The sequence below is a fragment of the Bacillus sp. WC2507 genome, assembly GCF_052656125.1.
Window position 1 is genome coordinate 2,342,903 of the sequence record NZ_JBQXPN010000001.1, and the last position, 56,717, is coordinate 2,399,619.

Consider the following 56,717-nt stretch of genomic DNA (forward strand, 5'->3'; position numbering starts at 1 on the left):
AAATATGTTGTAAAGCTGAATGAAGCGGAAGTAATACGTGAAGAAGCTAATTTTCTTTCTTTTTATGAGGGGAATACTTTGTTTTCAAAGCTTTTGTATAAGGAACCTTTCCATACGTATATTGTGTATTCTTTTCTTGAAGGTAGTATTTCGTGCGAACAAGGATATAAACGAAGTACGCTTCGTACACTTGTAAAAGAAGTTATCAATAAGTATAAAATGATTCCAGAGGCATATGGCTGGGGATGGAAAGAAAGTCCGGTTCAATCTTGGAATGAATTTTTAACGACAAATGTGATGGAAGCTTATGAAAATGTAAGACGTTACATAGGTGAGGAAGAGTATAGAACAGTTCTTAAGTTAGCAAATAGTCCAAATAGGGGGACTGGAATAAATCAGCCTTTTTTATTGCATGGCGATTTCGGATTCCATAATTTTATATTTCAAGAGAATAGGTTACATGGAGTAATTGATCCCTTACCAGTGTTAGGAAATCCTATATACGATTTAATTTACGCGTTCTGTTCAACTCCGGAAGATGTAACAAAAGAAACAATTAATTATGCGATGAAACAGTGTGTATTTCATAGAAAAGACCATGATTTATATGAAGAAATAGTCATAGGATTATATTTGCGTATAGATACATGTTTAAGACACCATCCGAAAGATTTAGAAGATTACTTGGAAGCTTGGCGTTATTGGATGGGTGAGGTTGAGACTACTTTATAGCACAAATATTTTTGGGGAGATGGTGAGATGAATGTTGCAGAAGCGAAAAAGGATTTAGCAATAAAAACGAAGAGAGGCTTACCAATTATATTAGCAGGCGTTTTATTTTGGATAGTTATGAGTATAACGGGCTTTGTTCTTCCGGAAAAACAAGTTGTGTGGGTATATTTAATTGGTATGGGATGTGTATTTCCTTTCGGTTTAATGATAGCTGCTATATTGAAAATTGATATGTTTGCGAAAGGAAATCCGTTAGGGATTTTGGCAGGATTAATTGGTGGGATAAATGTATTAAATATTCCGCTTGTATTACTTGCCTATTTTCAATTTCCAGAATGGTTACCTTTTGTAGTAGCGATGTTAATAGGTGTTCATTTTATCCCGTACGTATGGATTTATGAAAGCAAAAGTTATGGTGTATTGTCAGTAGGGACTGTATTCGTAACGTCAGTTTGTGGGATTCTTTTTGCAGAAAAAGGATTTACTGTAATTCCATTATCGGTTACAGCTGTTTATTTACTTACTTTTATAAGTTTATTAATTGAAAATAAAAAAGCAGATCATTATCAACAAAAATCAGCTTAATAAAAAATTAGGGATAGGGGAATTTATTATGAAAAATTACGTTTGTACAACATGTGGTGTGCAGTATGCAGCGAGTGTAGAGGAACCGGTGAGTTGTCATATTTGTGATGAAGAAAGGCAATATGTTAATCCGAAAGGGCAGTCTTGGACGACTTTAGAAAACTTGCAAACGAGTGATACATATAAAAATGAAATAATTGAAGAAGAAAATGGGCTTTATAGTATTACGACAAAACCAGGGTTTGCGATCGGTCAAACGGCATTTGTAGTGAAAACAGAATCATATCGTTTACTATGGGACTGCATTACTTATTTAGATGAAATGACGATTGCGAAAATAAAAGAGCTTGGCGGATTAGATGCAATTGCATTGTCTCATCCACATTATTATTCAACGCAAGTAGAATGGGCAGAGACATTTGATGTACCAATTTATATACACGAAGATGATAAAGAGTGGGTGATGCGTCCGAGTAGTCGTATTATTTATTGGTCTGGTGAGTCTTTACAATTAGCTGACGGAATTACTATTCATCGTCTCGGAGGACATTTTAGTGGCGGTTCTGTCTTACATTGGGAAGAAGGAAATGATGGGAAAGGTATTTTGTTAACAGGTGATATTATTCAAGTTGTAGCGGATGAGCGATGGGTAAGCTTTATGTATAGCTATCCAAACTTAATTCCATTACCAGCGAGAAAAGTGGAAGAAATGGTGAATCGAGTGAAGCCGTTACAGTTTAATCGGTTATACAACGCTTTTCATCGAGTAGTAAAAGAGAATGCAAATGAGGCAGTGGAACGTTCTGCAGAAAGATATATTAAGGCAGTAGAAGGAAAGTTATTTCATACGTAAAAGGAGAGTTAGCTCTATGAAAACGTTAGTATGCTTCGGTGATAGTATTACAGCTGATGAAACATTTTTCAATGGAACGCCGAGGTTAACGCCACGTTTGCAAGAGATGTTCCCGAATTGGAAAGTAGTGAATGCAGGTGTTCCAGGTGATAATACGTTCGATGCGTTACATAGAATTGAAGAAGATGTATTATCATATAAACCAGATTTTGTTACGGTTTTTCTTGGTACGAATGATGCAGTTTCATTTTCACAAGTGACATTACAAGTATATAAAGAAAACCTAGAGAAGATTGTGAAACAGATTTCGTCAGATAAAGTACTGCTTATTAGTCCTGCCCCAGTTGATGAGGAAAGACAGCATAGTAGAACAAATGAAGTGCTTGGTCAGTATGCAGACGTAGTAGAGGAAGTGGCGAAAGAAACAGGAAGCTATTTTCTAAATTTGTATGCTGAAATGATTCAAGAGCCTCAGTATAAAAGATTAGTAGAAGATGATGAAAAAGACGGTTTACATTTTGGCCGACAAGGTTATGAATATTTAGCGGAGTTAATTGGTAAAAAGTTAAAAGAGATTTTGTAAGAAGCAAAGTGTGCGCGCTTTGCTTTTTTGTTTGCGTATTTCCTCCTACAATGCTGCTGTATTCAATGCAGTAGCTTTTATTATGCTAAATATATTTCATAGTAGCACATGTAAGAAAGAAATGAATAAAGTGAAATATAATTAGACCTTACCAATCGGGTTATTAAGGGGAGCCCGACTTCGACCTAACTTTTTCGCTCTTGCCGAATTTTGAGGCGGGAGTGTTACTGCACAAATAGCGGGATAAAATGTACTTTAAAGTGCATGGGGAAGTGGTTAGCCGTAACACTATGGGATGTTCGAACAAAAGAAAATAATTTGTTCCGCTAATGGAATGCATCCAAGACTTAACAGTTGATTATTAGAACTGTAAAGTTTAAAATTACAGTATAGTTTTTAGAAGTGAGTTGCTATCGTTTGTAAAAAAACAGATAAATTAAATATTCTCGAATAAATAATATAACGTGTATTTCATTTTAAACTGTAATTTTTTTTAATACATTTCAATAATCTATATAATAATTTTAAAAAGTAAAGGAGTGTGTAGAATATGGTGGTTTTATATACGACAGCAAGCTGTAGTTCATGCCGAAAAGCAAAAGCATGGCTTGAAGAACATCAAATTGATTATACCGAAAAAAATATCGTATCCAATTCTCTTACAGTCGATGAACTTAAATCCATTCTTCGTTTAACTGAAGAGGGTGCAACTGAAATTATTTCAACTAGATCTAAAACTTTTCAGGAATTAAATATAAATATTGAGGCGCTTTCGCTTAATGAGTTTTATAAATTAATAATTGAGTATCCTCAAATGTTACGTCGTCCAATTATGCTGGACGAAAAAAGATTACAAGTTGGTTTTAATGAGGAAGAAATTCGCAAATTTTTACCGCGTAGCGTTCGAACATTTTTGAATATTGAATTGCAAAAAATGGCTAATTAATAAGTAATATTTTGAAAGGAGGAAACAGAAGTGATTGAAGTATGTGTTACAGTTAATTATAAAGATAGAAACTATCACACAAATGTTATTGTGAGTAAAGATACGATTTGGACAAAAATTAAACAATTGGCAGAAGAACAAGTTAAGAAACAGTGGACTGTTTAAATCTATTTGCAACTTAAAAAGTTAAATGAAGTTAGGAGATATAGGGGAGTTCTGATAGAATATAAAGGAATTTATTTTTTCATGCTAAGCATGCTTCTTATATATTTTAACGTTTGACTAACCTATCTGTAATATTTATGGCTACAGTATGTTACTAAGCGAGAAATCATATTTTTTATCGTAGGAGGAAAACAATGAACAGTGACTTTACCTTGGCTATTCACAGTTTAACTTATTTAGCTTTACAGCCAGACCGGATGTCAACAAGTAGTGCTATTTCAGAAAGTGCAGGTGTTCATCCAGTGCGCATTCGCAAAGTGCTAAGTTTGTTAAAAAAACATAAGTTTATACAATCAAAAGAGGGAACTGGTGGAGGTTTTATTTTTGCTCGAGATTTAGGTGAAGTGAACCTTTGGCATATTTATCAAATAACTTCAGAAGGTGCATTGCAGCCGAAGTGTCCAGAATCAAATAATCAGTGTATTGTAGGTTCGAACATGCGGAAAGTTCTTTTTGCTATTTTCTTAGGTGCGGAAGAACATCTAGGTGAATATTTAAAGAATTATACAATGAAAGAAGTTGTTGATCTTATTAATCAAGAACGTTAAGCGGCTTAATTATTATATAACCGTGAGTTCTTAAAAATTAAATGTAATGAAAAACATTACAGTTTAAGTTAGTTTTTATATCTTTTTTATCATCACAAAAAATATTTATAAGAAGGTGAAAAAGTATGATGTCAAATAATAATCATGTTTTAAAAGTGGGAGATTGGGTTCGTGGAATATCAAATGAAGGTGAATTTATACTTGGTTACATTGCATCACTTGATGACGTAGAAGATATAGTTACAGTTAGTATTGTGAAACGTGACAATAAGTACACAAAAAACGAAGCGATTTTACTCTTTAGTAAACACGTTAACAAACTCCCTGAATCAAAGGTAATCAATAAGGAGCAAATCCTTTATCTTATAGACCTTGCGTTATTAACAGGAGATGAAGAATGGTTTATTGAGCTTTCTGCAAAACTGAACTCGATAAAAGAGCTAGTTAATGGGGGATTTTAAAGCGTACATTAGTTACTTTTAATAGGGCGGATTGTGCAATAATATCATCTCTTTTGTTGCATTTTAATAAAAGAGGTGATTGATGGTATGAAAATGAAAATAATTAGCATCATATGTTTTCTGAGTTTTTTATTACCCTGTATTTCCGCTCAAGCAATTGTAAAAAAAGAAAATAATAGAAATGAAAGCTTTGACATAGATTTAACCGGTTATGAACTTTATTCGTTTGGTGATTTTAATCAATTAGGTTATAAGATAACGCCACTTACTCAATTGTTTCTAGGGATAGTTCAAACAGAAGGTGAGTGGATTGATGAACCACGATTATATATTAAGGGAAATAAAGGTTATTTTCATCTTTGGAAAAAGGACGGTACGAATGTTCTTTATACCGTTGAAAAGAGCGATGACTTTTGGGGAATTATAGATGTGAAAAGAAAGAAAATCAACAGAATACCTGTACCAAAACAGTTTTTAAAAGAAGTAGTCATGAATCTCTTATTAGAGCCAATAAGTAAAGAAGTTGAAAACTATTATAAGGAACCAAAACTATGGGATCGAGGTTCTGAAAAAATACTTGAAATAAAAAAAGACGAAGTAAACTCTATTTTCTATGTAACTGTTCAAATTCAAACTTTTGAGGGTGCGCACAATCCACCTTATGGAGAGGACACAATTATTTTTCGTATAAAAGGAAATGATGTAAAAACGATTCATTACAAACATAGGGATATTCCTGAAGAAGAGTTAAAAAAACTCGAATTAAGATGACATGGAAGTGAGTTGTTTGCACACTCCTGATAATGATGTAAATAAGCTGTCTATATCGGCAGCTTATTTTATTTTTTTGTTTAGCGTAGGTTTTTGCAAAATGTTAGCGGTCCTCTCATTGCTATCAAATAAACGTATTTTCCTAAAAATGTATATGAATGCAATGTCGATAATATATATCCTGAAAATTGGTTTGTGCATTCGAAGAGATATTTCTTTTTAACCACATTAATTATTTATTAGAATATCTTTTTGAAATTAAAATAAAATTTTTCGATAAAGAAGGATATAAGTGTTTTTAAAATGAGCAGCTCGGATAAACCATATTTTACTGTATTTTATGCTAATTAATTCCGTTATAAGTGATAGGAACAAGGGTTGTGTGCTAACTGTAAAATGTTATCCATGTAAAATTATTTCCAATTAATATTTCTGAAAATATAAAAATATTAATTTTATAAATATACACGTTATAATGAGGGCGTCGAGAGAAATTTTATTATCTCTGGAGAAAATATAAAAAATGCGATTACTAGTAAGAAAGGTGTGTGATTAGAGGCGAAATGTATGTAAAGTGCTTCAGTGGCTTGTGTAATCAATACCATAAATGCTGCCGAAGTTATGAAAGTGATGTATAGAATTGAGAAAGAAATGCCTCATAAATGAAGAGAGGCCGGTTTAGCTAAAATTACTGTTACAAGTAAGTAAGAGAAACCATTAAAGTAATACACTGTTATTAGAAATGTTGCAACGTATTTATGAAGTCTATTCAATATTGTTCTCTTAAGAGGTCTTTATATAAAGGGCGGATATTACGAGTAAACTTTTATGTGAACGCTAACAATTATATTAGGACGCTAACTAGCGAATGTTTCAATTTGGATTCATCATGATGAAGGACATACAATGTGGGGCAACTTGTAAGGAATTCATTTTCTAAAAAAGGGAAATATTCGTTAGCTATAAAGAGAGACGCAGGAATAGATACAAGGGGGAGTTATTATATGAACGGGAATACTGCAAAGAAAATAGAAGTTCAAGCTGAAAATATCGCACTAAAAAATGAGCAATATGCAGATCCGAAAAAGTGGCATAAGCAGGATACTACATGGGCACTCAGTCTATTTGGAACTGCAATTGGAGCAGGGGTGCTCTTTTTACCGATTAATGCAGGTTCAGGTGGTTTATTATCATTACTACTAATTACATTGCTTGCGTATCCAGTTATGTATTACTCACATAGGGCACTTGCTAAAATGATACACGCTTCTAATTCTGCTGATGAGGGGATCACAGGTACAATTAGAGAGTATTTCGGAAATAAAGCAAGTATCATTTTTAACATCGTATATTTCGGTTCAATTTATACAATCGTATTAATGTATTCGGTTGCGCTTACAAATACTGCAAGTAGTTTTATCGTGCATCAATTGCACATGCCAGAACCTCCAAGGGCTATTTTATCACTTGTATTAGTTCTTGGTCTTATCGCTATACTGAATTTTGGTCAAGATATTACTGTAAAGGTAATGAGTATGCTAGTGTATCCTTTCATAGCTTCTCTACTTTTTATCGCAATATCTTTAATTCCACAGTGGAATACGTCAATGCTTAGTTTTTCAGCTATTTCTACTGCTTCAACAGGAACAGGATATTTTGGAACGATATTAATGATTCTACCAATCATCGTATTCTCATTTAATCATTCACCTATGATTTCATCATTTGTTGTGAAACAGAGAGCTACGTATGGGATAGAAGCTACTGATGCGAAATGTGCGCAAATACAAAAGGTTTGTTATATCATGACATTTGCGGTTGTTATGTTCTTCGTCTGGAGCAGTACATTGAGTTTGACTCCAGATGATATTAAAATGGCAAAAGAGCAGAACTTATCAATCCTTTCATATCTTGCTAATGAGCTTAATTCGCCTGTAATCACGATTGCAGCTCCTATCATTGCTTTTGTGGCTATTACAAAGTCTTTCCTTGGCCACTATATCGGAGCATATGAGGTAATGCGTGACGTGATTATGAAGTTCGGTAAAACACGTGGAAAAGATATAGAAGAAAAAACAATTAAGACAATAATCCTTACTTTTGTCGTATTAACATGCTGGTATGTTGCTTATGCAAATCCAAGTATTCTTGGAATTATTGATTCACTTAGCGGTCCATTAGTTGCTGCTATCTTATGTCTATTACCGATGTATGCGATTCAAAAAGTACCAGTACTAGCTAAATACAAAGGGAAAATGAGTAACGTATTTGTTATTATTGTAGGTGTACTTACTGTGTTAGCAAGTATTAAATCATTATTCTAATTCACGATTGTTAGTTTTAATGCAAAATAAAATAGAACGATTTTGGGACAGGCTTCTCCGTTTGGAGAGTTTGTCCCTTTTTAAATTAGCGACAAAAGGTCATCTTTCACATAAGTTCTTTTCGCACATAAGGTTGCTTTATTGCGTAACACTTTTATCTTATTGATTTTATGAGGGTTTTACGCATAATTGTAACTAAGGGAGATGATTCCAAGTTGAGTAAGCCGAATGTAAGCACAACAGTTTTAGGAGATATAATTGTTACCCGTCTTATCGGCAAGATTAAAACGGATGATGTTTATGAATGGTTTAATGGTTTCGAGCTGGTTTGTCAGCAATTCATTTCTGAGGGGCGGAAATACAAATTGTTGATAGATAGAAAAGGATACACGCCAGATCATTTTTCTGTTCAAAAAGCATGGAAAGATAAGTTTTTCAATGAAACGATTTTGAGTCACAGTAAGGCAATTGCTTTTCTCCTTGAAGAAGGGGAGATACTGAATTATTTACAACAAGCCAATACAAAAGAATCCGTAAAGTTTTTTGATGATTATGAACAAGCATTCTTTTGGTTGAATGAATATCTCATATGAAATTGTTAGCGAACCAGTTGCTTAATCAACTGGTTTTTTTATGCTTGTAAGCAGTATCCGGAAGAAAACTTCTATACAAAATGTTTAGTAAGAAAGGACATACATTTTTAATGCGCTAAATATAATTCATATTAGCACCAGGAAGAAGAGAATACGTTTTATGGTATTAGATATATTGATTTCAAAAATATCAATGTGGCATAAGGTGATTAAGGGGGATAAAGATATGAGTACTTCGAATCTAAATGAAATAGGTAAGCAAATTTTAATAGAAGAGGAAACACTTCAATTTTCCTCTTTTACAAATGAAGATGCCTTGCAATTAGGTTTATTTATCGTTGAAACAGCAAAGCGAGAGGGGAAATTGATTGCTGTTGATATAACGAAAAATGGTGTGCAATTATTTCATTTCAAGATGACAGGGACAAATGAGGAAAATACGAAATGGATTGAGCGTAAAAAACGAGTCGTTTCCCTGCATGATCGTAGCTCGTATTATATGCAGATACAAAGTGAAATAACTGGAATCTCATATAATGAAAAATATCTTTTAGATACTTCGGAATATGCTGCATTTGGTGGATGCTTTCCTATCAGAATAAAAAACGTAGGGGTTATTGGAATGATAACAGTTTCAGGATTACCACCAGAAGAAGATCACGAATTGGTTATAAGAGCGGTGAAAAATCATTTGAAGCAATAATAAAAAGGCAAAACCGAACAAAAAGATGTTCGGTTTTGCCTTTTTATTATTCTTTTCATGTAATGGACATATTTCTAATCTTTTCTTACTAAATAGACAAGTACGAAAAGATATTATGGAATGAAAAATCTTTAATTCGAGACATTTTCCTTGACGATGATAATCTATGTAGTTAATATGATAGACATAAAATAACTTAATTACTTTTAATAATTAAGTTATTTTATATAAGTGAATGTGGGTAAGTAGCATGTGGTAAAAATGCTTTGAATTGCCACTATTAATATTGGGGACAATTAGAAAGCGACAACTATAAAAAATTAGAAGTTAAGAAGTAAGAGTGGATCAACAATCATAGTAGCTTCTGTACAATGCATTATTACTATAGTGACAATGACTATACATCACGAGGGGGACTAAAATTGGAATCAATGACCTTTGTTTTATTTGGAGCAACAGGGGATTTAGCTAAAAGAAAAATTTACCCCGCGCTATATAACTTATATAGAGATCAAAAGCTTCCAAAGCCAATATCCGTTATTGGGCTTGGAAGACGTGAAGTATCTCATTTAGATTTTCAAAAAAGAATAAAAGAGTCCATAGAAACTTTTTCTCGTCGCAGAGAAGAAGGTACTCCGAAAATAGAAGATTTTTTAGAGTATTTTCGTTATTGTTCGTTAGATGTGAATAAGTCAGAAGATTATAAAAGATTATTACAAGTAGTTCGTGAAAGGGAAGAAGAACAAAATATACAAGGGAATAGAATGTTCTACCTTTCAGTTACTCCTGACTTCTTTGAGACAATTGCTTTAAATATTAAAGAAAGTGGACTTGATAAAACGGATGGATGGAAGCGCCTGATGATTGAAAAACCATTTGGTCATGATCTTACATCTGCTCGAGAGCTGAATGACAAGCTGAGCCGAACGTTTGAAGAAGACGAAATATACCGTATTGATCATTATTTAGGTAAACCGATGGTTCAAAATATTGAAGCACTTGAATTTGCAAATCCTGTTCTTCAATCGATTTGGAATAAAGAACATATTGCGAATGTACAAATAACAGCTAGTGAAACGGTTGGGGTAGAAGAAAGGGCAGGATATTATGATCATGCAGGAGCCATTCGCGATATGGTTCAAAATCATATGTTGCAAATATTAATGATGACTGCTATGAATCTGCCGGAAAAGATTAATGCATGTGAAATTCGTGAGGAAAAGCGAAAAGTGATGGAGACTCTTCGTAAAGTGAAAAAAGAAGACGTTCAGAACCATATCGTTCGCGGGCAATACGCTTCAGGAGAGATAAAAGGACAACAAGTTGTAGCGTATAGAGAGGAGCCAGGAGTAAACCCTTCTTCTCAAACAGACACATTTGTCGCGGCCCGCCTATGGATCGATAACCCGTTTTGGACTGGCGTTCCCTTTTATATACGAACAGGAAAAAGAATGAAAGAGAAGTCTACTCGTATTGTAATTGAATTTAAAAATACATTAAAGCAGCAATATCAAGATAGTAATCCAAATGCAGAGCCTAATTTGTTAATCATTGAAATTAGCCCAAATGAAAATGTTTCACTCCAATTAAATAGTAAAAATCCATTGAACAATGGAGAGCTTGAACCGATCCGTATTCATTTTACTTGTGAGCAAACAGGAGTGGGAATACCTGAAGCTTATGAAAGACTCATATATGATGCTGTATGTGGAGATGCTACATTCTTTGCACACTGGAGAGAAGTTGAATTGTCATGGGAATGGGTGCAGCCACTCCTTGAAGCATTCGAGGAAAACTTGTTGCCTCTTCACGAATATGAGTCGGGTTCGTATGGTCCAGGTGCTGCTCATGCTCTATTACAAGAAAGTGAATTTAAATGGTGGTTAGATGAGGACTGGAAAAAATAAGTGCATTTTTAAATGAAGGTTTTTAAGAATGTACATATATGACAAAAGGAATTCATGATTTTAATCATATGTATTTTTAATAAAGGGTAATTTAAGGAGGAATTATATTATGCAAGTTGGATTAATTGGTTTAGGTAAAATGGGATTGAATTTAGGGAAAAATTTAATTGATCATAAACATGAAGTAGCCGCATTCGATTTAAATACGAGTGCGGTGGAAGAAATGAAAGAATACGGGGCTACAGGTGTATCTAGTTTAAGCGAACTTGTTCAATCGTTACAATCACCAAGAATTCTTTGGGTTATGGTTCCGCACGCTGTTGTTGATTCTGTTATTAGTGAGGTTACACCGCTGTTATCAAAAGGAGATATTTTGATTGAAGCTGGTAATTCACATTATAAAGAGTCTATTCGCCGATATGAGCAACTAAAGGAAGATGGTATTCACTTTATGGATGCAGGAACTTCTGGCGGAATGGAAGGGGCTCGTAATGGTGCTTGTTACATGATCGGAGGAGATCAAGAAGCTTGGGACATCGTTGAACCTATCTTCCGAGATACAGCTGTAGAAAATGGATACTTATATGCTGGAAAAGCTGGTAGTGGTCACTTTTTAAAAATGATTCACAACGGAATTGAATATGGAATGATGGCTGCTATTGGTGAAGGATTTGAGGTTTTAGAGAAGAGTGAATTTGACTACGATTATGAAAAAGTATCAAGAGTATGGAACAACGGTTCAGTTATTCGCTCGTGGTTAATGGAATTGACTGAAAATGCATTTTCTAAAGATGCAAAACTGGATGAAATTAAGGGCGTTATGCATTCTTCTGGTGAAGGGAAATGGACAGTAGAAACAGCATTAGATCTTCAAACAGCAACTCCTGTTATCGCGATGTCTTTATTAATGCGCTACCGCTCATTAGACAATGATACGTTTACAGGAAAAGTTGTAGCAGCACTGCGCAATGAATTTGGCGGACATGCAGTAGAAAAGAAATAAACATCTTAAAATTATAATTCGTTAACATTTAAAAACTGGAGGGAATGGATCATGAAATTTTTTATTGATACTGCAAATCTTGAGGACATAAAAAAAGCATATAAACTTGGAGTTTTAGCTGGTGTTACAACGAATCCTTCATTAGTGGCAAAAGAGGGCATTAAGTTTGAAGACCGTATTGGAGAAATCTGTAAGGAAGTACCTAAAGTTGAATCTGTTTCAGCAGAAGTAACTCCAGATGCCGTTACAGCTGAAGAAATGATTGCTCAAGCAGAGGAACTGATTAAGATTAACGGCGGCGATGAAAAAGTTACAATAAAACTTCCGATGACACTAGCAGGATTAGAAGCTTGTCGCTATCTAACTGAAAAAGGTGTGAAAACGAACGTTACACTTATTTTCACTGTGAACCAAGCTCTTTTAGCTGCTCGGGCAGGTGCAACGTACGTTTCTCCATTTTTAGGTCGCTTAGATGATATTTCTGAAGATGGCGTATTATTAGTTGCTAAAATTGCTGAATTATTCGATGTTCATCAATTAGATACACAAATTATTGCGGCTTCTGTTAGACATCCAGATCATGTAACTCGTGTAGCGATGGCAGGTGCTCACATTGCAACAATTCCTTATAAAGTAATTGAACAACTTGCTATGCACCCATTAACAGACCAAGGTATTGAGAAGTTTGCTGCGGATTGGGCGAAGGCGCCTAAGTTATAATGAAGTGAGGCTTTCACTTTTTAAAATAGTATTATAGTTATGAAAAGGACCTCCTTATAAGAGTGAAGTTTGTTAAAACGTAGCTCTCATAAGGGAGCGTCTTTTTTGTATACATCAAGGTGCTCTTTTGTTATAGGAATAATTTGAAAGGGGTTACATAGTGAACTCGAAATATATGATTGGTGTAGATATTGGGACAACTAGTACAAAATCAGTTTTGTTTTCGATTGATGGATCGGTGATTGCAAGCCATGGGATTGAATATCCTTTATATTCTCCCACGCCAGAAATAGCGGAACAAGATCCAGAAGAGATTTTCCAAGCGGTGATACATACGATTAAAGAAGTTGTGCAATCAAGTAAAATAAAGCCGATTGATATTTTTTGTGTCTCTTTTAGTTCGGCAATGCATAGTGTCATTGCTGTAGACGAAGTAGGCAAGCCGTTAACGAGATGTATTACTTGGGCAGATAATAGAAGTGCAAGCTGGGCAGAGAAAATAAAGAATGATATGAATGGTCATGAAATTTATCTTCGTACTGGTACACCAATCCATCCTATGTCACCACTTTCGAAATTAGTTTGGCTTAAAAATGAGCATGCTGAATTGTTTGCAAAAAGCTATAAATTCATTTCTATTAAAGAGTATGTTTTTTATAAGTTATTTAAGGGATATGTAATTGATTATTCTATAGCATCAGCGACAGGAATGTTCAATTTGAAATCTTTGAAATGGGATGAAGAAGCCTTGCGTGTTGCAGGAATTAAAGATGAAAAGCTTTCTACACTTGTTCCAACGACGCACAGTTTAAAAGGGATAAATGAAGAATTTGCAAGAGAGATGAATGTACTTGTTACGACTCCTTTTGTAGTAGGAGCAAGTGACGGGGTACTATCCAATTTAGGTGTAAATGCAATAGAACCTGGAGTAGTTGCTATTACAATTGGTACGAGCGGTGCAGTGCGAGCTGTAACGAATTATCCAGTAACGGATCCGAAGGGTAGGACTTTTTGTTATGCGTTAACTGAGGATCTTTGGGTAATTGGTGGACCGGTTAATAACGGTGGAATGATTTTCAGGTGGGTTCGCGACCAATTATGTACGTTAGAAGTTGAGTATGGGAAGCACTTAGGAAAAGATCCTTATGAATTGCTTACTGAAATAGCAGCAAAAGTGAATCCGGGATCTGACGGTTTATTATTTCATCCGTATTTAGCAGGGGAAAGAGCTCCTTTATGGAATGCAAATGCACGAGGATCTTTCTTCGGACTTGGGTTGCATCATAAAAAAGAACATCTTATCCGTGCTGTTTTAGAAGGGGTAATTTATAATTTATATACCGTTCTTCTCGCTCTAAAAGAATTAATTGGCGAACCGAAAAAAATTCAAGCGACAGGTGGTTTTGCAAGGTCAGAACTTTGGAGACAGATGATGGCAGATATTTTTCATCAAGACGTATACGTTCCGGAAAGTTTCGAAAGTTCTTGCTTAGGAGCGGCAATCCTCGGTTTATATAGTCTAGGTGAAATAGATACATTATGCGTAGTATCTGAAATGGTAGGTGCGAATTTCCACCATGAACCAAACATGGAAAGTGTGGAAAAATATAAAGATTTAACACCTATCTATATTCGTCTGTCCCGTCAATTGGAAGAAGAATATGAAAGTATAGCTGCGTACCAAAAAAAGTGGGTTTAAAGGCTATTTAACAAGAAAATATGGTAACGTATAAAGAGGTACTCAAATTTTTTAGGATACTCTTTCAACATAAAATATTTTAAGAAGTAAGATGAACGAAAAATATAGGGAGAGAGGGTTATGAAAATGAATGATAACAAAGAGTTTATTGGATATGTTGGAACTTACACGAAAGAAAACAGTGAAGGAATATATAAGTTTACTTTAGATACGGAAGCAAAAAAAATTAGTAATGTAGCACTTGCGGCCAAGCTGGATAACCCTACATATGTAACGATTAGCCGAAATAATCAAAATCTCTATTCTGTTGTAAAAGAAGGCGAATCTGGTGGTGTAGCTGCTTATTCGATTGACAGTTATACTGGAGAGCTAAAGGAACAAAACAGACAAGTAATAGAAGGGGCTTCTCCTTGTCATATTAGTGTGGATAGTGGAAATCATACGGTAGTTACAGCGAATTACCATAAAGGAACGATTGAGTCTTTTGTAGTAAATGAGGAAAATGGAACTGTAAATGCTGCCACATCTATTATGGGACATGAAGGTTCAGGTCCAAATAAAGAAAGACAGGAAAAACCACATGCACATTACGCGGGATATACTCCTGATGAAAAATATGTGGTGGGTGTTGATTTAGGGATAGATAAATTAATAACGTATGAAATAAAAGATAGTACATTAACAGAAGTGAATAGTTTATCTGTAAATCCAGGAAGTGGTCCGAGGCATATTGCTTTTCACCCGAACGGAAAGTACGCTTATGTGATGACTGAACTTAGTTCGGAAGTTATTGTGTTAACGTATCATCCGGAAGAAGGGTCCTTTACAGAGTTGCAGTATATTTCTACTGTTCCGCAAGAATTTGATGGAAATAGTCAAGGAAGTGCTATTCACATTTCTTCTGATGGCCGCTTTGTGTATGTAGGTAATCGTGGTCATAATACTATTGCTGTTTTCAGTGTGGAACAAAATTCAGGCCAGCTTACATTTGTTGAACATACATCTACAGAAGGAAATTGGCCAAGAGACTTTGTATTAGATCCTACTGAAAAGTTCCTTGTTGCTACAAATGAAAAGTCACATAATCTTGTACTATTTTCAAGAAGTGAATCTACAGGTAAGTTAACACTTTTACAATCTGATGTCGTTGTACCAGAGCCTGTTTGTGTTAAATTTTTAAATATTTAAGTTGTGTTCGATGTATTTGAAAAATCGTTGATATAATTTCATAAGTCTAAAAAAAGCAAAGCGATATCGCTTTGCTTTTTATTGTTTCTTTTTCGGTCTACGTACTAACTCGCCGCCGCAGTTTGGGCAAACGTTTTGTCTTTCTTCTGTACACGGTGCGCAAAATGTACATTCATACACGCAAATGTAAGCTTCAGAATCTTGCCCCAGTGATTGATCGCAAATTTGACAGTTTGTTTTCATTTCCAGTGCCATAGTAAGTCTCCTTTTAGTTTGAAAATTTATAATTTAATTATAATTTATTAAATAGAAATAGTCCTTTTCAATTGAAAGGAAATCGAATGATAAAGTTATGAATTGAAATGAAAGATACTCGTTTATTTTTAAATTGATTATTTCATGCAGTTAGAATATTATGAAATAGTCAAAAGACAACAGGGGGTATACATTTTGACTAATTATAACGATCATTTAAAAGCAAACTGTGAAAAATGCTTCGGTCTATGTTGCGTGGCGTTACCGTTCGCAGCATCAGTAGATTTTGCAGTGAATAAAGATGGTGGTAAACCATGTTCTAATTTACAGTCAGATTATAAATGTAGCATACATAAAGATCTTAGAGGAAAAGGTTATAAAGGTTGTACAGTATTTGAGTGTTTCGGCGCTGGACAGAAGATTTCTCAAGTTACATTTAACGGGATTGATTGGCGGAAAGATGCTAAGCATGCAAGAGAAATGTATGATGCTTTTCCAGTTATGCATCAGCTTCATGAAATGCTTTGGTATTTGAATGAGGCTATTCTATTAAAGGCAACGCAGCCAATTCATAAAGAACTAAATAAAGCAATTGAAGAGACTGAGCGCCTTTCGAATTTAACTGCGGATGAGTTAATGAAAGTAAATATCCCGTTACACCGTGCAGAAGTAAATGTTTTACTTTTAGAAACGAGTGAGCTAGTTTGGAAGGAAATGAATGCTGCGCGTAAGAAGCGAATCATTCACCGCGGAGCAGACCTTATGGGAGCAAATCTGAAAAAGAAAAATTTACAAGGGGCGAATTTAAGAGGAGCGTATTTAATTGCGGCTAATTTAAATGGCGCAGACTTACGTGGAGCAGATCTCATCGGAGCAGATTTGCGGGATGCAGATATTCGTGGGGCCGATTTTACAAATAGTATTTTTCTGACGCAAGTTCAAGTTAATGCGGCGAGAGGGGACAAAAATACGAAATTACCGAAATTATTGTCCCGTCCATCGCATTGGAGTGCGTAAAGAGTGGATAAAAACAGGCAGAGATTCTTAATCTCTGCCTGTTTTTCATTCCTTTTCAAAAGTAGTAATGAAAACACTACATATAATAAGAATACCACCAATAAAAAAGTTACTATTCAATGTCTCATTTAATAAGAGCCAACCAAGCAATGACCCAACGATAGGTTGGAAGAAGAAAAATAAGGAACCGATGCTAGCGTCCATTAATTCTAATCCTTTATTCCAAAGGAAAAAGGCACCTGCCGTTGAGACGATTCCTAAATAAAGTACGCCTAATACTACATACATGTTCATATGTTCAATAGGGCTGGATTGGAATTCCCATATCATAAAAGGTGTAATAAAAAAGAGTGAAAAGAATATGGCGTACGTTGTAATAACTAAAGATGAAAATCGAGCTGAAGCAATTTTTACATAAATAGATAGTAAAGCCCACGTAATAGCGGCCCCAACTAATATGATTGTACCGATAAAATAGGAGCCAATTTCAATATCCCATCCGATTACGATAATGACACCGATTGTCGCTATGATAGTAGATAACAGTCTACGAGCGGTTAGTTTTTCTTTTAAAATGATCGCTGCAAATATAACCATAAATGCAGGTGTAGCTGATGTTACTAAAGAGCCAGTATGAGCGTCGGATAATTTTGTTCCGATAAATTGACAAGTGATCGAAATGAAATATCCTATAAATCCAATCCAAGCGAATAATAGCCAATCTTTTTTACGAATGGTTACTTTTTTCTTTTGCTTTTTCTCAGCTATTTTTAAAATCACATACAAAACAACAAAAGCAATGATAAAGCGTAGCCAAACGAGTGTAAGTGGTGGGATAAAGTCGAGTACATATTTGCTAACAACGTACATACCGCCCCATATACTAGCTGCGAGTGATAAGCATATAGCTCCTAAAATGGTTTGTTTCATTTGAAGTACCTCCGTCTATTTTTAGGGTATTATGAGTTCCCTAAGACGAGGCAAAGTGTATGTGCTATATGAATGCCCGTCTTAGGTTATAGACGGCCTACAGGTTGATCGTTTTCGAATGAAGTGTTGTAGTACATGCGTGCATTCCTCCTTCGTAATTTTATAATGATATTATAACTTAATTTTCAGTTTATTGGGATGTTTCTTTAGAAAATGGAAATGGTGGTTGTCTAAGAAAGCATAGTATATGGTAGAAAAACATATTTTTAAAATAAAAGAAACCAATTACATACTTGATAAGTATAGTAAGAGTAGGATGAAAAAGTAGATTAATAGAGAAAGTGGAGGAGATTGTTATAACTACAACTGTTATTTCTCATTTTTACAATGAAGAGTATTTATTACCGTGGTGGCTTATGCATCATACGAAACTGTTTGATCATGGCATTTTAATTAATAAAGGTTCAACAGATCGTTCGGTTGAAATTTGTAAAAAATTCGCACCACACTGGGAAGTACGAGACTCTGCAAATCCAGAGTTTGATGCGTTAGCGACAGATCATGAAGTGATGAGGGTAGAACAAGAAGTACAAGGATGGAAAATGATTTTAAATACGACCGAGTTTCTTTGTGTGCAAGATAAAAACCAGTTTTGGAAATCACTGAATGAATTGGGAGGAAGGATGTATTGGTTGGAAGGGCTAATTATGGTTGATGATCCTAACTACAATTATCCGGATCTTAACTTTGGACTCCCTTTAATGAAACAACGATTTCATGGTTATTTACCAGAAGATTGGCCGTTGTGGAGAAGAGGTAGATTTATTCATAATCATGAACACGGTAGTTATACGGTTGGAAGACATTTATCCGCGCATGAATCTATGATTTATCCGCCTCTTGCTTGTATATTATGGTTTGGATTTAGTCCGTGGAACGATGCGATGAGAAAGAGAAAGTTACAAATTGGTCCGACTCTTTCTGAAGCTAGTAAGCATGGGGGAATGGGGACGCATCATATTATTACACCGGAAAAACTAGAAGAATGGTATAAGGATTTAGCGAGAGGAACGAAGGATTTACGTTTTAGTAATGCATATCGTTATGTTTTTGTATAAATGATTCCCACCATAAAATTGTTTCTTCGATTCCAGTATTTAGATCGTATGTTGGTTTCCAGTTTACTTCAGTTTTTAAACGTTCTACATTAACGCCGACGAATAAAGGTTCATCTTTAGAGAAAGGGATTGCACTTAGTTTAATTAAATGTTCTTTTCCTATCTTTTTAGCAATGATAGAAGCTAATTCTTTAATTTGTACAGATTGACCAGAAGCGATATTGACTGTGCCTGTAACGCCATGTTCTAATACTGTTACGAGAGCATTAGCGACGTCGCCCACATGGAGGAAATCTCTTGATTGTTTTCCATGTGTACATAGTGCTTCCTCATTTTTTAATAAGGAAGTGATAATGTTAGAAACGAGCCGATTCCCTTGTTCGTGAGGGCCATACATATGAAAAATGCGGCCCCAACACATGCTGAGACCGGTTTGCTCGGCGTACGTTTGTAGCCAGGAGTGCAGTGCGTTTTTACATAATGAATACGGGGTTTTATAGGAAAGAAGCGGTGAATCTTCAAATAATACGCCGTTAAACCATTCATATTCTGCGCCAGTACCTGCAACGACGACTCGCTTTCCACCACATGTTGTGAAGTGTTGGATCAATGAGATACTGGATGTAAGCCAATAGTAATTATTAATAGATACATAACACGCTGGTGGTACTGCTTCCCAAGCTAAATGAATGAGATGACTAGGTTTCATGTCGTAAATGAGTTTTTTTATTTCTTCATCGTAAAGTAAGTTTACTTTATGCCAATGGCAAGAAAGGTGAGAAGGCTTATTTGTATTGTAAGTGGCGTGCACTTCATAGCCCTTTTGAATAAGAGAATGTACAACATATTTACCAATCCATCCACTACCGCCTGTTACAAGGATTTTTTTCATGGCTCAATTACCTCAACTTCTGGTATTGTTACTAAAAATTTGCCGCCCCATTCACGAATGAAAGAGCATTCTTTCATAATTTCATCTTTCAAATTCCAAGGAAGTATGAGAATGTAATCAGGTTTTGTACGTTTAATTTCTTCTGGAGATTGTATTGGAATGCGGGTTCCTGGTAGAAGGAGGTTTTGTTTGTGAGGGTTTTTATCTACTGTATAAGCTAGAAACTCTTTTCCTATCCCGCAATAATTTAAAAGGGTGTTTCCTTTAGCAGGAGCACCGTAACCAATAATTTGTTTGTTTAAAGTTTTTGCTTCGATAAAAAACTTTAAAATATTTATTTTCAATTGTTCTATGCGTTTAGAAAAAAGGAGATAGCAATCTAATGTATCTAGCCCGTGAACTACTTCTTTTTGGATTAATTTTGTAACATTGGAATGGATAGTAAATGAGTCACTATGATGGTTTATAAAAATCCGCAATGAACCACCATGCGTTGAAAGTTCTTCAACATCGACAATTTGTAAATGATGATGAGCTAAAATTTTTTGAAGACTTATAAGTGAAAAATAGGAGAAGTGCTCATGGTAAATCGTATCAAACTGATTAAAGGATATGAGGTTTAATAAGTGCGGGAATTCAATTGTTATTGTGCCATCTTGTTTTAATAACGTTTTTAAACCGGCGACAAAATCATGCAAGTTCGGGACATGTGCTAATACGTTATTTGCGACGATTAAATCTGCTTGCGGTAATTTTTTTGCTAAGTCGTTGCTGAAAAAATCTACTTGAGTAGGAATTCCTTTTTGGATAGCGCTTTCTGCTACATTTTTTGCTGGTTCAATTCCTAACGTTTCGATATTTTCTTTTTGAAAGTATTGTAATAAGTACCCGTCGTTACTCGCAATTTCAATCACCCTTGAATGTTTCGTTAAGTGGAAGCGTTTAATCGCCATTTCTACATATTGCTTAGCGTGCAGTAGCCAGCTTGATGAGTAAGAACTGAAGTATAAATAGTCATGGAAAATATTGTGCGGAGATTCAAATTCATCTAATTGTACAAGTAAACAAGAGTTACAAACAAACGTGTGCAATGGATAAAATGGTTCCATTTTATATGAATGTTCTGGAGCTACAAATGAGTTAGCGAGAGGAGAAACACCTAAATCTAAAAAAGTATTTGTAAGTAATGAGTGGCAAAAACGGCATTTTTTCTGTTCCATTTTTAAGCCCCCTTATAAATTTTTGAATGCATCGATTTGTTGTCGCGTGACAGATTCCATATTTTCACCGGATGCATATTTTTTATACCAATCAACAGTCCAAGCGATAGAATGATCTGTTGATAACTTAGGAGTCCAACCGAGTTTATTTACTGCTTTAGTACTATCGAGTGTTAAAATAGGTGATTCATAAGGGGTATTTGTATGAGGAGAAATGATTGTTAGTGGTTGATTCCATAATTTTATTATAGATTGGATGACATCATGAACGGTTCTGTTCGCTTCATTTATCGGGCCGAAATTCCACGCTGCTGCAAATTTGGCGTCTTTCCATAGCTTCTCAGCTAAAAGAATATATCCATGTAAAGGGTCTAATACGTGTTGCCACGGACGAATAGCGCTTTTGTTTCTAATATTTAATGTATTATCTTGTAAATATGCACGAATGATATCCGGGAATAATCGGTCTTTTGCCCAATCACCACCGCCGATGACGTTACCTGCTCTTACTGAGGCAAGTTTAAGTGTGTTAGTGCGGAAGAATGATTTTTGATAGGATGTTGCAACTAGTTCAGCACAAGCCTTACTAGCACTATAAGGATCGAAACCTCCTAGCCGGTCGCTTTCCACGAATGCCCGGTTACCGCTCCCGTCATTTTCATAACATTTATCACTTGTAACATTAATGATGCCACGTATACTTTCTATATGTTTAGCCGCTTCTAATACGTGAACAGTGCCTAAAACATTCGTTTTAAATGTTTCGATAGGATTTTTATATGAAGTGGTGACGATTGGCTGGGCTGCTAAATGAAATAGTATGTCAGGGTTATGTTGTTTCAGGGCCTGGAATAAAGAATCGTAATCTGTAATGTCGCCATTAATTGTCATACACTCTTTTGCTACGTTACCTTGTTCAAAAAGGTTAGGAATGGATGGGGGATGAGAAGAATAGCCGAATACCTCTGCACCTAAAGAAGTTAAGAAAAGGGTGAGCCATGAGCCCTTAAAGCCAGTATGTCCCGTAATAAATACTTTTTTCTTATTCCAAAAAGATGATGAAGCCATATTACCAAACCTTCCACGGAGCGTTATTACTTTCCCATAGCTCGACTAATTTATTTTTATCGCGCAATGTATCCATTGGATGCCAAAAGCCAGTATGTTGATATGCTGCTAGTTCATTTTTGTTTACTAACTGAACTAAAGTGTCTGTTTCAAAAACAGACTTATCTCCACTAATGTAATTGAAAACATCAGGATTTAAAATGAAAAAGCCACCGTTAACCCATCCACCATCACCTAATGGCTTCTCTTGAAAGGATGTTACAGACTGTTTATCTAATACGAGAGAACCAAATCTACCAGGAGGTTGTACGGCTGTAACAGTTGCCATTTTGCCGTGTTTTTTATGAAATGCAATGAGTTCGTTTATATTTACATTGCTTAATCCATCGCCGTAAGTGAGGCAGAAAGGTTCGTCTCCAACATAATTTTGAATCTTTTTTACTCGTCCACCGGTTTCGGTATTTACACCAGTATCGATTAGTGTAACTTTCCACGGTTCTACACGATGAGAATGGCTAGTAATTGTATTATCGCTTAAATGTATTGTGAAATCGGACATGTGTAAGTTGTAATTTAGAAAGAATTCTTTAATTGCATATCCTTTATAGCCTAAGCAAATAATAAACTCAGTAATCCCATAATGGCTATACAAACTCATAATGTGCCATAGAATAGGTTTTGTTCCAATTTCAATCATAGGTTTTGGTTTTAAATGCGTTTCTTCCCCAATCCTTGTTCCGTATCCACCTGCAAGAATAACAGCTTTCATTTTTTCCTCCTAATTAAAAAGAATTTGATATCGATGTTATTATGATATGTACTTAAATTAGAAAGGAACGGGCAATTTCATAGTTATATTTTGTTCGTTTTGGTTTTTTGAATTTGAGTATTTTATTATATAGTTAAATTAATAGATTTGATCATAAAAGATAAGACGATAAATTTTGTATAAATTATGAATAATAAACCGTCACGTTTGACTGTACAGTTTATGTATTGTATGATGGTAGTAATATAAACAAGGGGGGAAGATCGTTGGGAAGGTGTATCGAATCGGACAGTTGGCTCTCATGGCTCACGTGTCGAAACGAACGATTGATTATTATACGAATCTAGGAATCTTAAAAGCGGAGCGATCTCAATCTAATTATCGTTATTACGATGAAACAGCATTTGAGACATTACAATTTATTGAGAAGTGCAAAGAAATGCATATGCCGCTTTGTGAGATTAAAGAGAAAATCGAGGAGAAGAAGAAGCTGCTCGGTATCAATGAACACGTTTCGAAACAAGTGAATGAAGTGACAGACCATATTCATCGATTAGAAGCAGAGTTAACGGAGTTAAAGCCGCTTTTAGATGGATTGACTGATTCACAACGTGAAAAAATATCGAAATCTTTATCTGGTCAAACGACAGCTTTAATACAGACACTTGCTCTATTATTATAGAAAAAGTGAAATCCGACCTCTTTAATTTTTGTATCGGGCTATGTTTTCTAATAAACAAATAAGAAAACATTATAGTATACAGGAGGTGGACACCTTAGTTTTTTAAACTAAGGGGATTCATTGGAAATATTTAATTTAGTCATGGTTGCGATTTTAATCGCATTTACTGGATTTTTCGTAGCAGCAGAGTTTGCGATTGTAAAGGTACGTTCAAGTCGTATTGATCAGCTTGTTGGGGAAGGGAAACGCGGTGCTTTAGCAGCGAAAAAGGTAACAACAAATTTAGATGAATATTTATCTGCTTGTCAATTAGGTATTACAGTTACAGCTATGGGATTAGGTTGGTTAGGTGAACCGACAATTGAAAAGTTATTACACCCGTTATTTGAGAAATGGAACATAAATCCTTCTATCTCATCAGTATTAACATTTGGTCTTGCTTTTATGCTAATGACGTATTTACACGTTGTAGTAGGGGAATTAGCTCCGAAAACGATGGCAATTCAAAAGGCTGAACAAGTAACGTTGTTATTGGCAGGCCCGTTAATGATGTTCTATAAAGTCATGTATCCATTTATTTGGGTATTAAACGGTTCAGCTCGTGTTGTAACTGGCTTATTCGGTTTGAAACCAGCTTCAGAACATGAAGTAGCTCATACAGAGGAAGAATTACGCCTTATCCTTTCAGATAGCTATGAAAGTGGCGAAATTAATCAGGCTGAATACAAGTATGTAAATAACATTTTTGAATTTGATAATCGTATTGCAAAAGAGATTATGGTACCGCGAACAGAAATCATTGGTTTCTACCTGGAAGATTCAGTAGAAGAACACATGAAAGTAATCCAAAATGAACGATACACACGTTATCCGATTTTTGGAGAAGATAAAGATGATATTATCGGTATGGTCAATGTAAAAGATTTCTTTATTCGATATATGAACAACGATAAAGAAGATTTATCATCGATTCGCACGTATATGCGTCCGATTATTGAAGTGATGGAAACGACTCCAATTCACGATTTATTACTTCAAATGCAGAAGAAGCGAATTCCGATGGCTGTTTTATATGATGAGTACGGAGGAACAGCAGGGATTGTAACGCTTGAAGACATCTTGGAGGAAATCGTCGGCGAAATCCGTGACGAATATGATGAAGATGAAGCACCACCAATTCAGCATGTGAATGAGCACCATAAAATCGTTGATGGAAAAGTGCTTATCTCAGAAGTAAAAGATTTGTTTGGATTACACATTGAAGAAGACGATGTGGATACAATCGGTGGCTGGATTATGATGCAAAATCATGAAATTGAAGAAGGACAATACGTTGAAGCGGAAGGCTATGCATTTAAAGTGCTAGAAAAAGATGCTTACCAAATTAAACGTGTTGAAATTCGTAAGATGGAGCAAGAACAAGAAGAAGAGAAAGCAGCAACTGTGTAAGTTGCTGCTTTTCTTCTGAAATACAAAAATGCAAAATTAGGAGCGGATATTTTGATTCAAGCAGCCTTACGTGTATATCGATTACAATTGTATGTGATCTTTAGTGGTTTACTACTTATGTGGACGATTACTCCGTTTGGAAAACAAGTAACAGGATTTGGTATCGGATTAGCTGTAAGTGCATATTGTCTTTGGTTATTAGCTCGTAGAGTGGAGAAACTAGGGAAAAGTATCGTAATGAAGGAAAAGGCTCCAGGATTAGGGGTTTTAAACCGATTTGCAGCTGCCATTTTAGGAGCTATCATCATGTATGAAATTGAGCATGAAATGGAAATGTGGGCATTTGGTACAGGCATTTTAGGTGGTCACTTTTTAATGATTGCGAATTTAGCTTATGCAAATATGCAGTTAGTGAAAGAAGAAGAGAAGCAAAGGGAACATGCTTCAAAAAACATAGAGCTATGATGAAAGGGACCTAATGGGGTTCCTTTTTTGAGTTTAAGCGAGTTAATGAAAGGAATTAAATTTACGACAAATATAATACGCTTCTTTTTTGCGTTTTTCAATAGTATGAAAAATAATGTAAAAAAATTTAAAAACCCATCGATTTCTAAAGGTTATGTATGTTATTATGACAAATGACTTTTTGAAAGAGGTGGATACCAATGTTACAAGCGTTACTTATTTTTGTGCTTCAAATTATTTACGTTCCAATTTTGACAATCCGTACGATTTTGCTTGTAAAGAACCAAACAAGATCCGCTGCTGGTGTTGGATTGTTAGAAGGAGCTATTTACATTGTCAGTTTAGGTATTGTGTTTCAAGATTTATCAAATTGGATGAACATCGTTGCCTATGTCATTGGCTTTAGTGCGGGACTATTATTAGGCGGTTATATAGAGAATAAATTAGCAATTGGTTATATTACGTATCAAGTTAGTTTACTAGACCGTTGTAATGAATTAGTAGATGAATTGCGTCACTCTGGATTTGGCGTTACAGTGTTTGAAGGCGAAGGTATTAATTCTATACGTTATCGCTTAGATATCGTTGCAAAGCGTTCTAGAGAAAAAGAACTGTTAGAAATTATTAATGAAATTGCACCGAAAGCCTTTATGTCTTCTTATGAAATCCGTTCATTTAAAGGTGGATATTTAACGAAGGCGATGAAGAAAAGAGCGTTAATGAAGAAGAAAGATGAACATGCATCGTAAGGAAAAGGGAGTAGTGCAGCTGTAAAAGCATGTCATAATCCCTATATAAAAAAGAGAGGAATCTACATTAAAATAGATTCCTCTCTTTTTTATGGATTATTTTTTTCTACTCTTTCTCAGATTAACAATTAACCATACAAATTGAATAATTAGTGGTAATATAAATGCAATTAATAAAACGATAAAGGCAATTAATTTCAGCTCAAGTGTTTGAGTAACACCGGTCCCATCAACCTCTCTTAGCCAAATGATAGCTGTCAATATCCCGAACGTTATAATCCAAAATATGTTACCAATCCACCAATAAATCCATCTTCTTTTCATGCTAGCACCCCTTACATTTACCCTCTGTTAAAAGTGAATTTTCGTTCGTTACATTTATAATGAAATACCTATAAAATTAATTTTTTTTAACTGTATATCTAACTTGTTTAAAGGTTACCATGTCTCCATCTTGAGTATCATCTTTCGTTTGCAAAAGTTGGACTTTTGGTTTGTAATCTGTCCTATGAGCGTGCTCGATATCTTTAATGTTAACTTTGTAGGATTCACCATTCTTTATTTTTTGTGCCAATACTTTTTTATTGGCAACATAAATAAAAGTTACTTTATTTTCATCAATACCTTCAGTCTTAATTTCTAATTCATTATCTTTTGTTGTAATCGTTGGTGTTAATAATTCCATACTGCCTTTCCCGGTTTCTAAAGAATTTTCTGCTATAGTTGAACATCCGGATAATGTGATTCCGGTGAATAGAAGAAAAGCTAATTTCTTTTTCATAACATCCCTCGATTTCAAGTGATTTTTGGCATTGCTAGACTGCTAGTGAGGTACGCAAATGTTTAGTTAGCACTCCATTTAATTGTACCATAATATGTAAATTGAAACAGGCTGTATATCAAATCTAAGGGAAATTAAGAAATTTATTTATTGTTGTACATTCGTGTGTTTTAGCTTCTATTTCAATCGAAATGTAGACAAGAGAAAGAAATTTTTGTAGAAATTACAATTTTTACATTTTACAATAATGATAGGGAATAGAGGAATTCATTCACTTCGGAGGTAGTTACTTGAACATTAACGAGAAGGCAATTGAACTGTTTGAACAAAATGAATATGAGGAAGCAATGGAACTGTTTCAACAAGCAGTACATGAATCTAGAGACGTACAATCGCTCAATAATCTTGCTTGGATGTACTTTTACGAGGAAGAAAATGACGATAAAGCTCTGGAATTAATAAAAGAAGTTGTTAAGTTGAATCCTTCCTCATACTTCCCTTATAACATTTTAGGGGACATTTACATAAAACAAGAAAAGTGGACAGAAGCGAAAGAAGTATTACAAAAGTCTATTTCGATTCAACCATCCGATGAAGCATATCACAATGTAGCTGTAGCGCATTATAACCTTGGAGAGCTGGAAGAAGCTTCGAAATTTTTCTTGCGAGTTGCAGGGGATTCGGACTATATCATGTATTGCTATGTAAAATGTTTAATTGATTTAGAGCGAACGACAGAAGCGAAAGAGAAGTTAGATGCTTTTAACAGGAAATCTGATGATTTTTTAGGAGAAGTTAATATAGCAGATTTATATGTTGAGTTGAATTGCTATAACGAAGCAATTGAATGGTTCGAAAAGGGATACAAAGAAGTTTGGAAAAGTCCTAACTGGATTAGTAGGTTTGTGTATGCTCTATATAAAGCTAATAATTTCTCCCGTATAAATGAAGTTATACGGGAATCTATCGAAGCGAAGACAGCAGAAATAGAAGATGTCCAGAATGAAGAAGTAGAAGAAAACTGGACGGAAAACGATAAGAAAGAGTTAATTGAGGAATATACAGAAGAGAATAATTGTTATAAAAAAATGATAGAACGTATCAAATCTGGATATGTTCCAGAGTTAGAATTTGAAACGGATTATATAGGGGCTTGCTATTTATTTGGTTGTAAAAGACATAATCATCTTGAATATGAAGAATAAAAAAATTCGACTGTCACATATGACGGTCGAATCTTTTTCATTATAGGTCGCTTGTATTACATAGGTATATATCCATCCTCTTTAGAGTCTCCTTTTTTAATATTTAAAATATGTAGTGAAATAAAACCAATAAGCCCTATTCCGCCAAAAATAAGCCATGGTGTATACATTCCGTTTAAGTTGGATGTAAAAGATGTACCGGTATAATTGCCGATGATAAAACCAAATGCGAGTGATAGTTGATAAAATCCGAAGTAAGTAGCTGTATATGATTCATTACTGTAATTTGAAATAGCGATATCAGCGTTAGGTAATACGAGTGTTTCACCGATTGTAAATAAAATTACACAAATAAATAGCCAATATGGGTGTTGAAATAAAGGAATGAGTAAAAAGGAAATACTCATTAATAAAACACCATATTTAATAATCGAAAGTGTGTTGTATTTGTGAAAAAGTTTTCGGAATAATACCATAAATATGACGCCTGTTATTGCATTTATCGTAATAACTAATGTAGCGAGTTGGTTGCTATTACTAATGTTTTTCATATGAAGTGGAAGTGCGACAGTAAGCTGAGTAAACATAATATAGAAGGAAATCATGATAAATGAAAACAGAAGGAAAGACTTGTTTTGTAAGATGGCCTGTATTCCTAATGTAATAGACGTGTTTTCAGTAGTGACTTGGAAGTGATTTTTAAGTAAGTAAAAGATAAAAGCGAATAACAGCATAAGAGATCCTGTTAGAGAGAAAGCATAGATTGGATCGAGTAAAAGTAAGAACCCTCCTGCAATTGGTCCGATTATTGCACCGCAATTAAAACTAAGGTTTAAATGTGTAAATAAATTTTTTCTCATATGAGCTGGTTGTGAGCCGAATATGGCACGAGCAGCAGGTTCGTAAAATGCAGTTCCGAAGCCAATAAGTGCAGAAGAAATAGAAATTGTATAGAAATCAGAACATATTCCTAAAGCGATAAATCCGATTCCTCTTAAAAATAATCCGGCTATCATCATAATGATATAGCCGATTTTGTCAGCAATTAATCCTGAAAATAATGGGATAACTCTTGATGTGATTGTCATAACCGTCAACACTGTTCCTACTTGAACAGCTGAAAAATGGAGAAAGGTTAATAGATAAATAGCTAAAAATGCGTATACTGCAAAATATCCAAAAGACATAAAAAATGAAGAAATAAGCATGAAACGTATCGGTATTGAGAAACTTTTCATAAAACTCCTCCTAATATTGTAACCAGTAAAATATTTTGATGGTTAACTGTTTTATATTATAATTATACATAAAGTCAGAAAAAAGTAAATTTTAAGAAGAAGGTGAATGGAATTGAATCAGAACGCATCAAATGAACTAGAATATATTCGGGAATTTTTAAATACATGGAAAGTACCAAACGATACGAGAGAGCCAATTGATTTGCTGCAAACAGAAGAAGATATAAAGCTCTTTATGAAAGAATATTTTCATGAAGAGCTCCCTTTTCATACGATAGAGGAATTAAAAGGTTTTCGAGAAGATATTCGGGTGGCAATTGAAGGCGAAGGATCGTTGCAAAAATGGTTAGAGAAATACCCATTTCATGTACAGGTAAAGGAAGATATGAAAGGTATTACATATAGGCCTGTGCACGAAGAGAATGTATATACAAAAGTTTTAAGCATTGTGTTAATGTCAATTCAAGAAAATTTGTGGGGAAGGTTAAAAGCATGTCCAGATTGTCGGTGGGTATTTTATGATCATTCGCGAAATGGAAGCAAAAGATGGTGTGGTATGTATGCTGGAGAAGAAGGAGGAAGAGCGTGCGGAACGATTGCGAAAGTGAAAAATTACCGGGCGAAGAGAAAAGGGAGATCGGGTTATGATGTGTAATTAATATTAGGGGAAGAAAATAGGATGGGGGAATGAAGGATATGAAAAGTACACAGATGTTAGCTTTAAATAAAAAGTGTTGGGATACAGTTGCACCATATTTCTTTCAAGTGGATTGTTTACCGAAATATGGTCCGTATACAGCGTCTGAAGATGAGATTCATTTGTTCGATTCAATCAGAAATAAAAAGGTTCTTGATATTGGGTGTGGAAGTGGGCATTCGTTACAATATATGGCAGAGCACGGGGCAGAGGAAGTATGGGGTCTTGATCTTTCAAGTGAACAAATTAAAACAGCGAATGAAACGTTAAAGTGTTGGAATCCAAAGTTAGTATGCGGAGCGATGGAAGAAGAAGGAGATATTCCGAAAGAATATTTTGATATTGTATATTCCATTTATGCATTAGGTTGGACTTCGAACTTAAGAAAAACGTTGGAACTAATTTATTCATATGTAAAGCCAGGAGGAAGTTTTATTTTTAGCTGGGAGCATCCCGTATATTCAAACTTAATGTATGGAACAGAGGAGATTGCTTTAAGCTCGTCTTATCATGAGGAAACTCCTATTACGTTTGAAACATTTAAAGGGGAAAATGTACAAGCAACGTTATATAAAAGAAAAATGAGTACATACATAAATGAGTTAAATAGAGTTGGTTTTACAATTGAGAGGATTGAAGAGCCTGAACCAGCTAGCTCATTTGCTGAAGAATTAGCGGAACCTTCTACGAAATATTATTCTTTATATAAAGCTAGAATGGTGCCAACTACTTTTATTATTAAGGCGAGAAAGTAATATACTATAAAAGGGGCCCATTGTAAAATCTATATAGTCAACCCGTCTTGTTTGATGGGTTGTTTTTTTGTGTGTATTATAATAAGAGCTTAATAGTTAGATGGGAAGTGTTTGTTTGATAGTACACACAGTTAAACCTCTTCATATATATAGAAAAATGCGAGAAGACGGTTTTTATAGCGGTAATGAAAAATATGTTTGGCCAGAATTTAAATCTTCGTATGCTTGGATGATGGAGCAAATGAAAGAAAGGCTTCCTAATTATGATGGTTCAACTTATCCTGTATGGCTTTGGCATAAAAGACCAGATCAGAACCGACCAGGGATGCTACCTAAAGGTCAAAAAGGTGTTATCATTACATTAGACATACCAGATGAGGATATTCTTTGGTCATGTTTTGACTCTTGGCATTGTGTTTTAAACAAGTGGCTATTAACTCAGACAGAAGAAGAATATAATCAATTAGAAGAAGACGGATTTTCTGAAGAAGAAATGATATCTTCATGGTCCAATATTTTTGATTTTAATTGGTTAAAAAGCTCAGAAGAAGATTGGCTGGGATTTGACCTAGATTGGGTTCAGGGTGTAACACCACGTATCGAAATGAAAAACGTAATTAAAGTAAATCGGTTTATTGCTAAGTAGAGGGGAGAGTTAACACTGCAGTGACTCCTATCAAGTAAACCATAATTAAAAAACATAACGAAGCAATCTGAGTTCTAAATTTATATATGGACTCAGGTTATTTAATTTTTTCTTTTGAAATCTTGTATGATTATAAGAATGTATATATTTGCTTATAGCAAGTTTAAATGTAGTAAGAATTTTATAAGAAACATCAAAAACACAAGGAATGTCTTTTTAGACACACCTTGTGTTTTTGATGTTAAATGAACCATTTCTTTATCTTTTCGGTTGAAAAATATGCTGAAAGAAGTATTTGTGATGTAAGTTATCTACAACTTTATTTGCTTGATATGTGCGGTGTTGTTCGAGTCGAAGTCTTTGCTCCATCATTTTTATAGCGTGATCAGATAAACGTAACATTTTACATTTCTCCTTTTCTATAAATATAGGTGACTATTTGGTATCGATCCCACATTTATAATTAAGGAGGCAAAATGTGTAACATAGGCAAAAAGCACCTTCCTCTCCCATTACGCTTACGAGGTTAGCTGTCGGACTCGGGAAGTGAGAGTTTCCCTACTTAAAAAAGATTCGCCCCAAGTAGCAAAGCTACAAAAATGGTTCCCCCGCTCCAAATTTCGGACTCAGCAAAAGGTTTTATAAAGTAAAAGATAACATAAATAAATTGATGAGTCAAACTATTTGTTGTTTTCTGATTTTTTAAGTGAGGTTAAAACCACTCCATCGGGTAATATGATATCCTTTACTTCAATAAAGCCATGTTTTTTATATAAAGACAGAGCAGGTGTATTTTCTTTCCCTGTTTGTACAATATATGTTTTGGAAGGGGAGAACATGTCAAATACATAAAGTAGTAGTTTTGTAGCAATTCCTTTATGAAAATGATCAGGGGATACGACTAAACGATGAATATCAACTTCCTCTTCATCCATTTTAAAAGAAATAAACCCAGCAAGTGTATCTTCATAAAAATAGCCGTAGAAAATTTCATCACATGATTGAATATCGGCTACAGTATCATAAAGGCGAGGGATAGCTGTACTATTTATATATTTTGCCTCGATTTCATAAGCGGGTATTTGAATATTTAAAATAGAAGTAGCCGTGTTGTGAGAAATTGTTATTAATTTTTGAATCATAGGGTAAAACCTCCTTGTAGACTTTATTTTCATAGATTTGACAACATTTTTCTTTATTGGATATAATAATTATAATAGTTACATAATAATTTAGTATCAAAAAGAAATACACCATAATAGAAATGGAGGACTAAAAATGGGATGGATTATCACATTAATAGTTGGTGCTATTATAGGTGCAATTGCTAGTTCTATAACAGGTAAAAATTTCCCAGGTGGTATGTTCGGCAATATTATCGCAGGTTTATTAGGTGCTTCGTTAGGCAGTAGATTATTTGGATCTTTTGGGCCATCTTTTGGTGGGATTCATGTTGTGCCAGCATTATTAGGAGCAATCGTTTTAATTCTTATTGTATCATTTGTAGTGAAAGCTGCAAAGAAATAGATATATAGATTATGATGAAAAGCCCTGACTAAGGGCTTTTCATCATTCGAAGAGGTGGTTTCGTTGGAAAAAATAAATATAAGAAAAAGAGATAAGCTGAAAAGGTTTTTTAGAGAACACAATTATTTAGCGGTGTTACTTGGGTTTGCACTATTGTTCATTAATATTTTATTACTAACAAAAATATCATTTGTTTTTACACCGTTTATCGTCTTTTTAAAAACAATTTTCTTCCCAGTATTATTAGCGGGCGTGCTATTTTATATATTGCATCCATTCGTTTCGCTTTTAGAAAAGAAAGGTGTTTCAAGAATCGTATCAATAGCTTCTATATATATAATAGTACTAGGATTATTTGTATTTTTAGTTGTAACAGTAATCCCAATTATTAAAGATCAAATCGATGCGTTGATAGATAACTTACCGTATTTCGGTCATGAAATTGAACGAGCAGCACGTAGATTTGGGGAAAGTAATTTACTAAGCAAAATTCAGGAGAATTTAAATATTGATGTAGCGAGTATGGTAAAAGACTACACAGTTGATTTTACGAAGTCGTTATCATCAGTAACAGGAAATGTAACTGGATTTTTAAGTACTGTTACAGAGGTCGTTTTAACGTTTGTAATGGTTCCGTTTATATTGTTCTATCTTTTAAAAGATGGTGAGCAATTACCGAATCACTTCTTAAAGTTTATTTCAGAACAAAGACACCCAGCAGCGATGAGAATACTAGATGATATGCATTATGCGATTAGCTCGTATATTAGAGGTCAAATTATCGTTAGCTTGTTTATCGGTATTATGCTATTAATCGGTTACCTTATTATTGGTATTAAATATGCAGTATTACTCGCTATTTTAGCGATGATTGTAAATATCGTTCCATACGTAGGACCAATCATTGCAATTACACCAGCATTAATTATCGCGTTTATTGACTCGCCAGGGATGGTTTTAAAGGTAATTATTGTTATGATGGTTGTGCAATTAGCAGAAGGTAAATTTATTTCTCCGCAGGTCATGGGGAAAAAGCTAGATATTCACCCAATTACTATCATTTTTATTATTTTAACTGCCGGAAATTTATTTGGAATTATGGGGATTATTTTAGCGATCCCAGGATATGCGATATTAAAAGTGTTGGTTACGCACGGTTATCGATTTGTTAAGTTGAATACGTGAAAAAAAGAGCTAAAACAGTATTATCTGTTTTAGCTCTTTTTTATTAACAATTGATTTGCATATTGGTGTGCTCATTAATAAATGTATAGTATAGCCCCTAAAGGAGAGAATTTGAGTCTCAACGGTTTTAATGAAAAACAAAGTATAGTGCGTGATATTAGTTAAATGCCACCAAGTAATATCATTAGGTGAAGTAAGGAGTTCGCATTTCTTTTTCAAACTTATTAGTTGCATATATGAAAAAGTATGCTAATATAGGGTTACTTATTAAACGCGTTTAATAAGTATAATTAAAACCACTTATTAAAGTCGTTTAATAAGTGGACCCCATATAATAAAAAGGAGATGATTGTATGAAAACGGAGAAGGAAAAGATGTTGGCAGGAGAAATGTATATTGCGGATGATGAAGAATTAGTGGCTGATAGGGTGGAGGCAAAACGTTTAACACGCCTTTATAACGAGGCGATGGAGACAGGAGATGAACAACGTTTTACGTTATTAAATCAGCTTTTAGGTTCTTCAGCTGATGGGAAAACCCACATTAACCCTGATTTTCGTTGTGATTACGGCTACAATATCCATGTTGGAAAGAGCTTTTTCGCAAATTTTAATTGTGTTATTTTAGACGTTTGTGAAGTTCGAATCGGTGATAATTGTATGTTTGCACCTGGTGTCCATATTTATACGGCCACTCATCCTTTACATCCGGTGGAACGGAATTCTGGTAAAGAATATGGAAAGCCTGTAAAGATTGGTAACAATGTTTGGGTTGGCGGGGGAGCTATAATTAACCCTGGTATTTCAATTGGAGACAACGCTGTAATTGCTTCAGGGGCAGTTGTGACAAAAGATGTACCTAATAATGTAGTTGTTGGTGGTAACCCAGCCAAAGTTATTAAAACGATAGACTTATAGAAATCGTTTTTTACGGGTACATGAATAAACAGGTGTCTTATCGTATAGACAATGTGGAAGGCGTTAAAGATAGTATGAACAATCGTATAAAGACATTACTTGCCTCTCGAAACGCTCTATTCCTCTTATTTACTTTGCCAAGTGTTGGGTTTGCTGCAGTTTCTATCATCGATTATATAGCGTTTTTAGTCGGTCCACCATTTTTAGGCATACTTGGAGAAGCGTTCGGAATAGGTAATGCCTTGCTAGCTGTTTTATTATTTGTTATCTTGTCTGGAATTGTATCGTCTGTTACGAGAGAGAATACATCGAGTTAAATACGGAGTGCCGCTAGTAGAAATATATCATCTCTATTGCTTTAGAAAATGATGTATGATATATTGTCAACGCAACTTATTAAAAGTGTTTAATAAGTATGTTGATTAAGGTGGTGAGCGATTTGAGTGAACAATTTGTTACTCAAAAATCGATTAAAGAGACGATTCTTCGCGGCATTCGTACAGCTCTTCTAGAGCGAGGTAGTGCAACGAAAGTTGAACTTAGTAATACATTAGAAATTAGTTTTCCAACGATAAGTAAATTTATAGAAAATATGAAACAAGACGGTGAAGTCACTTTAGTCGGTCTAGATGATTCAAGTGGTGGAAGAAGAGCGAAACGATATGCTTATAATCCGGAATATATGTTAGGTTTAGCGATATTTTTAGAAAAAAATGAGACAAACTATACAATTTTTAACTGTTTAGGGGAAGTAAAAGAGCAAGGAAGTACTTCAAGTGTATTAGTTGACACTGGCGTGAATCTATTATCTAAACATATTGAAAGTCTTATAGCTACATTCCCGAAAATAAGCTCTATATCAATTGGTGTGCCCGGTTCGGTTGATAATGGCCGAATTTTTTATATACCTGGTTATGAAAAGTTCCAAAATTTTAATTTGAAAAGTCATTTGGAGGATCTGTTTTCTATACCTGTAGTAATAGAAAACGATATGAATGCCGCAGTGCTCGGTTATTATAAAGGAACTGGAAATAACGACAATTCCTCTCTTGTATATTTATATTCAGGTCAAAATGGCCCAGGTGCGGGGATTATGGTAAATGGAGATGTCGTACGCGGAAGTACATTTTTCTCAGGAGAGATATCTTTCGTCCCGCAGTACGATAATAAAAATTTCTTGCAAGCTTTGAGAAGTGAAGACGAAGTTAAAAATTCCAATAATCCAGAGAAATATAATATAGATGCTATTACCCGTTTAATAGCTACATGTATCGCTATTATTAACCCTCATGGATTCATCTTCTGTGATGATGAAGTGAACCAATTTGTAATAGATCAAATTGTAAAAAGTTGTCCGCAGTACATTCCGGCGGAACATATTCCGAAAATAACAGTGAGTAATTGGAAAGAAGATTATTTGTATGGGTTAAAAAGCCTTGGACTGGATCTTATGATTACGAAAACAAATAAAGAAAATTAAATGTGCTGGCAATGAAGCATCCAATTGTCAGTTGAATAACATAAAAGAAAAGATGGCGATTATGAAAATTGAACATGTAGCAATTTGGGTGAATGATTTAGAAGGAATGCGTGATTTCTATAAACAGTACTTTAATGGTGAAGAAAATAGCTTATATCACAATCAGAAAAAGCAGTTTGAATCTTATTTCATAACTTTTGAAGGTGGTGCGCGTCTAGAACTTATGAGACAGGTAGGGATAGACGAGAAAGTACAAACGCAAACAATAGGATATGCGCATATTGCTTTTTCTGTAGGTAGTAAAGAAAAAGTGAACGAATTAACTAATACATTAAGAGAAGCGGGATACCCTGTGTTAAACGGCCCGCGTACTACAGGGGATGGTTACTATGAAAGTGTAGTAAGTGATCCTGAAGGAAATCAGATTGAGATAACGATCTAACGTTTTATTTACGGCAAACGATAAAAACCTCATTTCGCGTTATCATGACGAGAAATGAGGTCTTTATATTGCTATATAAAATGAAAGGAAGAGCCATTCTATTTCACGTATAAATTGGATTGCTGAAACTCCTGAATAATTCTTTCAATAACAGGAGGAAGGTTACTAGGTAACTCATCAAGTGGAAAGAAGCGTAGTTCTTTCGATTCCGTATGATCGCATACAAGCTCACCGTGGAATTCGCGGCAAATATAAACAACGAGTACACCGTGTACTTGATCGCCGTTTGGATAGATTTGAAAGTAATCTGGTCCAGAGTATGTACGGAATAGTTCTGGATTTTTAATAATAAGTCCAGTTTCTTCATATACTTCTCGCTTTAAAGCGTCTTCTAATGTTTCGTTATATTCTAATGCGCCGCCAATAATGCCCCAGCGGTTAAAGTCTGTGCGGAGCTGCAGTAATACTTCACCTTTTTCATTTACTATAATGGCGTGCGAACCTATTAAAATAAGTGGATGATTTCCTACTAAATTTCTCATGTCTTCAATATAACCCATGTTTTGACTCCTTGTTTTTAATAGTAATTAGGAAGTTCTTTTAACATTCTTTCTGTTTTACGTGCTGTAAAGGCTAAGTTATGATCATCTTTCGTTCTGAAAAATAAAGTGCGTAAAAAGGTTTTAATGTTGGCACATAAAATACAATACTCATTAAGTGAAAGGCGTTTTCTAATTTGGGGAAGCCTTTTTATTTTTTTATGAATAATAGAAATTAACTCGTCTTGCGGAAAGTCATGATACAGCATTGCTAGTAATGGCGTAACAATTCGTTCATCTTCGTTATTATGAAAAAGGTCAGATGGAATGAAGATTTTATTTAATAAGCAATGAATTAATTCTTCATACCATTCAAAGGTCGTATAAGAATTGTGAACAATTTCAGTAAAGGCATCAGATACGTGGGCAAGGCAATGAGCCCATCCTTTATTTTCGATATAGCCTCGAAAATCTGTTTCTAAGTTTGTGTATGTAATGAGTTTGTTTTTTATTTCTTCGATATCCTCCTCTGTAAAAAAGTAGTGCGAATTAGCGAATTGGAGTATTAACGCAAGTAGCGAAACAGTGTAAGAACGTGTGAAAACCCCATCTGTATGTGGGGAGTAAATGTCACAATATAAATACTCATCACGTAAACAAGTATGTAAAAGCAATTTCAATTGATCATCCATAAGGAATTCATGATGAATAAAATGAGCAAAACATTTATAGATAAGTTGGTAACGAACGTAACTATCAGTCGTTCCGATAAACTGAAGCATATTGAGCGTTAACTCATCTATATCTATATGTTGCAGTTGCGTATAGTCATTTTGTTGTATAAGCTCTAACTGTTGTTGCAGCGCTGTAATATCCAATGGAGAACCTCCTCCGCACTTTAAAGATGCGATCTTTTCTAGTATTCTATATATTCAAGGACAATCCTGCTCATGCAAGGAGAACAAGTAGAAATTCGATTATGACATAGATGAGGGAAGAATATGACGACTATAGAACAGTTTGAAAAAAACTTTAAAATAAGAAGAAATGCTTCTTCTATCATGATAAAAGAAAATAATGCAGAGCCTTTTACAGAAGCGCAATTAGAAGAAATAATGCAATATTGCGTTACTGAGGCTGAAAAAGAGGGAATAGAAAACTTACAATTTGAGATCTCTTCAAAAAGTCCAAATTATGATGTGTATAAGAAATGTTTCGAAACGCATTCATTTGAATATGTTACTGAAAACAGGATTGTATGTAAGGATATATATGAAGTAGAAGATGTAGAAAGTGAAATTGATTTTAAGCTGATTGAAGAAGTAGGAGAAGATACTTTTTATTCTCTTTGGAGTGAAATGACGGAAGAACAAGTCACTTACGATCAATTTGTAAATATGATGCTACAAGAAATCGGGGAGCAGTGGAAAGAACATTGTTTAACCGCGAGTATTAATGAAGAGCCGATCGGAATTGTAATCCCGCATATTGAGAGAGGTACGTTAGAAGAAGGAAAACTCATGTATTTCGCAGTCGCTCCAAATATGCGAAATAAAGGGTATGAAGCAGCATTCTTTACAGGGGCAATGTTTGTCTTAAAGGAAATAGGTGCCTCTTATTATATCGGTGAGGCAAATGTACAAAATGAGTGGATGAAGGATGTTTTTGAAAAGAACGGATGTCAGCTGCTAAGTTGTACTGAGCGGTATGTGAGGAAGTTTTAGAAGGATGAATGATGTATACTCTCGAACTCATATAGCGGGAGGGGACTATATATGTTAAAACAATCCATGCATTCATTCGTTTTACTGTATCCACATGTATTGTTAGAAGGTTGGAAAGTTGAAAAGGTTTCAGAACGTTATGAAGGTGAAAAGTGGGAAACTTTTTGGTTTCAAGTTGTTACTCCAACTGGAATGTTTCGGGTAAAAGAGTTTTTTCTCGATATAATGGAGCCAGTATTTCCAGATACCTGTATTTCTCAAGCAAAAGGGGATTGTTTTCAATATAAAAAGCTTGTGTATTGGAAAGGTGTAAATTATAAAGGAAAAGAAAGTTACGTCACATCTACATGGAAAACACAAGTTGAAATTTCTGTTGATCATGGATATGTAAACCAAGGCGAAATGGAAAGGTTTCTATTCGGATTACAACCGGTACATACAGAGTTTGCGAAAACGATATTACATACACCATTTCACTTATTAAGCTTTCAAGCGAAGAGAGGTGAAATGGGCGAGATAGGAAGATGTCGTGAGTGGAATGATCCAGATAACATACGCTATGTAAAGTTATCAATTCATAAAAAGCTAAGTTGGAAACTTGAATCGGTCGGTTTTGGAAATGATGAAACGCAGTATGTATACTGGGACGAAGATAATAAACTATATGCACTTTGGGTTTGTGGACATAAAAACAAAGCGTATTATCCTGTTTCTTCATGGATAATGAACTATGGCCCAAAACAAATTATAAACGGGTTAGAGTTTTATTCGCACCCTGATCGCGGAACAGTTGTATATGAAAATCTCGGTAATGAACAAATCGCATACGTATTTCGAGGGAATCCATGTGTAAATTTTGAACAAGTAAAAGAACTTTTTGCCTGTTTGTAAGATAAAAAGAAAAATGAGAACGACAAAGTAGATATTCCTATAATACAATGAACACTCCCCCACTTAGCGAAGCTTGAAGTGGGGGTTTCTAACGTTTCGACCTAACGGACGATTAACGTCAGGGGAGTTAACACATTAGCGAGCTGTTTCACGCCTAACCCCTCTATCCCATTTGTCCATGCATTTGGGATTACTTTTCGTAAAATGTTAGCCGCAGCATTTACATCTGCATTAATTAAAGTTTTATTTGCTGAACGATATATGCCGCGCTTTATTCGTTTTCCTGAAAAAGTTGTATTTTGGTCATTTTCTCCATACGTTGGAATGAAGTCGTTATCCAGAAAACTTGCTTTCGATGTATATGATTCTTCAGTTACAACAACTTGAATGCCTACAGCATTTGCTTTGTATGTAATCATTTGAATCAATAAACTATGTGGGATATGACAAAACGATTGGTTATTTCTTTTTCCCATATTCGTTTCTTGTTTCCAATTTTTGTTTTGACCAATAACGATTTTACAAACTTCTTCTTCTTGAGCTAGTTTTACGATATGGTGACTAACTTTATGGAAGACGTCTTTTATTTTCAAATAACGTTTTTGATGAAGTTTTTCTATCCTTTTAGAAGTAAAAGGTCTTTCATTAGTTTGTTTTCCATTTCTAAGAACGCTTGTAAAATGACTCTTCATTTTGTTGTAATATTGATTTATGCTTTTGACATGTTTGCCCTTAACAAGGACAGGTTTCATACCTGTGTTTGTTACGATGGTTGCAAGGTTATCAATACCTAAATCAATACTCATATAACGTGCATTCTCTTCAATCATTTGTTGTTCAGAAGGAACATCAATTACCAATTCCACTACATATTCATTGTATTTTGGAATCACACGAACTTGTTTCAGTTTACCTTCAGTGAAACCTAGTTTCCCAATATTTAATTGCAATTTCGTCTTTGGAAACTTTAAAAATCTACTGTTTTTAATGATGCAATCTTGGTTTGTATACAGAATCTCTTTTTCAGAAGAACGAATATACTTTGGAATCCTAGGCATTCCAGCATATTTGTTTGGATTCTTTTTATAGTCTTTTAAACTAGCAAAAAAAGATTTCCAATTTTGGAACACACCTTTCATGATTGACTGGCTACATTGCGTAGGCAAAGCTCGATAATCATTTTGAATCATAGCCTTAAATAGTGCATCTAGAAAGTTGTAATCTACATAAGGTTTTTCAAAATTAGGTTCTGAAAACAAATTACATGTAATCTCTTTCTGTTCTTCTTTAGGTTTTAATTTCTCTTTTTCCAATTTCTTCTGATAGGCAAGAAGTTGTGTGTCATTCATCTTACCAATATTTTTATGAATATTAGCCAGAACTTCTTTTTGCAAAGGCTGCAACTCTTTTTCTTGTGTTAATCCAGTGTACACCTGGCGTATATAAAAGTTTGTGGTGTTGTACATGTTCTTAGCGTTATGACAATATTCTTGAAAATAAGAATACATACGATGCCCTTTTTTAATCCAGATTTGAAGAGTTTTATAGTTTGATGGATTTTCTTTTGCCATTTTATTCACCTCCTTGTTAAGGATATTATAGCAAAAAAAGAACGTATGTTTCTGTTTTTCTTGAAAATAAAATATTTCTTTCGATTCACCTCACCACCTTCACTTACGTTTAGAGGTGGGAGTCCTCTCGAAAGATATGATAGAATAAGATTTGACTATAAGAGAAAGCGTTGGTGAAAGAATGGAGCAGCAAAGACATTGGTTACAAGCAACTGTAGAAAGAAATGAAGATAATACGTTACAAATAAAGTGGGAAAATAATATAGAGGAAGTTCGCATTTACTGGAGTACTTCGCCAGATCATATTGAAGAAAATGGAGAATTACTTGCAACGGTAAATGGAGAATCATCATATTCAATTGAAAACCCGAGCGACAATGAGCGTCCATATTTTAGAATAGTAGGAAGTAATGGACAAGCAGTGACAGTAGCTGAGCGTAGATTGCCATTACAAGGCGCGTTTAATTTCCGTGATATGGGCGGATATGAAACGCTTGAAGGCCGTAAAGTAAAATGGGGCAAGTTGTACCGTTCTGAAGAATTAGCAGGACTAACAGAGTGGGATATTGCGTATTTACAAAAGTCTGGTTTAAAGTTAATTTGCGATTACCGTACAGACTTTGAAGTGAAGCATAAGCCAAACCCTGAGATTACAGGCGCTCGTCAAGTGTGCTTACCCGTTATGCAGGACTTGGCGAAAGATTTAAATATAAATGAATTTTTCCAAGTTGGTGACCTTTCTATGTTAGGAAAACCAGGTGAGTATCTTGTGAAAATGAATCAAGATTTCGTAAGTGGTAATGAAGCATTCGTGAGCTTCTTAAAACTAGCGCAAAATCCGGAAAACTTACCGTTAGTAAACCATTGTACAGCTGGAAAAGACCGTACTGGATTTGGATCAGCATTATTATTACTTTTACTAGGTGTACCAGAAAAAACAGTAATGGAAGACTACTTACTAAGTAACGGTTTCCGTGAAAAGTTAAATGAAAAAATGATGGCCTTTTTAGGTGCAAAATTACAAAACGATGAAAGTAGAGCAATATTAGGTGCAATGTTTGAAGCGCGCGCTGAATATTTACAAGCTGCGATTGATGAAGTGAAAAAGCAATACGGTTCAGTTGAAGCGTATGCTGAAAAGGCACTCGGCTTTACGAAAGAGTCGTTAGAGGAAATGAAAGAGTTATTTCTAGAAGAGAAATAAGAAGAAGGGAGGCTAATTGGATTAGCCTCCTGTTTCTATTATGAAATTTTTCGTTGCTTTATTATTCCTATCACAATTGGAATAGCTGTCCCAATTAATAATATCGGTAAAAATAATTTTCCAAAACCGCCGCTCCAATCTAGAGCTATTGAAATTGTTTCAAATTGGATGAAAGCAAAAATAAGTAAACAGACATTTTTTAATTGATTAAGCATTTTTCTGCTATTTAAATAAAACTGTTTAGCATTCGATTCATTAAATCTTTTTGGATAGTTATGAACTTCTGGAAACTTTTCTAAAGTCTGCATGAGAAGGAGTATGAATGCCCCTATTCCTGGTAGAAGTAAAAGTTCCCACTTTGATCCCCAACGATCTACAGTCCCATATGCGTTATAATGTGCGGGTACTTCCTCAGGTAATCTTCCCCAAATGATAATCAAAAAAATGATTGATCCAAAGAACAATGAATATCCAATAATATCTCCAACCCATTCACTTTTTGTTTTCGGAATTTTTATTTTAGGTCTTTCCCATGAATTTACTATATTTTTCCGCCCCCTTCTATGGTAACTATAGTAATATATTTCCTGTGTTCCCTTTTAAAAAATTGGATTCATTATCCAAATTATCTCAAATTAATAGTGTTTTCACAATTAGTTATTATTGAATAACATGACTCATGTACCTTAAACAACTTTAAGATCTCTGTACAGCTACTATTCGTAAAGGGAAAAAGTTCGACTTAAGAGATAATTAATGAGAAAATACAAGTTGTAAATAACGTACTAGTTGAGGAGAGCATGATGAAATATAAAGTTATATTATTCGACGTAGATGATACATTATTAGATTTTCCTGAAACGGAAAGAAACGCATTACATAACGCGTTTGTACAGTTTGGTATGCCTACAGGGTATGATGATTATCTTGCAAGTTATAAAAAGATTAGTAATGGACTATGGAGAGATTTAGAAAATAAAATGATTACGCTAAGTGAATTAGCGGTAGATCGATTTAGACAATTATTTGCACTTCATAATATAGAAGTAGATGCGCAGCAATTTAGTGACGTATATCTTGAAAACTTAGGGAAAGAAGTACACCTTATAGAAGGTGCAGTGCAATTATGTGAGAATCTACAAGATTGCAAGCTAGGTATCATTACGAATGGATATACAAAGGTGCAACAATCTAGAATCGGAAATTCACCTTTAAGTAACTTCTTTGATCATATTATTATTTCAGAAGAGGTTGGTCATCAAAAACCAGCGGGAGAGATTTTTGATTATGCATTTGAAAAATTGGAGATTACGGATAAATCAAGTGTACTAATGGTTGGAGATTCGCTTACTTCTGATATGAAAGGCGGAGAAGACTACGGCATTGATATGTGTTGGTATAATCCGAGTTTGAAAGAAAATACGACAGATGTTAAGCCGACTTATGAAGTGGAGAACCTGCTACAAATTTTAGAAATTGTGGAAGTGGCGAAAGAAAAGGTAGCTTCATTTTAATTATGTTGATATTTTTCGATAAGTCGATATATCAACATAATCGTCGATATAATTTAAGTTACGATAGATATATTGGAAAAATCGTTGATATAATTTGAGTTGCGTTCAATTTATAGGTACGATCGGTGTAATAACTAGAGGTGAGTAAAGAATGTTAACGTTTTTATTTGAGTTAGACAAGAGTATTCCGCAGAAGGATGAGCCACGGTATGCTGCTTATGCAAATGGCTTTATTGAAGGGGATGTAACAATTCGTGCGAGTGACAGGGTACTTTTTCAGAAGTCGTGCATGAAGGTTGCAGAGCTGGGTATTTATTTAGGACAGTGGATGGAACAAGTTCAACACGGGCAGAACGAACAGTTGAATTATGAAACACCTGACCGTGATGAGATAATTCTTGGTTTCTCCTATGAAGAGGACGATCAGTGGAGAATTTCTTCCAGTTGGCAACAATTTGAACTGCAGGAATGTATCTCTACTGCAACATTAGTGGAGAGTGTTCAACTTTATTTATATGAGCTAAATAAGGAACTGCGCGCGATACAATATCCTGTGACGTTTGATCAGTACTTAAGAGGAGAGCGAATGATGCAGCTTTCTTACAAACGACCGTGTGATAGTAAAGCGGATACGACGTCGATAGAGGTTTATAATGAAAGCGAAGGAGTAGGCGCAGTACGGGGCTATTATAAAAATACGTTGATGAAAGTGCTGGACTATATTCCGAAAGTCGGTAGTAATATCATTTATGAAATAAAGGATAGTAAGGATAATATTCGTGTCATTGCAAAGGATGTAAGTAGGCAGCGCCAAAGAAAGATTTTAGTAACGTACATCGATAATAATAATGCAGAGCATGAAATACTTGTATGTGACGGAAAGTTATTAGATGCAAATTTCTTATTTACCTTTACGTATAAGAGAGAAGAATATGTTGTTCACAAAACTTCACTCGGGCTCGGAAAATTATTACGAAAAGGCTATGTAATCGCAGATTGGAATATTCGTCTTGAGGGAGATATGTATTACATCGAGATGAATGTATACGATGAGGATTATATAGAGGATCAATACGTACTATTAGGCGTATTTCATGCTGTTTTGTATGGGTGATAGTTGTATAAATGAATAATACCGGTATTCTTTGTGAAAAGAATGCCGGTATTTTTTATCCCACTTTAATGGGCAGTAAGACCCCCACCTCAAAATGCAGCGAAAGCAAAGAAGTTAGGTGAGGGATCAACTGCCCATAAAAGTCCGATTGGTTCAACTAATAATCAGTGGGGGGGAAGAAAACCCCCACTGATTAAAGTTTCACTTTATTAATCCTCAAAAATAAAAATCTCATCAATCGTACTATGAAGTGCCTTCGCAATGTCGTGAGCAAGCTGTAAGGAAGGGTTATATTTTCCTTTTTCAAGATGGCTAATTGTTTCACGGCGTACACCAACACTTTTCGCTAAATCTTCTTGTGTCATGTTCAATTTGGCACGATATTCTTTTATTTTCGTTACGAACGCCATGGTGCATCTTCCATTTCGTCAACAGGTTTATCGTAAAAGAACATAGAGAAACCGAATGTAAGAATGAGTGTGCTGAAAATAAGAGCGATATCAATCTCTTGTAGTGTAGGGTTTGGAAATAACATTTCAATAAACATAATGATAGCGGTAGTTAGTAATGTAATGATAAAGGCATTGCGACACGATTTATTGAGGATTTGTTCAAACAGTTCATCGTGTTGAACTGTTCTATACGTTGTGAAAAAGGAGAAAAAACAAAACATAGTAAACAATCCTTTTTCGTAAAAAAAGCCGAGGAAACCGAAGAAACCAAGAAATCCTAAATATTTTATCCAAGTTGTTTTCATGGTAGGTCCTCCTTACAATGTTAGAAATAATTCACGTTATGTTATAAATATATCACATGTGGAAATGTATAGTAATAATAGTTTTCCAATTCTTTTCATAATAATAGTAAAAAGAGGAAATATACTGCGAAATAAAGAGGATAATATTGTAAAATGGTTGTAAGGAGGGGGAGGAAGAGATGCTAACTTGGATCATGATCGTTGTATTACTTGTAGTGATTACTGTAGTGGCGACGGTGTTAATTGGACGGAATGGTGATGCGAATTATAGTAAGGCGACAAAAGGGAATATTAAACGGCTGACGATGATTTATATTATACTAGCTGTCGTTTTAATCGTTGGATTAGGTGTGTATATTTATTTTAAAGGTTGAAAAAACTGAAAAAATATAAAAATCTAAAAATAGAAGTATGCTATAATATCAATATAGTTATTTGGTAATTAAGGAAAGGATTGGATGGAATGATTGAAATTACGAATGTGTCAAAAAGTTATAATGGGTCTAGCTATGCAGTAAAAGATTTAAGTTTATCTGTGCCTAGCGGAGAAATTTTTGGATTTTTAGGGCCGAATGGTGCTGGTAAATCAACGACAATTAAGATGATTACTGGTATTCATGGAGTGGACAAAGGGACGATTACGATTAACGGTAAAGATATTATGAAAAATCCGATGGAAGCGAAAAGGACGTTTGGTTATGTTCCAGATAGCCCAGATATGTTTTTGCGATTAAAGGGAATTGAATATTTAAACTTTATGGCAGATATGTATGAAGTGCCGAAAGAAGTACGCCAAGAACGAATCGAGTCTTTAGCGAAGAAATTTGATCTGTATAATGCCCTATCGGATCAAATTCAAAGTTACTCGCACGGTATGAGACAAAAAATCGTTATTATTGGTGTGCTCGTGCATGAGCCAGATGTATGGATTTTAGATGAACCGTTAACGGGGCTTGATCCGAAATCCGCATATATTTTAAAAGAAATGATGAGAGAACATGCGGATAAAGGAAAGATTGTATTTTTCTCTACACACGTATTAGAGGTGGCAGAAAAAATATGTGACCGCGTCGCGATTATTAATAAGGGAAATCTTCAGTTTAAAGGGAATTTAGGTGAAATGAGAGATCATTTTAAATCCAATGAATCACTTGAAAAAATGTTCTTGGAGATGACGGGCAATGAGTAAAATTTGGACGTTAACGAAAGTATTATTGAAATTAAATTATGCAGATTTCATAACAGATAAGAAGAAGCGATGGGCGTATGTCTTTTCATTTGCAGCCATTTTATTTGTCGGCTTTTTAATATTTGGTTCGATGACGCACGGAATGTATGAAGGTATGAAACATTTGGGGCAAGATCCAGGAATGATTATCGCAATGGGACTTGCGATTGCGAGTATATGGGTATTTTTAATGAGTATAACGAACATTTTAACTGTATTTTACTATAGTAATGACATTGAAATGTTATTGCCGTTACCATTGAAACCAGCGCAGATTATTTCGGCAAAGTTTCTAACGGTATTAATTACACAATACGTAATGAGTTCATTTATTTTATTACCAATCTTTATTACGTACGGGTTAAAAAGTAGTGCATTTATTACATATTACATATACATGATTTTTATTTACTTACTCTTCCCGATTGTGCCGTTAGTATTAGCTTCATTACTGATGACAGTTATTATGAGGTATACAAATATAGCGAAAAATAAAGACCGAGGCAATATATTTATTGGAATCGTAAGTATACTATTTATTGTAGGAATTAATGTATTTTTACAGTGGAAAAATAAAAGTTCGTTTTCTGAAGATGCACTTACGAATTATCTTGCGAGCAACGAATCTTCTCTTTTAGTACAAATGACAAATTATTTTCCAACTACATATTTTGGAGCAGTGGCGTTAGTAGAAAATGCAAATTGGAAGGGACCTTTATACGTAATAATCTTTGCACTTATTTCATTTGTATTCTTTGTGTTGTTTTATTACATTGCAGAGCGTACATATTTAAAAGGGGTTATTGGACTTTCAACGAGTACAGCAAAAAAAGAGGTCATTTCAGCAGAAGGTTTACAGAAATCAACGGTACAAAGTTCACATTTGAAAGCGTATGTGAAAAAGGAATTTAAAACGTTATTCCGTACACCACAATTTTTCTTAAATTGTATTGTACAAACTTTCGTTATGCCGATTATGTTATTCTTTGTTTTATTCGTGCAAGATGGAAATTTAAAGTGGATCACAGGGTATATTGATAACCCAAAATCAGCAGGACTTGCAATTGGCGTTGGCCTTTGTGCTTCTCTATTTTTAATGGGAAGTAACGTCATTGCAACAACTTCATTTTCACGAGATGGAAGTTCATGGTTTGTGAATCGTTATTTACCAGTAAAGGCTTCAGATATCTTTTTTGCGAAAGCGATAACGGCTTGGTTAATTAATGTGATCATTTTAGCAGTATTCGGTATTACGATGGCAGTTGTAGCGGGGATATCTCCAGTATTTATGGTACTTTGGTTCTTACTAAGTGCGAACGGTTTATTGCTAATCAATTTAATCGGTACACGCTGGGATGCACAAACTGCCGATATACATTGGGATACAGAACAGAAATTATTTAAAAGCCGCTATACAACATTGTGGAATTTTTTAGCTAATATTTTAATAGCTTTAGTTATTGTAGCGGGAGTAAGTCTATTATACTTCTTCCTTCAAGTAGGACTGTGGGTTATGTTTATCGTTTTATTTGTAATGTTTACGATTGTAAATTATATCTTCATTAAAATTTTAAAATTAGGTGCAGAACGTATATTGTCAAATATTGAATAAAAAGATAGATCCTCTGTATTCGTACAGGGGATTTATCCATAGATGGAGGAGAAAAGGTGAAGAAAATAGCAATTGTAACAGGGGCAACTCGTCTGAATGGAATTGGTGCAGCTGTATGCAAGGTGCTTGCTCAAAAAGGGATAGACATTTTTTTCACGTACTGGTCTCAGTATGATAAAGCGATGCCGTGGGGAATGCATGATAAAGAGCCCTTTTTGTTGAAAGAGGAGATTGAAAGTTACGGTGTTCGATGTGAAATGGCAGAAATCAATTTATCGCAGTCGTATTCGCCAAATCGTTTGTTTTATATGGTCTCAGAACGGTTAGGTGATCCATCTATTTTAATTAATAATGCAGCGTATGCTACTCATACGAGAATTGAGGAATTAAATGTAGAACAGATAGATAAACATTATACAGTAAATATTCGCGCTACTATGTTATTAAGTTCATTATTTATAAAACATTATGCACTGAAAACGAGTGGAAGTATTATTAACCTTACTTCAGGACAGTCATTAGGGCCAATGCCTGATGAACTAGCATACGCAGCAACGAAAGGAGCAATTGAAGCATTTTCAAAATCAGTAGCACCAGTTGCGATGGAGAAGGGGATTACAGTGAATGCTGTAGATCCAGGACCGACGAATACAGGATGGATTACAGAGGAGTTACAGCACCATTTAGTATGGAAGTTCCCGCAGGGTAGAGTTGGAGAACCGGTGGATGCAGCACGCTTAATTTCTTTTTTAGTAAGTGAAGAGGCAAAATGGATTACTGGGCAAGTCATTCATTCGAATGGTGGTTACTCATAAATATATTATGTTAACAAATGTTGAGAAACAAAAAAATGAAAGAAAATTTTATTTTTTTATATAAATAAAATGTCAAGAAAGATAAAAATTTGATAGGAGAGTATATCGTCATATGAAGATTGTAATTCTTCATGTGACAATATACTCTTTTTCTTTTACAACAGAGAAGAAAAATGAAGTAGAAGAAACTCGAATATTCAAACCAGTTTATCAGTTTTTGTACGTATTATTATGAAGATTACTGTCGGAAAGATGGTGATTCATGTGAAAAGGGATTTTTTAAGAGAAAATCGAATCGTAAAGGGGAGGATAAATAAAGTAAACATAGGGGGATTTATATGAAAATGAAAAAGGTCGCTATCGCATCGATAACAATTGGTACAATGCTTACTATGGCAGCTTGTAGTCCTTCAGCAGATAAAGAGACAGAAAAGAAAGAGCAAGTAACAGCGCAAAATGAAGGAGAATCAAAAACGACAAGTGCAGATGAGACGTCAAAAACAACGAAAGATACTGACAAAGAAACAAAGACTTCTTCAAATGAAAAAACAGATAAAGATGCAAAAAATACGAAAGAATCATCAGGAACAGAAAGTAACGGTAAAACAACAACGCAAAACGAAAATGTGAAAACAAAAGAAAAGGAAACGACAGGAAAAACGAATGACGAAACGACTAGCGGAAAAACAACAGATCAAAGTACAAGTACAAACTCAAACGGAAAAACAACGAAAGATCCGAAGAAAAGTGTAGCTGTGAAAACAAATGTTAAAGAAGTTGCTGCATTAATTGATAGCTTAGACAAGCAATTAGCTGCAAATCCGAAATTAGAAACAGTAAATAAACTTGGTAAACAAATTAATGAAAAGTGGGATGTAATTGAGAAAGAGTTAGAAGCATCTCACCCAGCTGAATATAAAACAATCGGACAAAGTATGTATCCGTTAATTGTAGGAGCGGAGAAAGAAAAGATTGATGTTACTAAAATGAAGTCGTTAACGACGAAAACGAAAAAAGATTTAAATCAGTTATTAACGAAACTTTCGTAGTTTCAAAAGCCTACTTGTGTGAGTAGGCTTTTTTATGTTGAGAGTGTAAGTAAAGTTTATGGGAATCCTAACGAAAAAGGAGGGTCACAAAAATGACAATCGATCGAATTTGTACAATTGGACCAGCAAGCAATAATAAAGAAACATTAGCACAGTTAATAAAGAACGGTATGAAAATTGTTCGGCTAAATTTATCACATGGCACGCATGAAAGTCATAAAGACATCATTCGTTTAGTGAAATCTTTAGATGACTCTATTAAATTTTTGGGTGATGTACAAGGTCCTAAAATAAGATTAGGTGAAATGAACGGAGAACAAATTACACTTCAGGCGGAAGAGTCTTTTATTTTACATACACAACCAGTTACAGGGAGCAATACGGAAGCAAGTGTTGATTATGAAGGAATCGCGAATGATGTGAAAGTAGACAGTAGAATTTTGATTAATGATGGAGAAGTTGAATTAATTGTTGAAAAGGTAAGTAAGGAAAAAATAGAAACAAAGGTTAAAACAGGTGGTAATATCTCATCACATAAAGGGGTGAACTTACCAGGGGCAATCGTTAGTTTACCGGCTCTTACAGAGAAAGATAAAAAAGATATTCAGTTTCTTTTAGAAGAGGATGTTGATTTTATCGCATGTTCTTTTGTAAGAAAACCTAGCCATATAAAAGAAATACGAGATTTTATAAAACAGTATACAGAAACGTCACCTAATTTAATTGCCAAAATAGAAACGATGGAAGCGATCGAGAATTTTCAAGATATATGTAAAGAAGCAGACGGAATTATGATTGCAAGGGGCGATTTAGGAGTAGAGTTGCCGTATCAATTTATTCCGCTCTTGCAGAAAATGATAATTCAGGAATGTAATCGAACGAATACATATGTCATTACAGCAACACAAATGCTTCAATCTATGGTAGATCATGCTATTCCAACAAGAGCGGAGGTAACGGATGTGTTTCAAGCTGTACTGGACGGAACGAATGCCGTTATGCTTTCTGCTGAAAGTGCATCAGGAGAACATCCGATTGAAAGTGTAAGAACATTACGTCTCGTTTCTGAATTCGCTGAACATGTGAAAAAAGACGGTCCTTTTGTGATGAAAGATGTACTGCAATTACTGCATGAATCTCTGGATGAGTAATGAAACACACGAGGGCGGATATGCATCCGCCCTCGTGTGTTTCATTCATATTATTCTTGCTCTTGCTCTTGCTCTTGCTCTTGCTCGTCCAAAATTTTATCAAAAGCAGCAGATACTTTATCAAACTCTTCATCATTTTCAATGTATGAAAACTCATTATCTTCTTCTACTTTTAAAAAGAAAATATCAATGTCTTCCTCAGATTCTGTTTGAATGTCTTCTACGAAGGCAACTGCAATATATTCTGCGCCTTCAACATCCATCGCTCCGAGTACTTCTACTTCCTGATCCTCATTATTCTCATCACTGAGAGTAAACACTTCGCCAACTTCAATATCAGACATATTCATTCTCCTCCTGTTCGACTCTAAAGAATAGAGTGCTCAAACTGCATACATACTAACATATCTTTCCATGAAAAATCAATTTCATACATTAGAAAAACAACTGATTCTTCAATAGAATAAGTATTTAGCTAGAAGGAGTTTTATTTGTGAGTGCTATATTATGAAATTCATTCTCTCCATAGCTTGTCTTGTTATATCTCACAGTAACTACCTGATGGTGTGGGTTATTAATCATTTGTTTACATCTTCTAATCAACGATTTCCCAAAATAGAGTTGCTGCTGTGGAGATTCGTTGATTTTTTAATTTTACTATTACAGGCTCGAGATGGAAATCAAATTGTTCCAATTCCAAAAGAGTTGTATGTGCTAAAAATGGTGATGTATAATCCATTTTTGGAATAATGGATAAGCCGAGTCCTTTACTAACAAGTGCTACAACCATACTTATATCTTTACACTCGATAATAATATTTGGCTGGACTTTGTATGTATCAAACGCTTTGAGTAAGTTTTCATTGAAGGAGAGTCCTTCCATTGCTCCGAGCATAATGAATGGGAACTGTGTAATCTTTTCAATTGTCACGTGTTGTGATGGAAATGATGGTGCCCAACTTGCAGGGATAATTACAGCGATTGGTTGTTTTTTTAATAATTTCAGCTCATAGTGTTCACTAGTGCCTAATCGTAAAAGTAGGGCAATATCAATTTCTCTTTGTTCTAGTTTTTTTAATAATTCTTCTGAATTTCCTGTTACTATATTTATTTTAACATTAGGGTATTGTGTTCTAAACGTACTAACATAGTCAACGAGCATATTTGAACATGTAGAAGATACACCGATGCTTACTGTCCCGCCTATACCTTGTTCAATTTCTAGAATTTGCTGCTTTATATCTTGCACTTGCATTAGCATTTGTGTGGCATATTCGTATAGTATTTCACCGGTTTCTGTAAGCTCCCATTTTTGACGATATCGATGAATTAAAGTTGTGCCAAGATCAGTTTCGAGCTTTTTTAATAATTGACTAAGTGGTGGTTGCGCGATATGAAGCACTTCTGCTGCTTTAGAAATACTTCCTTGTTTCACAATTTCTTTAAAGTAATATAATTGCCTGAAATCCATTGTATCTCTCCATTATATGTTTTTTCATATGATTAGTTTATCATATATATATTTTTCATATGTTGAAATTGACGTTATATTTAATTGTATAGCTATAGTCTTTATATAAATAATGTTAACTAGGAAGTGGGAGATAGTATGAATCATTGGAACAGAACCTTGAGGCGCATCCTCATGTATGTGCTCGGGTTATTTTTTATGTCAATTGGTATTAGCATGTCGATTCAAGCAGGATTTGGTGTATCGCCTGTGTCATCATTAGCCTATGCAAGTACGCTAACGATTGGTTTGTCAGTTGGTGTGACAATGGCGCTTGCAAATGTTTTATACATTATTATTCAAGTCATATTAAGTAAAAGAATGGAGTTCAATGAATTTATAAGTCAATTCATTATTTCGTTTTTATTTGGGTTCTTCATGGATGCAACGCTCTTCCTTGTACAACTTTTCCCTACGCCTGAAACGATCTTTGCTCGAAGTGTATATTTAATTGTTAGTTTATTTGTTATAGCGGTCGGTTTAATGGGCTATACAACAGCGAAATTACCATTAATGCCGTATGATGCGTTAACGTATGCAATTAGTGAAAAATTTAATTTGAAATTTGGTAAAGCAAAAATTTTGAGCGATTTAATAAACATTTGTGTAGCTGGTACAATCTGTATAGTTTTTATTCAATCTTTAGGCTCAATCGGAATTGGTACACTCATTGCCGCCTATTGTATCGGCAAAATTTTAGGGTGGATGATACCGTATTATCAACCACCTCTTCACGGGTGGGTATTTAAAGCAGAGAAGGCTGCTTAGACTATATACTTCAAATCTCTAAAAGGTGATATTGATAAATCTATGTTCTTATCAATGAAAAAACGCAATTCTTTCTATGAAATTATAGGGAAGAATTGCGTTATATATTATCGCTGTGACCAAAAGAGTGATTTGTTGAAAAACATGTACTTCTAATTTTTATTTCGCTATGAATCACAAACTTGTTTTTTATTTGTGGATATGGCGTCTAATAAAAGGAAAATAGCTGCTATCATATGTAGAACGATGTCTATATAAGGGAAAAAGGCAACTAGAGTAACGATAATACCTATAAAATGAGCGTACGTATTCATGTCTTCTTTTTTAGCTAATAGTATTGTAATGATATGTAAAGTAATCACTGTAAACGGTGGTATCCCATACAAGTCAACTAATCCTGGAGTTAAATAATAACAAGGAATTAGTATAAGGTGGGAGATACCTGTAGTCCACTTTAGTGCTTTTATGAAAGCTTTCAAAGTTATTCCTCCTAAAATGATTTTTATCTATATATTACCAAATATAACAGGTGATTGGATATTATATATTTGTAGATTATAGTAGAATGTAATTTTTTTATGTTAACTAATTATTGGTTATCTATAAAATAGAAAAACCACCCAAACGAGGGTGGTTTGTATTATAAATAACTACTTAAAGAAGAAAGGGAGACTTTCATCTCACTACCTTCCTTCATATTCCGCAGCATAACGGTTTCTGTACTAAGTTCTTCTTCCCCAATAATAAGCACATAAGGGATATTCTCTTTATTTGCGTAATTAAGGGCACGTTTTAGTTTGCGTCCTGCAAGTTCGAGTTCGACTTTTAAGGAAGTTGTATTGCGTAATTGCTGGGCAATTTGCAAGCATTGTAATTCTGTCCCGAGTGGGATGATAAATACATCCGCTGTAGATGATATCGTTTCTTTCTGTGATAGTGCTGTATAAATAACGTCTAAACCGAATGAAATACCGACTGTTGGATAGTTCATATTATCACCACGGAATGCTCCGATAATGTTATCGTATCGACCGCCGCTACCGATGCTGGATGTAATTGAGCCATCTTTTAAAAAGATTTCATACACAGTACCTGTATACATTGTAAGTCCACGCGCTAAAAACGGATTGAATATAGCATTTTCATTTATTCCAAGGGCGATTAAATATTGCTGTAATTGTTGTAATTCGTTTACGCCATCGATAACGAGTGGAGTATTGAAAGCTTCTTTAAAGTCAGCAATTGTAAGCTTTAGACAAGATAAAACAGTATTACATATCGTATCAGCCATTTCTTCAGAAATTCCGCGCTCTAATACATCTTTTCGTACACCATCAATCCCAATCTTTTCGATTTTGTCTAATGATAAAATGACGTCACTCGTTCGTTCAGTAGGGATGTTAATGGACTCGAGAATGCCGTTTAATAATTTTCGGTTATTATATTGGATCGTTACTTCTAAGTTTAACGTTCGGAACAGTTCAAACGCCATGCTCATAAGTTCAGCTTCTGCCATGACAGACTCAACACCGACTATATCAACATCGCATTGTATAAACTCACGAAATCTCCCTTGTTTAATTGGCCCATCTCGAAATACTTTCCCAATTTCATACCGTTTAAAAGGAAGGCGGATGTTCGGATTCATTGCCACAACTTTTGCGAATGGTATAGTTAAATCGTAACGTAACGCAAGGTCGCGTTTTCCTTGATCCTGAAGTGTATATATTTCTTTTAAAATTTCATCACCGCCGCCGTACTTGTATGACATAAGTTCATACATATTTAACGTTGGTGTTTCTAACGGTTTACAACCATAACGTTCAAACGTATCTTCACACGCTCTTTTCATTTTATTTCGCAACACTTGTTCCTCTGGTAAATAGTCTTTCGTTCCTTTTACATTTTTCATTTCCATTGTAATCACTCCTTTTTTAAATTA

General features: G+C 34.7%; 67 protein-coding genes, 1 pseudogene and 1 riboswitch (1 of these 69 cut by a window edge). Of the genes and pseudogenes, 46 read left to right on the forward strand and 22 right to left on the reverse strand.

Going from position 1 to position 56,717, the window contains the following annotated elements; genetic code table 11:
* The 17 genes and pseudogenes from ACUN28_RS12395 to ACUN28_RS12475 all read left to right on the forward strand — a co-directional run.
* A protein-coding gene (locus tag ACUN28_RS12395; RefSeq protein ID WP_016086986.1) for a phosphotransferase crosses the window boundary here: on the forward strand, positions 1–732 show its 3' portion. The gene continues 117 nt to the left of window position 1, outside the view; 732 of the gene's 849 nt are visible here — the last part of the coding sequence; the start codon falls outside the window, past its left edge; the stop codon is at positions 730–732.
* Positions 733–759: 27 nt separating this feature from the next.
* Entirely contained in the window at positions 760–1,317 is a 558-nt protein-coding gene (locus ACUN28_RS12400; protein ID WP_016086987.1) for a DUF7010 family protein, read from the forward strand.
* A 28-nt stretch (positions 1,318–1,345) separates the two neighbouring features.
* Entirely contained in the window at positions 1,346–2,170 is an 825-nt protein-coding gene (locus ACUN28_RS12405; RefSeq protein ID WP_016086988.1) for an MBL fold metallo-hydrolase, read from the forward strand.
* Between the two features lie 16 nt (positions 2,171–2,186).
* The gene (locus ACUN28_RS12410) at positions 2,187–2,753 is read left to right on the forward strand and encodes an SGNH/GDSL hydrolase family protein (RefSeq protein WP_016086989.1); all 567 of its coding nucleotides are present in this window, start codon (positions 2,187–2,189) and stop codon (positions 2,751–2,753) included.
* A gap of 550 nt (positions 2,754–3,303) precedes the next feature.
* Positions 3,304–3,699 (forward strand): transcriptional regulator SpxA, encoded by a 396-nt coding sequence (spxA, locus tag ACUN28_RS12415; RefSeq protein WP_016086990.1) that lies wholly within the window; start codon positions 3,304–3,306, stop codon positions 3,697–3,699.
* 30 nt (positions 3,700–3,729) lie between these two features.
* Complete coding sequence (locus tag ACUN28_RS12420; protein WP_000573513.1) at positions 3,730–3,864, forward strand: BA3454 family stress response protein; 135 nt, start codon at positions 3,730–3,732, stop codon at positions 3,862–3,864.
* Between the two features lie 194 nt (positions 3,865–4,058).
* Positions 4,059–4,472 carry an Rrf2-family transcriptional regulator SaiR gene (gene saiR / locus ACUN28_RS12425; protein WP_016086991.1) on the forward strand — a complete coding sequence of 138 codons (414 nt, stop codon included), beginning with the start codon at positions 4,059–4,061 and terminating at the stop codon, positions 4,470–4,472.
* A 125-nt stretch (positions 4,473–4,597) separates the two neighbouring features.
* Positions 4,598–4,933, forward strand: coding sequence for an IDEAL domain-containing protein (locus tag ACUN28_RS12430; protein ID WP_016086992.1), 336 nt, complete (start codon positions 4,598–4,600; stop codon positions 4,931–4,933).
* An 87-nt stretch (positions 4,934–5,020) separates the two neighbouring features.
* Complete coding sequence (locus ACUN28_RS12435; protein WP_016086993.1) at positions 5,021–5,704, forward strand: DUF3888 domain-containing protein; 684 nt, start codon at positions 5,021–5,023, stop codon at positions 5,702–5,704.
* 1,004 nt (positions 5,705–6,708) lie between these two features.
* Positions 6,709–8,028 carry an aromatic amino acid transport family protein gene (locus ACUN28_RS12440; protein WP_016086994.1) on the forward strand — a complete coding sequence of 440 codons (1,320 nt, stop codon included), beginning with the start codon at positions 6,709–6,711 and terminating at the stop codon, positions 8,026–8,028.
* Between the two features lie 141 nt (positions 8,029–8,169).
* Positions 8,170–8,621 (forward strand): annotated as a pseudogene (locus tag ACUN28_RS12445) (SpoIIAA family protein).
* Between the two features lie 193 nt (positions 8,622–8,814).
* On the forward strand, positions 8,815–9,324 hold the full coding sequence (locus ACUN28_RS12450) for a heme-degrading domain-containing protein (protein ID WP_098405507.1): 510 nt from the start codon (positions 8,815–8,817) through the stop codon (positions 9,322–9,324).
* Positions 9,325–9,746: 422 nt separating this feature from the next.
* Complete coding sequence (zwf, locus tag ACUN28_RS12455; protein WP_016086997.1) at positions 9,747–11,231, forward strand: glucose-6-phosphate dehydrogenase; 1,485 nt, start codon at positions 9,747–9,749, stop codon at positions 11,229–11,231.
* Positions 11,232–11,340: 109 nt separating this feature from the next.
* Entirely contained in the window at positions 11,341–12,234 is an 894-nt protein-coding gene (gene gnd / locus ACUN28_RS12460) for a phosphogluconate dehydrogenase (NAD(+)-dependent, decarboxylating) (RefSeq protein WP_016086998.1), read from the forward strand.
* 51 nt (positions 12,235–12,285) lie between these two features.
* Positions 12,286–12,954: a fructose-6-phosphate aldolase gene (gene fsa, locus ACUN28_RS12465; RefSeq protein ID WP_016086999.1), complete on the forward strand. Its 669-nt coding sequence runs from the start codon at positions 12,286–12,288 to the stop codon at positions 12,952–12,954.
* A gap of 157 nt (positions 12,955–13,111) precedes the next feature.
* Entirely contained in the window at positions 13,112–14,653 is a 1,542-nt protein-coding gene (gntK, locus tag ACUN28_RS12470) for a gluconokinase (RefSeq protein WP_033660100.1), read from the forward strand.
* Positions 14,654–14,773: 120 nt separating this feature from the next.
* A complete protein-coding gene (locus tag ACUN28_RS12475) occupies positions 14,774–15,841 on the forward strand; it encodes a lactonase family protein (RefSeq protein WP_080117909.1) in 1,068 nt (355 codons plus the stop codon).
* 78 nt (positions 15,842–15,919) lie between these two features.
* Here ACUN28_RS12475 and ACUN28_RS12480 read toward each other — a convergent pair whose 3' ends face one another.
* Entirely contained in the window at positions 15,920–16,096 is a 177-nt protein-coding gene (locus ACUN28_RS12480) for a DUF1272 domain-containing protein (RefSeq protein WP_016087002.1), read from the reverse strand.
* Positions 16,097–16,291: 195 nt separating this feature from the next.
* Between ACUN28_RS12480 and ACUN28_RS12485 the strand changes: the two genes are divergently transcribed.
* Complete coding sequence (locus ACUN28_RS12485) at positions 16,292–17,113, forward strand: pentapeptide repeat-containing protein (protein WP_016087003.1); 822 nt, start codon at positions 16,292–16,294, stop codon at positions 17,111–17,113.
* A 45-nt stretch (positions 17,114–17,158) separates the two neighbouring features.
* On the opposite strand, the gene ACUN28_RS12490 is transcribed toward ACUN28_RS12485, so the two are convergent.
* Complete coding sequence (locus tag ACUN28_RS12490) at positions 17,159–18,043, reverse strand: DMT family transporter (protein ID WP_016087004.1); 885 nt, start codon at positions 18,041–18,043, stop codon at positions 17,159–17,161.
* A 341-nt stretch (positions 18,044–18,384) separates the two neighbouring features.
* Here ACUN28_RS12490 and ACUN28_RS12495 point away from each other — a divergent pair, with 341 nt between their 5' ends.
* Complete coding sequence (locus ACUN28_RS12495) at positions 18,385–19,161, forward strand: glycosyltransferase family 2 protein (RefSeq protein ID WP_016087005.1); 777 nt, start codon at positions 18,385–18,387, stop codon at positions 19,159–19,161.
* Here the strand turns inward: ACUN28_RS12495 and ACUN28_RS12500 are convergent.
* The 4 genes from ACUN28_RS12500 to rfbF are packed head-to-tail and all read right to left on the reverse strand — an operon-like array spanning position 19,130 to position 23,110.
* Entirely contained in the window at positions 19,130–20,053 is a 924-nt protein-coding gene (locus ACUN28_RS12500) for an NAD-dependent epimerase/dehydratase family protein (protein ID WP_016087006.1), read from the reverse strand. The two genes, ACUN28_RS12495 and ACUN28_RS12500, sit on opposite strands and share 32 nt — an antisense overlap.
* Positions 20,050–21,273, reverse strand: a complete 1,224-nt coding sequence (locus tag ACUN28_RS12505; protein ID WP_016087007.1) for a class I SAM-dependent methyltransferase — start codon at positions 21,271–21,273, stop codon at positions 20,050–20,052. Before ACUN28_RS12505 ends, ACUN28_RS12500 begins: the two co-directional genes overlap by 4 nt.
* Positions 21,274–21,285: 12 nt before the next feature.
* A complete protein-coding gene (rfbG, locus tag ACUN28_RS12510) occupies positions 21,286–22,341 on the reverse strand; it encodes a CDP-glucose 4,6-dehydratase (RefSeq protein WP_016087008.1) in 1,056 nt (351 codons plus the stop codon).
* 1 nt (position 22,342) lies between these two features.
* Positions 22,343–23,110 (reverse strand): glucose-1-phosphate cytidylyltransferase, encoded by a 768-nt coding sequence (gene rfbF, locus ACUN28_RS12515; protein WP_016087009.1) that lies wholly within the window; start codon positions 23,108–23,110, stop codon positions 22,343–22,345.
* 274 nt (positions 23,111–23,384) lie between these two features.
* On the opposite strand from rfbF, the gene ACUN28_RS12520 reads away from it, so the two are divergent.
* From ACUN28_RS12520 to ACUN28_RS12535, 4 genes are all read left to right on the forward strand, one after another.
* On the forward strand, positions 23,385–23,792 hold the full coding sequence (locus tag ACUN28_RS12520; RefSeq protein ID WP_000285637.1) for a MerR family transcriptional regulator: 408 nt from the start codon (positions 23,385–23,387) through the stop codon (positions 23,790–23,792).
* A gap of 120 nt (positions 23,793–23,912) precedes the next feature.
* The gene (locus tag ACUN28_RS12525) at positions 23,913–25,241 is read left to right on the forward strand and encodes a hemolysin family protein (RefSeq protein WP_016087010.1); all 1,329 of its coding nucleotides are present in this window, start codon (positions 23,913–23,915) and stop codon (positions 25,239–25,241) included.
* 51 nt (positions 25,242–25,292) lie between these two features.
* Positions 25,293–25,706, forward strand: coding sequence for an ATP synthase subunit I (locus ACUN28_RS12530; protein WP_000613585.1), 414 nt, complete (start codon positions 25,293–25,295; stop codon positions 25,704–25,706).
* Between the two features lie 200 nt (positions 25,707–25,906).
* The gene (locus ACUN28_RS12535; protein WP_000938438.1) at positions 25,907–26,455 is read left to right on the forward strand and encodes a DUF2179 domain-containing protein; all 549 of its coding nucleotides are present in this window, start codon (positions 25,907–25,909) and stop codon (positions 26,453–26,455) included.
* A gap of 96 nt (positions 26,456–26,551) precedes the next feature.
* On the opposite strand, the gene ACUN28_RS12540 is transcribed toward ACUN28_RS12535, so the two are convergent.
* Together ACUN28_RS12540 and ACUN28_RS12545 are read right to left on the reverse strand one after the other, a co-directional pair.
* On the reverse strand, positions 26,552–26,779 hold the full coding sequence (locus ACUN28_RS12540; protein ID WP_016087011.1) for a DUF3923 family protein: 228 nt from the start codon (positions 26,777–26,779) through the stop codon (positions 26,552–26,554).
* Positions 26,780–26,855: 76 nt separating this feature from the next.
* The gene (locus ACUN28_RS12545) at positions 26,856–27,254 is read right to left on the reverse strand and encodes a hypothetical protein (protein WP_080117910.1); all 399 of its coding nucleotides are present in this window, start codon (positions 27,252–27,254) and stop codon (positions 26,856–26,858) included.
* A 272-nt stretch (positions 27,255–27,526) separates the two neighbouring features.
* Between ACUN28_RS12545 and ACUN28_RS12550 the strand changes: the two genes are divergently transcribed.
* A complete protein-coding gene (locus ACUN28_RS12550) occupies positions 27,527–28,441 on the forward strand; it encodes a tetratricopeptide repeat protein (protein ID WP_016087013.1) in 915 nt (304 codons plus the stop codon).
* Positions 28,442–28,497: 56 nt separating this feature from the next.
* Here ACUN28_RS12550 and ACUN28_RS12555 read toward each other — a convergent pair whose 3' ends face one another.
* Positions 28,498–29,679, reverse strand: a complete 1,182-nt coding sequence (locus ACUN28_RS12555) for an MDR family MFS transporter (RefSeq protein ID WP_016087014.1) — start codon at positions 29,677–29,679, stop codon at positions 28,498–28,500.
* 112 nt (positions 29,680–29,791) lie between these two features.
* On the opposite strand from ACUN28_RS12555, the gene ACUN28_RS12560 reads away from it, so the two are divergent.
* From ACUN28_RS12560 to ACUN28_RS12570, 3 genes are all read left to right on the forward strand, one after another.
* On the forward strand, positions 29,792–30,334 hold the full coding sequence (locus tag ACUN28_RS12560) for a CGNR zinc finger domain-containing protein (protein ID WP_016087015.1): 543 nt from the start codon (positions 29,792–29,794) through the stop codon (positions 30,332–30,334).
* 41 nt (positions 30,335–30,375) lie between these two features.
* Positions 30,376–31,131: a class I SAM-dependent methyltransferase gene (locus tag ACUN28_RS12565; RefSeq protein ID WP_016087016.1), complete on the forward strand. Its 756-nt coding sequence runs from the start codon at positions 30,376–30,378 to the stop codon at positions 31,129–31,131.
* Between the two features lie 115 nt (positions 31,132–31,246).
* Complete coding sequence (locus ACUN28_RS12570; protein WP_048894620.1) at positions 31,247–31,777, forward strand: DUF3841 domain-containing protein; 531 nt, start codon at positions 31,247–31,249, stop codon at positions 31,775–31,777.
* 45 nt (positions 31,778–31,822) lie between these two features.
* Here ACUN28_RS12570 and ACUN28_RS12575 read toward each other — a convergent pair whose 3' ends face one another.
* The 3 genes from ACUN28_RS12575 to ACUN28_RS12585 form a co-directional block, all read right to left on the reverse strand.
* Positions 31,823–31,987, reverse strand: a complete 165-nt coding sequence (locus ACUN28_RS12575; protein WP_116329305.1) for an IS3 family transposase — start codon at positions 31,985–31,987, stop codon at positions 31,823–31,825.
* A 48-nt stretch (positions 31,988–32,035) separates the two neighbouring features.
* Positions 32,036–32,179, reverse strand: a complete 144-nt coding sequence (locus tag ACUN28_RS12580; RefSeq protein ID WP_000945246.1) for a hypothetical protein — start codon at positions 32,177–32,179, stop codon at positions 32,036–32,038.
* Positions 32,180–32,276: 97 nt separating this feature from the next.
* Positions 32,277–32,419: riboswitch (cyclic di-AMP (ydaO/yuaA leader) on the reverse strand.
* A gap of 38 nt (positions 32,420–32,457) precedes the next feature.
* A complete protein-coding gene (locus ACUN28_RS12585) occupies positions 32,458–32,919 on the reverse strand; it encodes a GNAT family N-acetyltransferase (RefSeq protein ID WP_016087018.1) in 462 nt (153 codons plus the stop codon).
* Positions 32,920–33,055: 136 nt separating this feature from the next.
* On the opposite strand from ACUN28_RS12585, the gene ACUN28_RS12590 reads away from it, so the two are divergent.
* The 6 genes from ACUN28_RS12590 to ACUN28_RS12615 all read left to right on the forward strand — a co-directional run bounded on the left by ACUN28_RS12590 (position 33,056) and on the right by ACUN28_RS12615 (position 37,328).
* Positions 33,056–33,304: a GlsB/YeaQ/YmgE family stress response membrane protein gene (locus ACUN28_RS12590; RefSeq protein WP_016087019.1), complete on the forward strand. Its 249-nt coding sequence runs from the start codon at positions 33,056–33,058 to the stop codon at positions 33,302–33,304.
* 63 nt (positions 33,305–33,367) lie between these two features.
* On the forward strand, positions 33,368–34,489 hold the full coding sequence (locus tag ACUN28_RS12595) for an AI-2E family transporter (protein WP_016087020.1): 1,122 nt from the start codon (positions 33,368–33,370) through the stop codon (positions 34,487–34,489).
* 353 nt (positions 34,490–34,842) lie between these two features.
* Positions 34,843–35,406 carry a maltose O-acetyltransferase gene (locus ACUN28_RS12600; RefSeq protein WP_000845606.1) on the forward strand — a complete coding sequence of 188 codons (564 nt, stop codon included), beginning with the start codon at positions 34,843–34,845 and terminating at the stop codon, positions 35,404–35,406.
* 74 nt (positions 35,407–35,480) lie between these two features.
* Positions 35,481–35,723, forward strand: coding sequence for a hypothetical protein (locus ACUN28_RS12605; protein WP_223261030.1), 243 nt, complete (start codon positions 35,481–35,483; stop codon positions 35,721–35,723).
* A gap of 122 nt (positions 35,724–35,845) precedes the next feature.
* Entirely contained in the window at positions 35,846–36,886 is a 1,041-nt protein-coding gene (locus ACUN28_RS12610) for an ROK family transcriptional regulator (protein ID WP_016087022.1), read from the forward strand.
* Positions 36,887–36,947: 61 nt separating this feature from the next.
* Positions 36,948–37,328, forward strand: coding sequence for a VOC family protein (locus ACUN28_RS12615; protein ID WP_033659732.1), 381 nt, complete (start codon positions 36,948–36,950; stop codon positions 37,326–37,328).
* Positions 37,329–37,426: 98 nt separating this feature from the next.
* Here ACUN28_RS12615 and ACUN28_RS12620 read toward each other — a convergent pair whose 3' ends face one another.
* Together ACUN28_RS12620 and ACUN28_RS12625 are read right to left on the reverse strand one after the other, a co-directional pair.
* Positions 37,427–37,888 (reverse strand): NUDIX hydrolase, encoded by a 462-nt coding sequence (locus ACUN28_RS12620; RefSeq protein WP_016087024.1) that lies wholly within the window; start codon positions 37,886–37,888, stop codon positions 37,427–37,429.
* A gap of 17 nt (positions 37,889–37,905) precedes the next feature.
* Positions 37,906–38,745: a DUF2785 domain-containing protein gene (locus tag ACUN28_RS12625; protein ID WP_016087025.1), complete on the reverse strand. Its 840-nt coding sequence runs from the start codon at positions 38,743–38,745 to the stop codon at positions 37,906–37,908.
* A gap of 123 nt (positions 38,746–38,868) precedes the next feature.
* Here ACUN28_RS12625 and ACUN28_RS12630 point away from each other — a divergent pair, with 123 nt between their 5' ends.
* Positions 38,869–39,591: a GNAT family N-acetyltransferase gene (locus ACUN28_RS12630; RefSeq protein ID WP_016087026.1), complete on the forward strand. Its 723-nt coding sequence runs from the start codon at positions 38,869–38,871 to the stop codon at positions 39,589–39,591.
* Between the two features lie 51 nt (positions 39,592–39,642).
* Positions 39,643–40,482, forward strand: a complete 840-nt coding sequence (locus ACUN28_RS12635; protein WP_016087027.1) for a hypothetical protein — start codon at positions 39,643–39,645, stop codon at positions 40,480–40,482.
* Positions 40,483–40,583: 101 nt separating this feature from the next.
* Here the strand turns inward: ACUN28_RS12635 and ACUN28_RS12640 are convergent, their stop codons facing one another.
* Positions 40,584–42,053, reverse strand: a complete 1,470-nt coding sequence (locus tag ACUN28_RS12640; RefSeq protein ID WP_016087028.1) for an RNA-guided endonuclease InsQ/TnpB family protein — start codon at positions 42,051–42,053, stop codon at positions 40,584–40,586.
* Between the two features lie 181 nt (positions 42,054–42,234).
* Between ACUN28_RS12640 and ACUN28_RS12645 the strand changes: the two genes are divergently transcribed.
* Complete coding sequence (locus ACUN28_RS12645) at positions 42,235–43,257, forward strand: tyrosine-protein phosphatase (protein WP_016087029.1); 1,023 nt, start codon at positions 42,235–42,237, stop codon at positions 43,255–43,257.
* 38 nt (positions 43,258–43,295) lie between these two features.
* On the opposite strand, the gene ACUN28_RS12650 is transcribed toward ACUN28_RS12645, so the two are convergent.
* Positions 43,296–43,721 carry a DUF1648 domain-containing protein gene (locus tag ACUN28_RS12650; protein ID WP_016136784.1) on the reverse strand — a complete coding sequence of 142 codons (426 nt, stop codon included), beginning with the start codon at positions 43,719–43,721 and terminating at the stop codon, positions 43,296–43,298.
* Positions 43,722–44,060: 339 nt separating this feature from the next.
* On the opposite strand from ACUN28_RS12650, the gene ACUN28_RS12655 reads away from it, so the two are divergent.
* Together ACUN28_RS12655 and ACUN28_RS12660 are read left to right on the forward strand one after the other, a co-directional pair.
* Entirely contained in the window at positions 44,061–44,771 is a 711-nt protein-coding gene (locus tag ACUN28_RS12655) for a YjjG family noncanonical pyrimidine nucleotidase (protein ID WP_016087031.1), read from the forward strand.
* Between the two features lie 151 nt (positions 44,772–44,922).
* Positions 44,923–45,885: a tubby C-terminal domain-like protein gene (locus ACUN28_RS12660; RefSeq protein ID WP_016087032.1), complete on the forward strand. Its 963-nt coding sequence runs from the start codon at positions 44,923–44,925 to the stop codon at positions 45,883–45,885.
* A gap of 209 nt (positions 45,886–46,094) precedes the next feature.
* On the opposite strand, the gene ACUN28_RS12665 is transcribed toward ACUN28_RS12660, so the two are convergent.
* Positions 46,095–46,295, reverse strand: coding sequence for a helix-turn-helix transcriptional regulator (locus ACUN28_RS12665; protein ID WP_000896301.1), 201 nt, complete (start codon positions 46,293–46,295; stop codon positions 46,095–46,097).
* Positions 46,283–46,642, reverse strand: coding sequence for a DUF3796 domain-containing protein (locus tag ACUN28_RS12670; protein WP_016087033.1), 360 nt, complete (start codon positions 46,640–46,642; stop codon positions 46,283–46,285). The genes ACUN28_RS12665 and ACUN28_RS12670 overlap by 13 nt, the downstream gene beginning before the upstream one ends.
* Positions 46,643–46,821: 179 nt before the next feature.
* On the opposite strand from ACUN28_RS12670, the gene ACUN28_RS12675 reads away from it, so the two are divergent.
* From ACUN28_RS12675 to ACUN28_RS12705, 7 genes are all read left to right on the forward strand, one after another.
* Positions 46,822–47,016, forward strand: a complete 195-nt coding sequence (locus tag ACUN28_RS12675) for a hypothetical protein (protein ID WP_000958865.1) — start codon at positions 46,822–46,824, stop codon at positions 47,014–47,016.
* 89 nt (positions 47,017–47,105) lie between these two features.
* On the forward strand, positions 47,106–47,831 hold the full coding sequence (locus ACUN28_RS12680) for an ABC transporter ATP-binding protein (protein ID WP_016087034.1): 726 nt from the start codon (positions 47,106–47,108) through the stop codon (positions 47,829–47,831).
* On the forward strand, positions 47,824–49,482 hold the full coding sequence (locus ACUN28_RS12685) for a putative ABC transporter permease subunit (protein WP_016087035.1): 1,659 nt from the start codon (positions 47,824–47,826) through the stop codon (positions 49,480–49,482). The genes ACUN28_RS12680 and ACUN28_RS12685 overlap by 8 nt, the downstream gene beginning before the upstream one ends.
* 56 nt (positions 49,483–49,538) lie before the next feature.
* Positions 49,539–50,297, forward strand: a complete 759-nt coding sequence (locus ACUN28_RS12690) for an SDR family oxidoreductase (protein WP_016087036.1) — start codon at positions 49,539–49,541, stop codon at positions 50,295–50,297.
* A 112-nt stretch (positions 50,298–50,409) separates the two neighbouring features.
* Entirely contained in the window at positions 50,410–50,532 is a 123-nt protein-coding gene (locus ACUN28_RS12695) for a hypothetical protein (protein ID WP_016087037.1), read from the forward strand.
* A gap of 103 nt (positions 50,533–50,635) precedes the next feature.
* The gene (locus ACUN28_RS12700; protein WP_016087038.1) at positions 50,636–51,346 is read left to right on the forward strand and encodes a hypothetical protein; all 711 of its coding nucleotides are present in this window, start codon (positions 50,636–50,638) and stop codon (positions 51,344–51,346) included.
* Positions 51,347–51,438: 92 nt separating this feature from the next.
* Positions 51,439–52,497, forward strand: a complete 1,059-nt coding sequence (locus ACUN28_RS12705) for a pyruvate kinase (protein WP_016087039.1) — start codon at positions 51,439–51,441, stop codon at positions 52,495–52,497.
* 50 nt (positions 52,498–52,547) lie between these two features.
* Here ACUN28_RS12705 and ACUN28_RS12710 read toward each other — a convergent pair whose 3' ends face one another.
* Positions 52,548–52,847: a DUF1292 domain-containing protein gene (locus ACUN28_RS12710; protein ID WP_445423390.1), complete on the reverse strand. Its 300-nt coding sequence runs from the start codon at positions 52,845–52,847 to the stop codon at positions 52,548–52,550.
* 245 nt (positions 52,848–53,092) lie between these two features.
* Complete coding sequence (locus tag ACUN28_RS12715; protein ID WP_016087041.1) at positions 53,093–53,968, reverse strand: LysR family transcriptional regulator; 876 nt, start codon at positions 53,966–53,968, stop codon at positions 53,093–53,095.
* 138 nt (positions 53,969–54,106) lie between these two features.
* On the opposite strand from ACUN28_RS12715, the gene ACUN28_RS12720 reads away from it, so the two are divergent.
* Positions 54,107–54,775 carry a YczE/YyaS/YitT family protein gene (locus ACUN28_RS12720; protein ID WP_033660099.1) on the forward strand — a complete coding sequence of 223 codons (669 nt, stop codon included), beginning with the start codon at positions 54,107–54,109 and terminating at the stop codon, positions 54,773–54,775.
* A gap of 167 nt (positions 54,776–54,942) precedes the next feature.
* On the opposite strand, the gene ACUN28_RS12725 is transcribed toward ACUN28_RS12720, so the two are convergent.
* On the reverse strand, positions 54,943–55,254 hold the full coding sequence (locus ACUN28_RS12725) for a hypothetical protein (protein ID WP_016087043.1): 312 nt from the start codon (positions 55,252–55,254) through the stop codon (positions 54,943–54,945).
* A gap of 161 nt (positions 55,255–55,415) precedes the next feature.
* The gene (locus ACUN28_RS12730) at positions 55,416–56,693 is read right to left on the reverse strand and encodes a histidine--tRNA ligase (protein WP_016087044.1); all 1,278 of its coding nucleotides are present in this window, start codon (positions 56,691–56,693) and stop codon (positions 55,416–55,418) included.
* Positions 56,694–56,717 lie beyond the last annotated feature (24 nt).

What these genes read in the sequence shown, in the direction of transcription:
- ACUN28_RS12705 (WP_016087039.1), top strand. Translation starts at nt 51,439, where the DNA reads ATGACAATCGATCGAATTTGTACAATTGGACCAGCAAGCAATAATAAA.
- ACUN28_RS12405 (WP_016086988.1), top strand. Translation starts at nt 1,346, where the DNA reads ATGAAAAATTACGTTTGTACAACATGTGGTGTGCAGTATGCAGCGAGT.
- ACUN28_RS12685 (WP_016087035.1), top strand. Translation starts at nt 47,824, where the DNA reads ATGAGTAAAATTTGGACGTTAACGAAAGTATTATTGAAATTAAATTAT.
- ACUN28_RS12440 (WP_016086994.1), top strand. Translation starts at nt 6,709, where the DNA reads ATGAACGGGAATACTGCAAAGAAAATAGAAGTTCAAGCTGAAAATATC.
- ACUN28_RS12730 (WP_016087044.1), bottom strand. Translation starts at nt 56,693, where the DNA reads ATGGAAATGAAAAATGTAAAAGGAACGAAAGACTATTTACCAGAGGAA.
- fsa (WP_016086999.1), top strand. Translation starts at nt 12,286, where the DNA reads ATGAAATTTTTTATTGATACTGCAAATCTTGAGGACATAAAAAAAGCA.
- ACUN28_RS12665 (WP_000896301.1), bottom strand. Translation starts at nt 46,295, where the DNA reads ATGGCGTTCGTAACGAAAATAAAAGAATATCGTGCCAAATTGAACATG.
- ACUN28_RS12590 (WP_016087019.1), top strand. Translation starts at nt 33,056, where the DNA reads ATGGGATGGATTATCACATTAATAGTTGGTGCTATTATAGGTGCAATT.
- gnd (WP_016086998.1), top strand. Translation starts at nt 11,341, where the DNA reads ATGCAAGTTGGATTAATTGGTTTAGGTAAAATGGGATTGAATTTAGGG.
- ACUN28_RS12670 (WP_016087033.1), bottom strand. Translation starts at nt 46,642, where the DNA reads ATGAAAACAACTTGGATAAAATATTTAGGATTTCTTGGTTTCTTCGGT.
- ACUN28_RS12540 (WP_016087011.1), bottom strand. Translation starts at nt 26,779, where the DNA reads ATGAAAAGAAGATGGATTTATTGGTGGATTGGTAACATATTTTGGATT.
- ACUN28_RS12695 (WP_016087037.1), top strand. Translation starts at nt 50,410, where the DNA reads ATGAAGATTGTAATTCTTCATGTGACAATATACTCTTTTTCTTTTACA.
- ACUN28_RS12715 (WP_016087041.1), bottom strand. Translation starts at nt 53,968, where the DNA reads ATGGATTTCAGGCAATTATATTACTTTAAAGAAATTGTGAAACAAGGA.
- ACUN28_RS12565 (WP_016087016.1), top strand. Translation starts at nt 30,376, where the DNA reads ATGAAAAGTACACAGATGTTAGCTTTAAATAAAAAGTGTTGGGATACA.
- rfbG (WP_016087008.1), bottom strand. Translation starts at nt 22,341, where the DNA reads ATGGCTTCATCATCTTTTTGGAATAAGAAAAAAGTATTTATTACGGGA.
- ACUN28_RS12620 (WP_016087024.1), bottom strand. Translation starts at nt 37,888, where the DNA reads ATGGGTTATATTGAAGACATGAGAAATTTAGTAGGAAATCATCCACTT.
- ACUN28_RS12410 (WP_016086989.1), top strand. Translation starts at nt 2,187, where the DNA reads ATGAAAACGTTAGTATGCTTCGGTGATAGTATTACAGCTGATGAAACA.
- ACUN28_RS12450 (WP_098405507.1), top strand. Translation starts at nt 8,815, where the DNA reads ATGTGGCATAAGGTGATTAAGGGGGATAAAGATATGAGTACTTCGAAT.
- ACUN28_RS12645 (WP_016087029.1), top strand. Translation starts at nt 42,235, where the DNA reads ATGGAGCAGCAAAGACATTGGTTACAAGCAACTGTAGAAAGAAATGAA.
- ACUN28_RS12640 (WP_016087028.1), bottom strand. Translation starts at nt 42,053, where the DNA reads ATGGCAAAAGAAAATCCATCAAACTATAAAACTCTTCAAATCTGGATT.
- ACUN28_RS12700 (WP_016087038.1), top strand. Translation starts at nt 50,636, where the DNA reads ATGAAAATGAAAAAGGTCGCTATCGCATCGATAACAATTGGTACAATG.
- ACUN28_RS12605 (WP_223261030.1), top strand. Translation starts at nt 35,481, where the DNA reads ATGAACAATCGTATAAAGACATTACTTGCCTCTCGAAACGCTCTATTC.
- ACUN28_RS12720 (WP_033660099.1), top strand. Translation starts at nt 54,107, where the DNA reads ATGAATCATTGGAACAGAACCTTGAGGCGCATCCTCATGTATGTGCTC.
- ACUN28_RS12500 (WP_016087006.1), bottom strand. Translation starts at nt 20,053, where the DNA reads ATGAAAAAAATCCTTGTAACAGGCGGTAGTGGATGGATTGGTAAATAT.
- ACUN28_RS12535 (WP_000938438.1), top strand. Translation starts at nt 25,907, where the DNA reads ATGTTACAAGCGTTACTTATTTTTGTGCTTCAAATTATTTACGTTCCA.
- ACUN28_RS12675 (WP_000958865.1), top strand. Translation starts at nt 46,822, where the DNA reads ATGCTAACTTGGATCATGATCGTTGTATTACTTGTAGTGATTACTGTA.
- ACUN28_RS12680 (WP_016087034.1), top strand. Translation starts at nt 47,106, where the DNA reads ATGATTGAAATTACGAATGTGTCAAAAAGTTATAATGGGTCTAGCTAT.
- ACUN28_RS12585 (WP_016087018.1), bottom strand. Translation starts at nt 32,919, where the DNA reads ATGATTCAAAAATTAATAACAATTTCTCACAACACGGCTACTTCTATT.
- ACUN28_RS12660 (WP_016087032.1), top strand. Translation starts at nt 44,923, where the DNA reads ATGTTAACGTTTTTATTTGAGTTAGACAAGAGTATTCCGCAGAAGGAT.
- ACUN28_RS12600 (WP_000845606.1), top strand. Translation starts at nt 34,843, where the DNA reads ATGAAAACGGAGAAGGAAAAGATGTTGGCAGGAGAAATGTATATTGCG.
- ACUN28_RS12630 (WP_016087026.1), top strand. Translation starts at nt 38,869, where the DNA reads ATGACGACTATAGAACAGTTTGAAAAAAACTTTAAAATAAGAAGAAAT.
- ACUN28_RS12400 (WP_016086987.1), top strand. Translation starts at nt 760, where the DNA reads ATGAATGTTGCAGAAGCGAAAAAGGATTTAGCAATAAAAACGAAGAGA.
- ACUN28_RS12505 (WP_016087007.1), bottom strand. Translation starts at nt 21,273, where the DNA reads ATGGAACAGAAAAAATGCCGTTTTTGCCACTCATTACTTACAAATACT.
- ACUN28_RS12435 (WP_016086993.1), top strand. Translation starts at nt 5,021, where the DNA reads ATGAAAATGAAAATAATTAGCATCATATGTTTTCTGAGTTTTTTATTA.
- ACUN28_RS12480 (WP_016087002.1), bottom strand. Translation starts at nt 16,096, where the DNA reads ATGGCACTGGAAATGAAAACAAACTGTCAAATTTGCGATCAATCACTG.
- ACUN28_RS12580 (WP_000945246.1), bottom strand. Translation starts at nt 32,179, where the DNA reads ATGTTACGTTTATCTGATCACGCTATAAAAATGATGGAGCAAAGACTT.
- ACUN28_RS12655 (WP_016087031.1), top strand. Translation starts at nt 44,061, where the DNA reads ATGAAATATAAAGTTATATTATTCGACGTAGATGATACATTATTAGAT.
- ACUN28_RS12615 (WP_033659732.1), top strand. Translation starts at nt 36,948, where the DNA reads ATGAAAATTGAACATGTAGCAATTTGGGTGAATGATTTAGAAGGAATG.
- rfbF (WP_016087009.1), bottom strand. Translation starts at nt 23,110, where the DNA reads ATGAAAGCTGTTATTCTTGCAGGTGGATACGGAACAAGGATTGGGGAA.
- ACUN28_RS12710 (WP_445423390.1), bottom strand. Translation starts at nt 52,847, where the DNA reads ATGAATATGTCTGATATTGAAGTTGGCGAAGTGTTTACTCTCAGTGAT.
- spxA (WP_016086990.1), top strand. Translation starts at nt 3,304, where the DNA reads ATGGTGGTTTTATATACGACAGCAAGCTGTAGTTCATGCCGAAAAGCA.
- ACUN28_RS12475 (WP_080117909.1), top strand. Translation starts at nt 14,774, where the DNA reads ATGAAAATGAATGATAACAAAGAGTTTATTGGATATGTTGGAACTTAC.
- ACUN28_RS12635 (WP_016087027.1), top strand. Translation starts at nt 39,643, where the DNA reads ATGTTAAAACAATCCATGCATTCATTCGTTTTACTGTATCCACATGTA.
- saiR (WP_016086991.1), top strand. Translation starts at nt 4,059, where the DNA reads ATGAACAGTGACTTTACCTTGGCTATTCACAGTTTAACTTATTTAGCT.
- ACUN28_RS12430 (WP_016086992.1), top strand. Translation starts at nt 4,598, where the DNA reads ATGATGTCAAATAATAATCATGTTTTAAAAGTGGGAGATTGGGTTCGT.
- ACUN28_RS12490 (WP_016087004.1), bottom strand. Translation starts at nt 18,043, where the DNA reads ATGAAACAAACCATTTTAGGAGCTATATGCTTATCACTCGCAGCTAGT.
- ACUN28_RS12555 (WP_016087014.1), bottom strand. Translation starts at nt 29,679, where the DNA reads ATGAAAAGTTTCTCAATACCGATACGTTTCATGCTTATTTCTTCATTT.